Consider the following 56897-nt stretch of genomic DNA (forward strand, 5'->3'; position numbering starts at 1 on the left):
AGCCGGCACTATCCGCGCCCTAGCAAAACACTTAAAGAAAAAGCCGATGCCCGGAAAATAATGCGGGTTCTTTGACATGGATCATTGAACGTTCAAGCTCATTATTTCGGCATGTTGAATCATCTCAATAATGATTAATAATGCGTGAAATCATGTGAATCTTAGCGCTCGGCAAATCGGCCTAAGTGCTTTAAGCTCACCTACCAGTGCAGTTGCCTGGTTATAAAAAATTAGCTGTAGCGAAATACTGCAGACACAAAAACCCGATCGAGGGATACAACGGTGGGCATACGCAGCGTCGTCTTAACACTAGTGCTGCTCGCAACTTCAAGCCTGCATGCATTCGCCGCTGGCGAGGCGCCGGCCGAGAGGGCGCCTGACACCATGCAAGCGCGCGTGCTCGGTTGCGCGGCGTGTCATGGCGCGCAGGGTGAAGGCACAAGCAACGACTATTACCCGCGCCTCTCAGGCAAGCCTGCTGGTTATCTTTACAACCAATTGCTCGCCTTCAGAGACGGTCGTCGGAAGTACCCGCCAATGAATTATTTATTGGCTTATCTCCCTGATCCGTATCTGATGAAAATCGCGGAATACTTTGCCGCCGAGCATCCGCCATTTCCCGCTCCTACGCCTGTGACTGCCGATACCGCAACGCTTGCGCTAGGCAAAACATTGGTCAATAGCGGTGCCGCGTCACGCAAGATCCCCGCATGCGTTGCATGTCACGGTGCGGCGCTGACCGGCATGGAGCCGGCCATTCCGGGCTTGCTCGGCCTGCACTCCGACTACATCAGCGCGCAGTTAGGCGCATGGCGTTACGGTACGCGCACCACGCTCGCGCCCGATTGCATGCATGACGTCGCCACGAAACTGGCCGACCGGGACATCACGGCTATCGCGGCGTATCTGGCTTCGTTGCCTGCACCGGAGAATCCCGCGCCGGTGGCGGCAGGGTCACTCAAGATGCCGCTCGCTTGCGGCACTGTCCCTAAACAATAGGCGAGGAAATAGACGTGCTAAGTTTCCGTGCCCTCATGCTTGTTTGCGCTTGCGTCGTGACGTTGAATGCACGCGCCGCCGATCCCGCAGTGATTGCTCGTGGCGAATATCTCTCTCGCGCCGGCGATTGCATCGCGTGCCATACAGTACCCGCGGGCAAACTATTCGGCGGTGGCCGCGCAATGGAAACGCCGTTCGGCACGCTCTATACGCCGAACATTTCATCGGATAGAGAGACCGGTATTGGCAAGTGGACCTCGGCTGAGTTCTACACCATGATGCATACGGGCAAGGCGCGCGACGGCCAGCTCCTTTATCCGGCCATGCCGTTTGCTTCCTACACCAAGGTCACGCGCGACGACTCCGACGCAATCTACGCGTACCTGTTGTCCACGCCGCCCATTCATCAGCCTAATCGTGCGCATGAATTGCGGTTCCCGTTCAACCAGCGCTCATTGCTGTACGGATGGCGCATGCTGTACATGAAGCCCGGCGAATACCAGCCTGACACCACGCAATCGGTGGAATGGAATCGCGGTGCTTATCTGGTTGAAGGGCTCGGCCATTGCACGATGTGCCATACCGCGATCAATGCGCTGGGCGGCAATTCACCTTCCAAGCGCTTCGAAGGAGGCTTGATCCCGGTGCAGAACTGGTATGCACCTTCGCTGACATCGAATAAGGAAGCGGGGCTGGGCGACTGGAGCATCGAGGACATATCGGACCTGCTCCAGTCGGGCGTGTCGAATCGTGGGGCCGTGTATGGGCCCATGGCCGAGGTCGTGTACGACAGCTTCCAGTATCTGACGGATCAGGACATTCACGCGGTGGCGGTGTATTTGAAGACGTTGCCTGCGCGTGCCGGCGAAAAGCCTGCGCCTGCAACTGCCGCGGTCACCGAACAACAGACCAGCCTTTCGCCGCTGGGGAAAAAGATCTACGACGCGCAATGCGCGCTGTGCCATGCATCGCAAGGGCAGGGCAAGCTGCCGCATTTCCCGCCTTTGGCGAACAACCAGTCGATCCAGATGACGTCGTCGGTGAATCCGATTCGCATGGTGCTGAACGGCGGATATGCGCCGGGCACGAAGAAGAACCCGATGCCCTATGGCATGCCGCCGTTCGCTCAGTCGCTCTCCGATGTCGAGGTCGCAGCAGTGGTCACGTATATCCGCACGGCCTGGGGCAATCACGGCACACCGGTGAGCGTCAAGGAAGTCAACACGTTGCGCTCAGCGCCACTTTATTGAGGACGTCATGACTGATTCCGAGAAAGAAGATGCCGCTGTCGATGAGATCGTGCGAGACGGGCCACACGGCGCGATCGCGCTGGCCGGAGCGGCCACGGCCGTTGTGATCGGCTTGTGGTTTGTGTTTTATTTCTTCGTCTTCTTACCCCGCGGCGTTATCCAATGAGCACTGAACACCCGTCGCATGCGTCCGCTGACATGGCCGCGCGCATCGAGCGCAAGTGGGCGCTGCTCGTAGTCATCATTCTTTGCGTGCTGGTCGCCATGACGATCTTCACCGGCCTGCATTGGGCCATGATGCCGCCATCCCGAGTGGAGACCATACGGCCTGAAACGCTCAACGTAAGCGGTGAATTCATTGAGAGCAACCTGGGCAGCGCGGTTGAAGCGGATGGGTCGGTGACTGTGCGAATTGTCGCGCAGCAGTACTCGTTCACGCCGCAATGTCTGTTGATTCCGGCCGATACGCCCATCACATTTCGCGCGACCAGCGCGGACGTCATACATGGATTCCTGATTACGAACACGAATATCAATTCGATGCTCGAGCCCGGTTATATCTCCACCTTCAAGAGTACCTTCACGCAGCCCGGCGACCATCTGATGCCGTGCCATGAGTTCTGCGGCACGGGACATCAGGGCATGTGGGCTCACGTCAAGGTGATCGATAAAACGGCTTTCCTCAAGATGGCAAACGCTAACGGTTCGCGGAGACTCAGCTGTGTTAAATAGCAAGCGACTCGTTCTCGCGCATTTCTGGCTTGGCTTCATCAGCTTCGGCGGCGCGTTGCTGCTCGGCGCGTGGCAAATGTGGGTGCGCAGCCCGCTGCATCCTTGGCTGAAGAATCCGGAACTCTACTATCGCTCGGTCACGGCGCACGGCTCGGCCATGGCCTACGTGTTTCCCACGCTGATCGCAATGGGCTTCGGTTACGCGGTCACCGAACTGGCGCTGAAGAAACCGCTGGTCGGCGCGCGCTGGGCGTGGGCTGGTTTCATCCTCGTGGCCGTGGGTACGGTCACCGCGATGGTCCCCGTCGCCATGGGGCTTGCCTCCGTTCTCTACACCTTCTACCCGCCGATGATCGGCAATGCGTTCTACTACATCGGCGTTGTGCTGGTGGTGGTCGGCTCGTGGATCTGGGTCGCGCTGATGTCGATCAACCTTGCCGTGTGGAAGCGCGAGCACAAGGGTGTGCCGGTCCCTCTGGCCATGTTCGCCACCTTGGCCGGGGCCTATTTATGGGGCTGGACAGCGGTCGGTGCGGCCATTGAGATCCTGTTCCAGATCCTGCCTGTGGCGCTTGGCTTCAAGACGACGATCGACGCCGGTCTTGCCCGCGTGTTCTTTTCGTGGTCCCTGCACGCGATCGTCTACTTCTGGCTGATGCCTGCCTACATAGCGTATTACACGATCCTGCCGCGCGCGATCGGCGGCCGTCTGTACAGCGATTCGATGGCGCGCGTTTCGTTCATCCTGTTCCTGGTGGTTTCGATGCCGATCGGCATTCACCATCTGTTCGCCGATCCGCAAGTGGGTTCGGGTTTCAAGTTCATGCATTCGGTGTTCACGGCGCTCGTCGCGGTGCCAACCTTGCTGACAGTGTTCACCATTTGCGCATCGGTCGAAATAGCGGCGCGCCTGCGCGGCGGCCGGGGCAGCTTTGGCTGGATCAAGGCGTTGCCCTGGGAAAATCCGATGATGCTTGCGCTCGCATTTTCGTTCGTGATGCTTGGCTTTGGCGGGGCGGGTGGCATCATCAACATGAGCTACCAGCTCGACTCGACCATTCACAATACGCAGTGGATCACCGGTCACTTCCATCTGATCTTTGGAGGGGCAATCGTCATCATGTATTTCGCGATCGCCTATGATCTCTGGCCGCATCTCACCGGCCGCGCGATGACGCAATTGAAGCTGATGCGCCAGCAGTTGTGGCTGTGGTTCATCGGCATGATCGTGCTGACATTCCCGTGGCATTTCGCCGGCATTCTCGGCATGCCGAGGCGCATGGCCTTCTTCGATTACACCGACCCGGAGATCGCGGCACAAGCGTTATCGGTAATCGTCTCGACTATTGGCGGCGTTATCCTGGTTGTCTCGGCGGTCATGTTTTTCATCGTGCTGATTCGCAACCATCGTGGACCGCGAAGTGTGGTTGCAGAGTACACGTTCAGCACGGCGGTGCATGAATCGAAGACCATTCCGGTTGCGTTGAACAGCTTTGGCCTGTGGCTTGCGCTGATGATCGGCCTGACGCTCTTTAACTACGGTTATCCGGTCGCTTCGCTGTTGTTCCGCTCCGATACGTCCGTCCCCGCGATCATGATTGGAGGGCCGCAGCGATGAGCGAAGAACGCCTGTTCTCGTTACGTAACCGGTGGTTCACGGTTACCGTTGGCGGCATGCTTGGGTTGGTGGTGTTTTCGGCTGCGGTGGGTTTCATATGGCTGCCTTCGGCGCAAAGTGATCAACCCTTCCAGGGCGTCTGGAATGCGATCTGCAGCGCAGCGGGCGTGCCGCAACAATGGTTGCGCGGTTCGTCGGCCACGCCCGTGCCGCTGGTGCAAACCAGCACGGTCGTCATGACGCCGCAACTGCTGGCGGCGTCCAGCAGCACGTCGATTGGCCGCGGCGCGACCTTGTCCATGCGTTGCACCATGTGTCACGGTGTGCGAGGCATGAGCGACGCCAACTCGCCGAATCTCGCGGGACAGTATTCTTCTGTGATCTACAAGCAGTTGCTCGACTTTCAGTCTGGCGCGCGCCGTAATGCGGTGATGTCGCCCATGGTCTCGAACCTGAGCGACCAGGACATGCGCGATCTCTCCGCCTATTACGCGTATTTGCCCAGACCGGTGGCGCTGCGCTCCGATGCCGCGCCGGCGGTCTCCGTGCCGGACATCGTGTCAGGCGGAGCGCCGATGCGAAACATTGCTTCTTGTGCGTCGTGTCACGGCGGTATCGATCATAAGGCGGGAAGCCCTTGGCTCGAGGGGATGCCGGCTGCGTACACGCGCGCGCAATTGCAGGCGTTCGCGAACGACACGCGTCATAACGATATCAACCAGCAGATGCGCAATGTTGCGCGAAATATGACGCCTGGGGAAATCGATGCAGCAGCGGCTTACTATGCGGGGGCGCAACCTTAAACCGCCGATGTGGAATGAGTCGATTGGCGTTGGCAACCCCTCTAAAATTTACCTGAAAACTATCTTGACAGTATCTGACATGTCAAATAATATGCGATTCATCAACGGAGCGAGCGATGAATCACTACAGCAAGGAAAATTTTCGTCCCACCCAAAGCATCGGTTTCTTGATCAACAAGGCGCGCAACATCCTGACAGTCGAGATGGATGCGGCGCTGAAGGACCTGGATATTTCCAGTCAGCAGATGGGTATCTTGATGTCGCTCACCCTCGGTCTGGCTGCAACGCCGTTCGAATTGTCGAAGGTGTTGGGGATTGATACCGGTCTGATGACGCGCATGCTCGACAAGCTGGAAGCGAAGGAGTTGCTGCAGCGCTCGCGCAGTCTTGAAGATCGCCGTGTCGTTAATCTGGCGTTGACGAAAAAGGGTGAGGAGGTTACCACCCAGATTCCGGAAGTCGCACCGGATGTGTTGAACGCGCATCTGAAGAAATTCAGCAAGGTCGAGTTTGAAGAGTTGCGCCGCCTGCTTCGTAAATTTCTTGATGAGTAAGTGAGCCGCATTAGCCGGCTGAATAAGTAAGCTGAATAAGTAAGCCGCTTTTTTTTGTCCAATTATCTGACAAGTCAGAAAATGAAAAAACAGTTAAATAGAAAAGCAATCGGTTCGAGAGCGTCGACCGTGGGTGTTTCGGTGATGTTTGCCGCGGTGCTGTCGGCGTGCGCGAACTACGCGGGCATTCATAGCAACCAGCAGATGGCCCAGCCGCAATCGTACGAGACGACACAAAGCATCCCGTCCGAGAGCGGTCATTGGCCGGCAGCGGGTTGGGCCGATCAATTCGGCGATGCGCAGCTGAAAACGCTGATTGCGGAAGCATTGAAGAACAGTCCGTCCCTTGATCAGGCGCGTGCCCGGGTTGCTTCGGCCAATGCTTATAGTGAAACGGCGAAGGCCAACACCATGCCCAACGTCGGTGCGGATTATTCGATGACCCGCCAGCAGTATTCCGGCACCGCGCTCGTGCCACCGCCTTACGCGGGTTCGTGGCAGACCGAAAACAAGCTGCTTGCATCCGCTTCGTACGACCTCGACCTGTGGGGCAAGAATCGTGAAGCGTTGAGGGCGGCGGTGTCGCAAACGCAGGCAAGCGAAGCGGATGCTGAAGTCGTGAAGCTGACGCTGACTACCTCGATTGCCCGCGCTTATAACCAGCTTGCGCGGCTTTGTGACCAGCGCGATATCGCCGCTCGCGAAGTCGCGCAACGCGATCAGATCGAACGTATTGCAGCGGGCCGGATTGCGACCGGGCTGGACACGGAAGTAGAGCGCAAGACGGCGCAAGCAAACGTCGCGACAAGTCATGCGTCCTTGACCGCGCTGGACGGCCAGATTCTCACCACGCGCTATCAGATTGCCGCGTTGCTTGGTGCGGGACCTGATCGTGGCTTGACGATCCAGCGCCCGGCGCTTGGCGTGGGAGAGCAGGTGCTCCTCCCCGACAACCTGCCGGCCGATCTCGTCAGCCGCCGGCCCGACCTGGTCGCGGCGCGCTGGCGTGTGGACGCGCTTACACACGATGTGAAGGAAGCGAAGGCCGAGTTCTATCCTGACATCAACTTAAGCGCATCAATTGGCCTGGACGCATTCGGCTTTGGCCGCTTGCTGACGGCCGCGAGCAGAACGGCAACGGCCGGTCCGGCGATCCACTTGCCGATCTTCGATGCCGGCGCATTGCGCGCTCAACTCAAAGGCCGTTACGCCGATTTCGATTATGCGGTTGCGACCTATAACCAGACACTCGTCACCGCGCTAAGCGATGTCGCGACGCAACTCGCGCAGATCCGGTCGACGGATGCACAACTCGTCGATGCAGAAACGGCGCAAGAAGCCGCGCATCGTGCCGATGAACTCGCGCTCGTCCAGTACAAGGGCGGCCTCACGAATCAACTGACCGTGCTGAATGCCGACATGAACGCCTTGTCCGCAGACCAGGCGGTTGTCGATCTGAAAATGAACCGTCGCGACCAGCAGATCGCACTCGCAGCGGCACTCGGCGGCGGTTATGTCGACGCCGACGCCTCTTCGTCTTCCAACACTGTTGCCGCGCGCTGAGCCGGCATTCCACGGACCCGTAGGAGAATTTGCAATGAGCGACACCATCCAGTCCGACCGCGCTGCGGTGGATTCAAATCAGGCAACCAAGGGTGCCTTACCCCAAGAGGCCGCGCCGCGCACGAAACGCAAGCTGCTGCTTTCCTTGCTCGGCGCAGCAATCGTCATCTCGGCCGCAGCCTACGGCGCGTATTACTACACCGATGCACGCTTCTACCAGTCGACGGACGACGCTTACGTCAGCGGCAATCTCGTGCAACTCACGCCGCAAGTCAGCGGCACGGTTGTCGCGGTGAACGCGGACGATACGCAGATCGTCAAGGCTGGCGACCCGGTCGTGACGCTGGACTCAGCCGATGCAAAAGTTGCGCTCGGGAATGCGGAAGCCACGCTTGGCCAGACCGTGCGAGAAGTGAGCAGCCTCTACGTCAACAACGACTTCTATGCGGCGAGCATCGCTCAACGCGAGTCGGATCTCGCCCGCGCCAACTCGGATCTGCAACGCCGCCAGGCGGTGGAGAACACCGGGGCGGTGTCTGCCGAAGACGTGTCGCATGCCCGCGATGCCGTCAAAAGCGCGCAAGCCTCACTCGACGCCATGCGTCAGCAAGCCGAAGCGAACCACGTGCTCACCGACCGCACGTCGGTCGAACAACACCCGAACGTGCAGGCTGCTGCGAGCAAGCTTCGCGATGCTTACCTGAGCTATGCTCGTAACACCTTGCCCGCGCCGGTGACGGGTTACGTCGCGCGCCGTTCGGTGCAGGTCGGGCAGCGCGTCGCTCCCGGTACACCGCTGATGGCGATCGTGCCGCTCGACGGCGTCTGGGTCGACGCCAACTTTAAAGAAGGGCAACTGCGGCGCATGCGCATTGGTCAGCCGGTCACGTTGACGGCCGATGTATATGGTTCGGACGTCAAGTATCACGGCCGCGTGGTGGGTTTTTCCGCGGGCACGGGCAGCGCGTTTGCCGTGCTGCCTGCACAGAACGCGACAGGCAACTGGATCAAGGTCGTGCAACGCTTGCCGGCACGTATCCAGCTTGACCCGCATGAGCTTCAACAGCACCCGCTGCGCATCGGCTTGTCGATGGACGTGGAAGTCGAAACGCGTGATGAATCCGGTACGCAACTGGCCGCCGCAACCAACACTTCTTATCGGACAGATGTATTCGAGCAATACGGCGCGCAAGCCGATGCGGAGATCGCCAAGGTGATCGCAGACAACATTCCGATAGCCGCTCCCAGGACCATGGCGAAGCGCGATCAAGCCCAGCCGCATCGCGCCGGTTGAGTAACCAAGCGACTAAGCAGCAAGCGCATTCTTTTAATCAAATATCTGACAAGTCAGATTTAGTGTGTGTCATTCGGAGTATTGATGAATACGTCGTCTCAGTCCGGCGCGCTCGCGCCACTCACTGGCGGGAAACTGGCGCTTGCCACGCTTGCCGTTGCACTTGCCACGTTCATGAACGTGCTGGATTCGTCGATTGCGAATGTGGCGATCCCGACCATCTCGGGCAACCTGGGTGTTTCTGTCGATGAAGGAACGTGGGTCATTACCCTGTTCGCCGCGGCCAACGCCATTTCGATTCCGCTCACTGGCTGGCTCACCCAACGGGTCGGGCAAGTGAAGCTATTCGTGTGGGCAATCCTGTTGTTCGTGATTTCCTCATGGCTGTGCGGCCTTGCGCCGACCCTGCCCGTGTTGCTTGGCGCGCGGATCCTGCAAGGCGCGGTCGCCGGTCCGCTGATCCCGCTCTCGCAAGCCATTCTGCTCGGTTCGTATCCGAAGGAAAAGAGCTCGCACGCGCTGGCGTTATGGGCCATGACCGCGACGGTTGGGCCTATCGTCGGACCGGCGCTGGGTGGATGGATCACCGATAGCTACTCGTGGTCCTGGATCTTCTACATCAACATTCCAGTCGGCCTGTTTGCAGCCGGCGTGACATGGGCGATCTACCGGACGCGCGAAACGCCGGTGAAGCGGATCCCTATCGACAAAGTAGGCCTGATCTCGTTGATTGCGTGGGTCGGTTCGTTGCAGATCATGCTCGATAAAGGCAAGGACCTCGACTGGTTCACCTCGCCGGTGATTGTCGCGTTGGGGATCTTTGCGTTGATCAGCTTCGTGTTTTTCATGGTCTGGGAGTTGACGGAAAAAAATCCGATCATCAATCTCCGGCTCTTCAAGGGACGTAATTTCCTGGGCGGAACCATCGCGATCTCAGTCGCGTATGCGCTGTTCTTCTCGAACCTCGTGATCTTGCCGACGTGGATGCAGCAGTACCTGAACTATCGCTCTGTCGATGCAGGTCTGGCTATGGCGCCGCTGGGTATTTTTGCTGTGTTGCTTACGCCGGTGATGGCCAAGATCATGCCGAAGAGCGACGCACGGGTGCTTGCGACGCTCGCTTTTCTCGGTTTTGCCGGCGTGTTTTTCATGCGTTCGTTTTATACGACCGGCGTCGATACCTGGACCCTGGTCGTGCCTACCTTGTTGCAAGGCGTTCCTACCGCGCTGTTTTTCGTACCGCTGACGGCGATCATTTTGTCCGGCTTGCCGGCGGACAAAATACCCGCTGCTGCGGGGTTGTCAAATTTCACGCGGGTCTTTGCGGGTGCCGTTGGAACATCGCTCGTGAGTACCGGCTGGAACGACCGGACAATCCTGCATCATGCTCAACTGGCTGAACAAACGAGTGTCAATAACCCGAACTTCGTCGCGAGTATTAATGCCTTGCAGAACACGCTTGGAGGGAGCGCGGCGCAAGCCATGGCGTTCTTCGAATCGTCGCTCAATGCACAAGCCGCCATGCTTGGACTGAACGATATCTTCTGGTTGTCGGCGGTTATTTTCATCGCGATCATCCCGCTTATCTGGATCACCAAGCCGGGCAAGGACGGCAGCGCAGCGGCGGCGGGAGCAGGGGGACACTAAGTTTTGAACCGGTTAGACCGATGCGCGATAAAGTTAGCAAAAACAACGATAAAATTCATGTGCGCTATCGTTAAACGGGGCGAAATTCGTTAGTTTAGGGCAAATGCTCCAATTGACACGAGCAAAAAACGTAGTCAAAATAACGTTAATAAAACATAGATGCAAGAACCCGCAGGTCGCCTCAGCGGGTTTTTGCTTGCTCGTTCAGGCATTAGCTGAGGATTCGAGTAATGGAGACGTATTACCTCGCCATCGACGTTGGCACTGGCAGCGCCCGCGCCGCCCTGGTCAATTCGCATGGCGTCATCGTGAGCATTGCTGCGCGCGAACACGAGCAGATCGTGCCGCGCTACGGCTGGTCCGAACAGCGCCCCACTGACTGGTGGCAGGGCGTAGCCGGTGCTATCCATGAGGTCCTTGGCAACACGCCGCATGCAGCCGAAAACATTGCGGCTATCTGCGCATGCGGCCAGATGCATGGCACGGTACTCATTGATTCTGACGGCCAGCTCACTCGCGAAACCGCACCGCTCTGGAACGATAAACGCACCCTTGCTCAAGTGGCCGCCTTCCGTGCGTGCCATGACGCTGCATCATATTTGCCAATGACGGCCAACCCGGCGACACCCGCCTGGCCCGGCTTCAAATTGCAATGGCTCAAGCAGAACGAGCCCGATGCATACGAACGTGCAGCAACGGTATTCATGCCGAAGGACTACATCAACTTTCGGCTAACAGGTGAGCGTGCCTGGGACTGGAGCGATGCCTCCACGAGCTTCCTGATGGACCCGGTGACACGCTCCTGGTCCCAGCCCATGCTCGATGCACTCGGACTCGACAGCAGCAAGCTTCCGCGCGTTCGTTCGCCGCAGGAAATACTGGGAACGGTCACCTTGGAAGCGGCTCGCGCAACCGGCCTGCGCCAAGGAACACCCGTGTTGGTTGGCGGTGCGGACTATGCGCTTTCGATGCTCGGATCAGGTGTGTTCGGGCCCGGTCTCGGCTCGGACATAACCGGTACATCGTCGATCATCACGGTGATCGCGGACACCCCCATGCTGCACCCGGAAGTATCGAACATGGTCTCGGCGGAAGGGCTCTGGGGAAGATTCATGCTGCTCGATTCGGGCGGCGATGCAGTGCGTTGGGCGCGTCGTGCATTCCACGAAAACACGCTGAGTTACGAGGCCGTTGCGCAGAAAGCCGCCGATGCCCCCGTCGGTTCCGAGGGCCTGTTCTTCCTGCCTTACCTGACCGGTGAAAGGCTCGGCGACCATTCAAATTCGCGCGCCCAGTTCTTCGGTATCGCGGCCAAGCATGGCACGGCGCATCTCCATCGGGCGGTATTAGAAGGGGTCGCGTTTGGCGTGCGGCGGCACATTGGCGTGATCGAATCAGCGGGCGTGCACATGGAGCGTCTGGTTGCGGCAAGCGGGGGCGCCAAGGCTGCCCTTTGGCTTGAGATCAAGGCAAGCATGTATCGCACGCCCATCCTCGTGCCGGCTCAACTTGAATGCGGTGTGATCGGTTGCGCGATTCTTGCCGCGACCGCGCATGGCCAGTTCGCGCGTCTGGGCGATGCAGTCGCAGCCTTCGTTCAGTTTGAGCGCGAGGTCTTGCCGGACCCGCGCGCCAGTGACATCTACGATCGGATGATGCCGATCTTCGAGCGGCTCTACACGAGCTCGCAACAGTTCTACGACGACCTCGATCGTCTCGCCGAGGCTCATGCATGACGCAAGCAATCAAGGCTGTCCTGTGGGACATGGACGGCACGCTCGCCGACAGTGAAGCGCTGCACCTGAGCACACTCGTCGCCGTGTTGACCCATCATGGAATAGCCGCGGACGATGACCTGCATGCGGCGATATTCGGTAAGACCGGCCGCGAGGTGCACGCGTATTGCTGCGAGCGTTTCGGGATCGATTTCGACTACGGCCAATGGTCGATGACAAGGGCGCGGCACTATCTGTCCGAAGCCCCGAAGATGCAGCCACGACCCGGCGCGCTCAGCGTCTATCACGCGGTGCGTGCAGCGGGAATCCGTCAGGCGATTGTGTCGAATTCATCGCGTATGTTGCTTGAAGCGGGGCTTCGCGCGCTCGACTTGCAGGACCCGCAACTGATCTCCGTCAGCGTCAACGACGTGCGTGCCGGCAAGCCCGACCCCGAGCCGTACCAGCGCGCCGCGTGGCTGCTGGGTGTAACGGCCGGGGAAGTCATCGTGGTGGAAGACAGCCCGACCGGCGCCCGTGCGGGTATCGCGGCTGGCATGCGGGTGCTTGCATGGCCCGAGCATGAAAGCGCTGCCGGTACCTTTCCCGAGGGCTCGCGCATTGTGCGATCCGAATACGAACTCGCCGATGCACTCGGCGTTCAACTCATTCCTTCTTTCTAAACCCGCCATGCTTCGAACCAGCATCTTCCCCTCGCGATACGTCCAGGGCGCAGGCGCGCTTGATACGCTCGACACGGAACTAGCACGCTTAGGCACGCACGCAGCGTGTCTCGTCGATAGCAACGTTGCCACTTTGCTTGAACCTTCGTTGTCGAAGGCTGACCGTGTGAAGCTCGCTGTGCGTAGCGTCGATGCTGCGTGCACCGAACGCTCCGTCGCCGCTGCGGCTGCATGGATTCGCGAGAGCGGGGCGGACATCGTGGTCTCGTTCGGTGGCGGCAAGGTGGTCGATACGGGCCGCGCTGCGGCGGACGACCTGCGCCTGCCGTTCGTATGCGTACCAACCATTGCCGCATCGGATGCGCCGTGTTCAGCGCTTGCCGTGATCTACGACGAGGAGGGCCGGGTGGTGCGCGACCGCTTCGTGCGCCGCAATCCGGATCTCGTGCTGCTCGATACCAGCCTGATCGTGCGCGCGCCCGTGCGCTTTTTTATCGCAGGCATTGGTGACGCGCTAGCGACCTTTTACGAAGCCGATGCGTGCCGCCGTTCCTATGCGAAGAATCTTTGCGGCGGTCGTGGCACGGCGCTCGCGTTCGAGGCGGCAAAGCTCTGCCGCGATACCTTGTTCGCGCATGCCGTACAGGCGGTGGACGATTGCCGCGCGCAAATCGTGACGCCGGACTTCGACGCCACGCTGGAAGCGACGGTGCTGCTGTCGGGCATTGGCTTCGAGTCGGGTGGCGTGGCCGCGGCGCACGCCATTCATCACGGCCTCGCGGACCTGCCTTCATCGCATGGCTTGCTGCATGGCGAGAAAGTCGCGGTCGGCGTGCTGGCGTCGCTGTTTTTATCGGCGGTGCCTGACGACGAACGGGCTCGCGTGTTCCGTTTCTGCCGCGCTGTTGGCCTGCCTACGCGTCTTGCACAGATCAACGTGGACGTGAACGATGAAGCGGCGCTTGAGACCGTGGCCAAGCGTGCATGCCGGGCGGGCGAGATCATCCATAACGAACCGTATCCCGTCGATGCACCCCTGGTTGTTGCCGCGTTGAAGGCGATGGACCGGTACGCGGCCCGATTCGATAACTAAATTCAAAAGCGAGACAACATCATGACAGGCGAACTCAAAGGCGCGGAAACAGCCGCGTTCCGTCCCGGCCTCTTCGATGGCAAGACGGTGCTCGTATCGGGCGCAACCAGTGGTATCGGACTCGCGATCGCGCAAGGCTTTTCAGCGCTGGGGGCAAAGGTGATCGCAACCGGCAGCTCGACTAACAAACTCGAAGGGTTGCGCGCGGACGCCGCGCTCGAAGGCATCCGTTTCGAGCAACTGGATGTCCGCGATAACGACGCCATCAAACGTTTCGTCGCTACGCTGAGCGTGCTCGACGTGTTGGTAAATGCGGCGGGCGTGGCGCGTCCGGTCGATGAGTATCGTGACGATGTCTTTCGCGAAGTGATCGACGTGAACCTCACGGCCGCCATGCGGCTCGCGATGGCCGCTCGTGACAAACTTGAGCATGCGCGTGGATCGATCGTCAACGTGGCGTCGATGCTGAGTTATATCGCCGACGTGGATGTGCCGGCTTATTGTGCGAGCAAGAGCGGCATTCTTGGCTTGACGCGTTCACTGGCTCACGCGTTTGGTCCGGCGGGCGTGCGGGTCAATGCGATTGCGCCGGGCTACCACCGCACCGACATGACGCGTGCGCTGTGGGATGTCCCGGCCAGCGCGGAGAAGATCGCGGCGCGTAGCGCGCTCAAGCGTTGGGGCGAAGTGGACGATCTGGTTGGCGCGACGTTGTTCCTGGCATCGCCGGCATCGGCGTTCATCACGGGCGTGACCTTGCCTGTGGACGGCGGGTACGCAACGGGCGTGTGAGACGAAAAAAACGGCCTTCGCTACCCGGAAAAAACCGGAGAGAAAAGGCCGCGTACTTCAAATAACGCTTAGGGGTACGTCCCAAAGCGTCACACCACAATTTAGAACTTGTGGGTCATGCCAATGATGGCTGCCAACTGGTGGTTGTTAGACGAATACGACGAGCCGCTGAAGTCTGCAACTGCCGTTTTGCCCGTGGAATCGACGCCCGATGCTGTCTCGAAGAATCCAATTGCGTAGAACGAAGTGCGCTTGGACAACGAGTAGATGGTGCCCAGGTTGAACTGGTTGTACTTGGCGCTGCCTGCGCCATCGGCGCCGCTGTTATGCGTGTAGATGTAAGCGCCGGCCAGCGTGAGCGCCGGGGTCAGCGCGTACTTCACGTTCAGTTCGCCCGAATTGAACGTAGCAGTGCCACCGTTGTACTTGGTGCCGTAGCTGCCAATTGCATTGACCTGACCGAGGTTCTGGAACTGCGTGTTCGAGTAGAGCAGGGCGATCGTTGCCGGACCCACCAGGTACGAACCGCCGGCCGTGATGATCTGCTGCGACCCTGCCGACGCGTAGCCGCCGTAAATGCGGCTTGCCATGTTGTTGTTCGCGCCGGTGGCGGAGGACGTCGGCGACGACGAGTTGCCCTGGTTGCCGAACGTCGAGTAGTACGGGTCCTTGGTGAAGTTGTAGCTCGCGCCAAGCTTGAGCGGGCCATTCGCGTACGACACGGCTGCGTCGGTGACTGCGTTGCGCGAGAACTGGCCGGCTTGGCCGCCCAGGCTGTACAGGACGCCGACCGTCAGGCCGCGATAGTTCGGGCTCGTGTACTTGATGGCATTCTGGATGCGGTTCGACGTATCCACGTTATCGACGTCGCCTGCGCGCGTGCCGTAGCCGAGGCCGGATGCAGCCCAGTCAGCGCCCGATGCAAACGTGGCGGTGGCGTCGTTACTTGCCGAGTACTGACGGCCCAGCGTCACCGTACCGTACGTATCGCTCTTCAGGCCGACGAAGGCCTTGCGGCCGAATTCCAGGCCGCCCTGGCTAAGCGCGCCGGTGCCGAGGGTATAACCGTTTTCAATGGTGAAGATCGCCTTGAGGCCGCCGCCCAGGTCTTCAGCGCCCTGCAAACCCCAGCGTGATGAATTAGCGCTCGACAACGCGTAGAGCTTCGCACCCTTGACGTTGTTGTTAAACAGAATGCCGCCGTCGGCGATGCCGTACAGCGTCACACTGCTTTGTGCGTGTGCGGCGCCGGACAATGCTCCGATAGCAAGGATGGCGGCCGTGGTCTTTTGAATTTTCATTTTCTTGTGTTTCAGTTTGTAAAAGAAGAGGTATCGTATTTGATAGGGTCGGAAAGTCCCACCGATGTTTGGTTGTTTCGTTATTCCGTTGCTTTCTAAAGCAATGTGCCAAAAATTCATATGGCCGAAATAATTAGCATTCCAAACCGTCCGGCTTAGGGCCGACCTGATCACAAGCAGGGGGAATCGCCCAATATCCATCGGAATGTAAGGATTTTGAAGGGTACTGAACGTCCGGCTCGACGAACCTTAATCTGGCCCGATTTCAATTTTGTGAAATGATATTTACCATCGTGCCCGCATGGAACATTCGATCCGAATGCGTGTTATTTGCACAACAGCTTATTGAAAGGCTAGTAATTTCGAGGGAATTCAGGCTTGTCTGCCTTAGCAAATCCTTAAACAAATCCTCATGCAGATCCTTAAGCCGGTCCTAAGCAGATCCCTGAGCGGGAGGCGAGCGCCTTATGCAAAGACCGGAGAGGTCTCTGTCATTTGATGCGAGCAACGAGGGCTGCCGCTATCAAATCACGCCGGTCGAGCGCATGTCGGCCAAGCGCTTTTTCATGTCCAGCACGGCGAGCATATGCGCATCGCCTTTGCGCAGCGCGACGCTGGTCGAGAGAATATCGATAATGACAAGTGCGGCAAGCCGCGACGTGGTCGGCGTATAGACGTCGGTATTCTCCAGCGTCTCCGCAATCACCGCGACGTCCGAGAAGCTTGCCAATGGACTATTCGATCCGGTAATCACAATGACGCTTGCGCCGCGTTCCTTCGCGGTCCGCGCGACCTCGATCAGCGAGCGGGTGGCGCCCGTGTTCGAGATGGCCACGACTGCATCGCCGGGCTTGAGCATGGACGCCGCAATGAACTGCTGGTGCGAATCCTGATGCGCGACGCACGGCACGCCGAAGAGCGGAAACTTCTGCTGCGCATCCAGCGCGACAATGCCCGACGCACCAAAGCCGAAGAACTCGATCCGCCGCGCCTTGACCAGCAAATCCACTGCCCGTCCAATAGCCGCGAAATCCAGCTTCTTGCGCGCCCAGTCGAGGCTTGTGATGGTGTAGTCGAAGATCTTGGTGGCGATGGTCTCCGGGTCGTCGCCCTTGGCGAGCACCGAGTGCGTGGCCGGTGCACCGAGGGCCAGGCTCTGCACCATGCGGATCTTGAAGTCCTTGAAGCCGCTGCATCCGAGCGTCGCGCAAAAGCGCAGCACGGTCGGCTCGCTGACCTGTGCGTTGCGGGCAAGCTCGGCCAGGTTGATGTCGGAGATCGAACCCAAATTTGCAAGGATGTACTCGGCCACTTGCCGGCTGCCGCGGCGAAGGCCGGGACGCGCGCGGTCGATCAGTTCGAGGATGTTGTAATCGGGCACTCGATGTTCCTTCGTTCATTGTGCACAGGGCGCCGCAAGCGGCGCCCTGTGCAGGCCTAAGACCAGACTAGCCAGTGTATCGGAGTCATCTATCCGATTCGCCTAACGGCGCCAAAAACGGGCGCCGCGCTGCGACAGGACAGCAGCGACAATAATCACGCCCATCACCACTTGCTGATGGTAACCCGGCACGCTGGCGAGGTTCATGATGTTGCCGATCACACCCAGAATCAGTACGCCCATCAGCGTATTCAAGGCACCGCCTTTACCGCCCGCCAGACTCGCGCCGCCGATCACGACCGCGGCAATCACGGTCAACTCGTCGCCCACGCCGACTGTCGGCGCACCCACTCCGGCGCGCGACGTCGAGATGATACCGGCAAGCGCCGCCAGCAGTCCCGAGCTGACATAGGTGCCGAGCACGTGGCGCGCAACGGGTACGCCCGACAGCCGCACGGCTTCCTCGTTCGATCCAATCGCGCGGACCACGCGGCCTGCACGAAGCCGGTTCAGCGCAATCCCGCCGATCACGAATACGATCAGCATCACGAGTGTCGGGCCCGGTATGCCGAAATACGAATGACGGCCGAAGTCGAGCAACGCCTGACCCGGATCATCGACGAGGATCGGCGAGCCGTTGGAGACGATCATGGCCACACCGCGCGCAACGGTCATCATCGCGAGCGTGACGACAAACGGCGTGAGGCGGAACCATGCGATCAACGCGCCCGATACAAAGCCGCAGAGACCACCGACCAGCAGCGTGACGAGGAGGGCGGCGCTCAAACCGTACTGGGGAATGAGCATGGCCGAGACCACGCTGCCAAGCGCCGCAATGGAGCCGACCGACAAGTCGATGCCGCCGGTCAGCACAACCAGCAGCATGCCGACCGACATGATGCCGACACCCGCGACCTGACGCGAAATGTTGGACAGGTTCGGCACCGAGAAGAAGTCGCTCGACACGAATGATGCGGCGATCACGAGCACGATCAGGATGGCGACCGTGTTGAAGCGGCGCGCGACCGACCACCATTGTCTTGCGTGGCCGGATTGCGCCTGATGCGTTTTCTGACTGACGGCGCTGGGATTCATGATGCGAGTCTCCGGGTCTGGTTTAGTGGGTGAGCGCTGCGGGCGCTTCGTTCGACACACGTCGCAAGGAGAGCGAGAGAATCTGCTCTTCGCTGTAATCGGCGGGCTGGAGTTCGCCGCGAATCTCCCCTTCGCCCATCACGAGAATGCGGTCGCACAGGCCCATCAACTCTTGGTGCTCCGACGAGATCACGAGCACTGCCTTGCCGCGTTCCGCCAACTGGTTGATCAACGTATAGATTTCGACCTTGGCGCCCACGTCGACACCGCGGGTGGGTTCGTCGAGGATGATCAGGTCGCCGTCCGCGTGAAACCATTTGGCGAGCACGACTTTTTGCTGATTGCCGCCGGATAACGTCGAGACATCGGCGTCCATCGAACGGGCCTTGATGCGGAGTTGTTCCATCAACTTTTGAACGAATGCGCGCTCGCGGCCGAAGGCGAGGAAACCGCCGGGGAGGCTGACGGATTTAAGCGAAGCGAGCGTGGCGTTGACGCGGATCGGCATCGATAAAACCGCGCCCTGGCCCTTACGGTCTTCAGGAACGAAGCCGATGCCGGCCTTGACCGCTGCCATGGGCGAGCGCACAGCCAGCAGCTTTTGTTTCAGCTCGATGGTGCCGGAATCCCGGGTGTCCGCGCCGAAGATCAGCCGGGCGACTTCCGTGCGTCCCGAGCCAATCAGTCCACCCAGCCCGACCACTTCGCCGGCGCGCAGCGTGAACGAGACGTTGCGTACGGCGTGGCCGCGTGCCAGGTCCGTTACCTTCAGCACTTCGTCGCCAAGCGTTGCATGACGTTGGGGGAACAGCACGGAGAGCGGTCGGCCGACCATCTTGCGAATGAGTTCATCCATGCTGAGATCAGCAGGCTTGACGGTGTCCACACGCTTACCGTCCTTGAGCACCGTGATGCGGTCCGCGATGGCAAACACCTCTTCCAGCCGGTGCGAGATATACACAATGCCCACGCCGCGCGAGCGCAGGTCGCGCACAATCTCAAGCAGCTTGTTGGCATCCGATGGCGCGAGCGCAGCAGTCGGTTCGTCGAGCACCAGCAGCTTCACTTGCCGGCTAAGCGCCTTGGCAATTTCGATGACCTGGCATTGCGCCGCAGACAGACCGCTGACTAGCGCAGAGGGGTCGATGTCGAAGCCGAGACTCGCGATCAATCCATGCGCATTCTTGCGGAGCGTTCGCCAGTCGATCACGGCGGGCAACGCGCCGAGGAACACGTTTTCTGCCACCGACAAATCCGGCGCTAATGCCGTTTCCTGATGAATCACCGCGATGCCTTCTTCCATGGCCGCATGCGGATTGCGAAGAGATAGTGCGCGTCCTTCGATCTTGATCGTCCCGGCATCGGGTTGATGACCGCCGCCGATAATGCGCATCAGCGTCGACTTGCCCGCGCCGTTCTCACCAACGAGCGCATGGACTTCGCCGCTAAGGACATCGAAGTCGACGCCTTCAATGGCGTGAATGCCGCCGAAGCGTTTGTCGACGCCGGTCAAGGCGATGAATGGAATCATGAAGGTGTCTCCAGGATGCACGCGCACCGGCAAGGCCGGCGCGCGTTGCATGAACCCGTGCGTCTTTAGAAGATCGCTTTCGGGTTGTAGAACTTGTCGACGTTGTCTTTGTCGATCACGGCGGACGGCGTGTACGAAATCTTCGGCACGTTGGTCGCTTCACCCTTCGCGGCCTTCATGCCGATGTCCACCGCCGTGCGCGCAACGAGTGCCGGATCGTTCAGTGCGGTCGCGCCGTACTTGCCCTGCTTGATCAGGTTGAGCGCTTCCTTCTGACCGTCGGCTGCGGCAACCAGCGTGATGCCCTGGCGGTTCGCACTTTCGATTGCGCGCCGTGCGCCGAGGACCATGCTGTCGTTTTCGCCGAGCACCATGTTGATGTCCTTGTTAGCAACCAGCAAATCTTCCATGGCCTTCAACCCGCCTTCATCCGACCAGTTGCCCCAGCCCTGACCGACGATCTGCATGTTGACCTTGCCAGTCTTGGCGAGCTGCGCTTCGATAATCCCTTCCATCACGCCATCGCGCCGTTCCTTGCCGACCGGGTTGCCTTTCTCGCCGGAGATCAGCGCGATCTTCAGCGGCTTGTCACCCATGGTGTCGACAACCCATGAGCCGACCAGCGCACCGTTCTCACGATTCGACGATTGCACGAGCGTCAGGTAGTTAGCCTTGGGGTCGAGCGTACTGTCGATCACCACCACTTTCACGCCGGCGGCAGTGGCTGTGTTCACCGCATTGACAAGACCTTTGGGATCGGCCGGGTCGATGATCAGCACCTTGATGCCACGCGTCAACATGTCTTCCACGTCCGAGATCTGCTTGCCCATCTTGCCCTGGGCGTCGGCGGTAATCACTTCGGCGCCGTTTTCTGCAGCACGTGCCTTGGCTGACTCCATGGCAGCCGAGAAGTAAGGCGCGTTGAGCACCTTCATGGAAATGCCTACTTTCATCTTGTCGGCAGCAAACGCCGGGGCCGTTGCCACTACGCTTGCCACTGCCAGCGCTACACCACACATCACCTGCTTCACGAACCGCGTCATGTCTCCTCCTGTTGTTAGGGTTTGGCGGTTTAAAAAACTCGATTACTCTTGCATCAGTGCGGCAACAACTTTCCGGGATTGAGGATGTTCAGCGGGTCCAGAGCAGCCTTGATCGCACGCATGGCTGCCAGTTCGGCCGGCGTGCGCGACAACGCCAGCACCTTCAGTTTCTTCGTGCCAATGCCGTGTTCCGCCGATACCGATCCCCCCATCGCGCCGGTTACGCCGTACACCACCGCCTGGACTTTAGGCGCTGTGTCGGACGGCCAGTCAGGTTCCTGAACGACGATATGCAGGTTGCCGTCGCCCAGATGTCCATAGATCAGGATGGTCGCGTTGGGCCAATGTTCGCGAAGCTGCTGTTCGCATCGGCGAGCGGCTTCGCCCACGTCGGCAATCGAGAAGCTGACATCGAAGGAAACGCGGCCTGGAATCAGCCGTTGATATTCACCGGGCGCGTCGCGAATCGCCCAGAACGCGGCGGCATCCGACTCCGATGAAGCGAGTGCCGCATCGCTAAGGAGTCCTTCTTCGAGCATGCCCGAGAGAAATTCTTCAAAGGCGTCGGCCTGCCGTTCGGGATCGGCGCCGCTGCTTTCCAGCAGCACGTAGAACGCATGTTTTCCTTCAAGCGGCGCCCGCAATTCAGGTAAGCGCGACAGCACGAAATCGTAATAGCCCGGCCACATGACTTCGAATGCCGACACACCCGCCGGCAGGCTTTCCTGGGCGCGTCGCAACAAGGTAGTCACGGCGTCATAGTTCGGCAGGCCGCACCATGCCGTGGATACCGCGCGGGGTTTCGGCCGCAGACGAAGCACGGCGCGCGTGATGACGGCCAAGGTTCCTTCGCTGCCGATCAGCAGGTTACGCAGGTCGTAGCCCGTATTGTTCTTGATCATCTTGCGCAAGCCGCCAACGATGCTGCCATCCGCCAGCACGGCTTCGATGTCAAGCACCTGGTCGCGCATCATCCCGTACTTGATCACGCGATTGCCCCCGGCGTTGGTCGCGAGATTGCCGCCGATCGTGCAGCTTCCACGCGCACCGAGATCGAGTGGAAACATGAAGCCCGCAGCATCCGCGGCTTCCTGGACGATCTGCAGCGGCGTGCCGGACAGCACCGTCATCGAAGCGCTGACGGAGTCGATATTTTCAATGCCGTTCATCAATTCCAGGCTTAACGCCACCTCGCCGCCAAGGAAAGTCGCCCCTCCCGCGAGACCTGTTAGCCCGCCCTGGGTGACGACCGCTTGCCTGTGCTGATGGCAGATCCGCAGCGCAATAGCGACATGTTCCGTCGAACGCGGCCGGATCAACGCCAGCGGCTCACCGGACGGCATGCGGCTCGAGTCCGAGTTCTTCCGGCCAGCGAACTCGTGCGGCAGGCTGACTACTTCGGCTCCGAGCGCCTCGCGCAGCGCGTTCACAACGGGCTGGGAAGGGCGGCGCTCAGGGGACGATTGTTCGTGCATCGAATCTCTCCGGGCGGGTTGGCTTAAGGCGGCTTCTGGCGATCCGTCTTGCCTTGCTTTCAACTTTGCGTGCATCGTAACGTTAGCAAGAGTAACGTTGTGTCTGCACATCATGAACGATAGTATAGCTATCATTAAGCGGAAAAACAGAGGTTAAGCTTCGGGGAAAACCCCCATGTTTTGATTTTTAGTTGAAGTTATCATTATTAAAACTAACGTTTTGCCTGCGATGACACCCAATCAGGTTCATCAAGGCGAAGCGACTCGCAATTTCAAGGAGATGGACCCGATGCAATGGCCTGAACCGCGTTCCTTCGATGTCGACTTGCAGACCGGCTTGATGACCGGCACCGACTCGCGCTATCAGAAGTTTTTGCGCGACCTGGACGGGCTGTATGCCGATCCCGCTGCGTTCGAGGCGCTCGCAGCCGCTCGCGGCGATGAGGTGGTCTATGAAGTCACCGATTACCGGCCCAACAGCAACCCGGGCGACCTGATCACCGGCGTGACCCGCATGAGCCCTGGCAAGGTCGGTGATGAATTCTTCATGACGCGAGGCCACATTCACGCGGCTATCGACCGGCCCGAGTTGTACTTCGGGCTCAAGGGTTTCGGTGTGATGGTGATGGAGTCGCCGACCGGCGATACGCGTGTGGTCGAGATCAGGGCGAACACGGCGTGTTATGTGCCCCCGCGCTGGATTCACCGGTCAGTGAATCTTGGGCAAGAGGACTTCGTGATGCTGTTCTGTTATCCGGCGGATTCGGGTCAGGACTACGCGATCATCGAGCAGTCGAACGGCATGAAGCTGCGCATAGTCGATGACGGTGCGGGTTCGTGGCGCAGCGTACTCAACCCGCGGTACAAGGCGCGCACGGAGCAGGAAGTCGAAGCACTGCTGGCGCGTGGTGTCCTGGCCAAGGAAGGAATGTCGCGATGACAATCTATCAACCCGCCACGCGGCCCACGTTCTATTTCATCGGCGTGACGACCGCGCAGAGTTCGATCATGCGCGTGTTCCCCGAATGGGCGAAGCATCTCGGTCTGGGCGACGTGGAAATCAAGGGCATCGACTTCCAGCCACATGCATCGCCCGAAGCCTATAGGGAAGCGGTTGAATTCATCAAGCATGATCCGCTGTCGCTCGGCGCATTGGTCACTACACACAAGATCGATTTGTACGCGGCTTGTCAGCCTATTTTCGATGTCATCGATCCAACCGCGCGCATCATGGGCGAAACGAGTTGTCTCTCCAAGCAGGATGGAAAATTCATCTGTCATGCTAAGGATCCGATCACATCGGGTTTCGCGCTCGATGGTTTCCTCCACCAGGATCACTTCGCGACCACCGGCGCGGAAGTTTTTTCGATGGGTGCGGGTGGGTCGACTATCGCACTGACCTGGCATCTGATGCAAAAGGAACGCGGCGCAAACCGTCCTTCGAAGGTCATTGTGTCGAATCGATCGGCTGGCAGGCTGGAGGAAATCGAACGCATCCATCGTGAACTGAAATTCGATGTTCCATGCGAATATGTCGTTGCACCGAAGGCGGAAGATAACGATGCCGTCCTGCAGCATTTGTCGCCGGGCGCGTTGGTGATCAACGCCACAGGGCTGGGCAAGGACGCGCCGGGTTCGCCGTTGAGCAACGCGGCCTTATTCCCGGAGCGCGCAGTTGTGTGGGACCTGAACTATCGTGGCAAGCTGATTTTCCTCGATCAGGCGCGGGCTCAGGCAAGCGCGCGTAAGCTTCAGATTGAGGACGGCTGGACCTACTTCATCTATGGCTGGACCCGCGTGATTGCCGAAGTCTTTCACGTCGACATTCCGGTGCGCGGCCCCGAGTTCGACGAGATCAGCCGGATCGCGGCACAAGCCGGCAAGCCGGCGCCCGCTCAACCCATTTAAGGATCAATGCATGTATCTCGACAAGTTCAAGCTGACCGGCAAGATCGCCGTTGTCACCGGCGCGGCGCGAGGCATCGGCCTTGCCACCGTTGAGGCGCTGGCTGAAGCCGGCGCGCTGGTTGTTCTGACGGACATGAACGCTGACTTGCTTGCTCAGGCCGCCGACACGCTGGCATCGAAGGGCTTTCGCGTGGAAACCGAGCTCTTCGATGTCACCGATCCCGGCGCTGCTCAGCGCGTCAACGACGCCGTCGTCGCGCGCCACGGCCGCGTAGACGTGCTGGTCAACAACGCGGGTATCGCAATCTCGAATCATCCGGCTGAGACCATGACCGACGAGATCTGGAACAAGGTCATCGACGTCAATCTCAATGGCGTGTTCTGGGCTTGCCGCGCATTCGGCAAGGGCATGCTCGAGCGCGGCGCGGGCAGCATTGTGAACGTGGGGTCCATGTCCGGGTTTATTGTCAACCGGCCGCAGGAGCAGGTGAACTACAACGCGTCGAAGGCGGCGGTGCATCACCTGACGAAGTCGCTGGCAGCGGAGTGGGGCGCACGGGGCGTGCGCGTGAATGCCGTTGCGCCAACGTATATCGACACCGAGATGAACACCTATGTCTACCAGGACAAGGAGAAATTGCAGCACTGGGTCGGCGGTACGCCGATGAACCGGATGGGACGCGTTGATGAAGTGGCAGCGGTCATTCTGTTCCTCGCCAGCGACGCGGCGAGTCTGATGACCGGATCTATCGTGCTTGCCGACGGCGGTTATGTCTGCTGGTGATTCTTCTAGGTTGCTAGACCTTCGCGTTGAGACATTCCATACGTCATTGCGTGACTGGCTTCTTGATCCGCGCTCGTCGCCTCGATCAGGTGAAGTGACGTTGCACTGGTTGGGGCAAGCGGGATTCGTGATCGAGTTTAACGGCTTCAGAATGTTGATCGATCCCTACCTGTCGGATTCGCTGGCGGAGAAATATCAGGGCACGAAATTTCCGCATACGAGGATGATGGCTGCGCCCATCCTGCCCGATGACTTGGACCGGCTGGATATCGTGCTGTGCACGCATCGGCACACGGATCACATGGACCCGGGGACGTTGCAGCCGTTAGCGCGAAGATTCCCGCAAGCTCGTTTCGTTGTACCCGCGGCGGTAATCGATGAAGCGGTCAAACGATGCGGAGTGAGTCTCGATCGCCTGATTGCGGTGAATGCGGGCGACCGGACGGAGATTTTGGACGGCTGTTTCGTCTCGCCAATTGCATCTGCGCACGAGACGCTGGACCGGGACGCGGACGGTCACTATCCGTGGCTAGGGTATGTGATCGATGCCGGGGGCGTCCGTTTGTATCATTCGGGCGATTGCATCCCGTATGCGGGTCTTGAGGATGCGGTGGCCGCGCATGCCCCGCATGTTGCGTTGTTGCCGGTCAATGGACGCGATGCGCAGCGCAGCGGCAATGGCGTGCCGGGCAACTTCACGCTTGATGAAGCGGTGGTGTTGGCGCGCAACGGTGGCGCTCAAGCGATGATCGCGCATCACTATGGCTTGTTCGATTTCAACACGATATCGAGCGATGCGATCGATCAGCGTATCGCGCTAGAGAAAGCCGATGGGTTCGAAATGTTTCGCGCGCAAGAGGGGCACAACTGGCGTTTTCGTTAGCGCGTTGGTGTCTGAAAACGCCAGCCTGTGGTCGGATTAGTGTCCCGATACCCTAGATCGAAGACCGGGTCATAGACGGGCTTCTCGCAGGCAACACAGCCGACAGCACGACGGTCAGGACAATATTGACGCCCAGCGCGAGCACGCCGATATAGACCGGATACGTTGCGCCACCCAGATGAACCGCGTAAATGGGCTTGATGCCTTGCATGAACGCGAGCGTGGTCCCCAGCCCAATACCTGCCAGCCAGCCAATAAACAGAGCAGGCAGCTTGAGCCAGCGCGTATAGAGCGAAAACACCACGGCGGGAAACGTCTGCAGTATCCAGACTCCGCCAAGCAGTTGCAGGTCGATTGCAAACTGTGTTGGCAGGAAAATGATGAATACCAACGCGCCCAACTTTACCGCCAGCGATACCACTTTCGCATTCGTCGCTTCCTGCGACGGCGTGATATTCGGCTGGACCAGCGGCTTCCACAAATTGCGCGTGAACAGATTGGCCGAGCCAATCGACATGATGGCGGCAGGCACTAGCGCGCTAATCGCGATTGCGGCGGCTGCAAAGCCGACGAACCACGACGGGAACAATTTGAGGAACAGCGCAGGCACTACGTCAGTTGCCGATGTCACTTTCACGCCCGCTGCAATCGCCATGTAGCCGAGGAGTGCAATCAAGCCCAGGAGCAGCGTGTAAGCGGGCAGGGCGATCGCATTTTGCTTGATCGTCTTCGCGCTTTTCGAACTCAGCACGCCCGTCAGCGTATGCGGGTACATAAAGGCTGCCATCGCCGACCCGAATGCCAGCGATGCATAAGCCGTGAACTGGCTAGCCTTGAGCGTGATGCCCGTCGTGCCGCCTTTGGCTGTGAAGAAGTGATCCGCTGCATCGAACACCGACGCATAGCCGCCGAGCTTGCTCGGAATAAGCCAGATCGCTGCGATCACCACGATATAGATCATGATGTCTTTGACAAAGGCGATCATGGCCGGCGCGCGCAAACCGCTCGCATAGGTGTACACCGCAAGGATGACGAAAGCGACGACCAGGGGCAACTCGCCGGTCACGCCGAGGCTCTTGATCACCACCTGCATGCCGACGAGTTGCAGCGCGATATAAGGCATGGTTGCGATGATCCCCGTCAGGGCGATGGCCGCTGCAAACCAGCGCCCGCCATAGATGCCCTGCACGAAGTCAGCCGCCGTAATGTGATTGCCCTTCTGACAGGCCGACCACAATTTGGGCATCACCGCAAACACAAATGGATAGACGATGATGGTGTAAGGCAGCGCGAAAAAGCCATAAGCGCCGACTGCATAAACCAGCGCGGGCACGGCGATGACTGTGTAAGCGGTATAGAAATCGCCGCCCACCAGGAACCATGAAATGACCGGGCCAAACTGCCGGCCGCCCAGACCCCACTCATGCAATTGGGTGAGGTCGCCAGCTTTCCAGCGCGCCGCGAAAAAGCCAAGCACCGTGACTAGCGCAAAAAATCCAAGGAATACGAGACCGGAGGTCCAGTTGAATGTCGTCGGCATTATCGGACCCACCTGTAAACCACGTATAAAATCAACGACGTCAACGGCACCCACAATAACTGGTACCAATAGAAAAACGGGAAACCCATCAACGAGGGGTGTGCATCGTTATAAAAAGGCAGCCACAATAAGGCCAAGTAGGGGATCAACAACAACAGCGTGCCCGCTGTACGTTTTCCGCCGGGAATGCTTTCTGAGCTCACATCAATCTCCTGGATTCAGTTTCTTTTGGAACTGGAGCCGGAGTATTGGTGGAATTGCTTGAGCCGCCTTCCGTAGTAATACGTAGAGGGCGGCGGCGTGATGGGGCCTTAGCATGCAAGGCTTGCGCAGAGCGTATCGATCGATCGTCAAGCGAGGAATCACCCTACGTATTACTACGCAGACTTAGCGTCGCTTAAGAGCGCCTGGCTGTCACGATGGCACAATCCGAACTACGCGGGCCGTTCGCCCGGCAGTCTAACTTTTACGCGGAACCTTTGGGATGCGACTCTCTTTGCACGGAATGAGGCGTAAGTGGTTGGTGCTCGCTCTTCTGCCGTTCATTGGAGCAATGGCTACGATCGCCATTGCGGTGTCCTTGCAAGCCAGCGCCTTGTCGACTTCCGAGCAGCGCGCCGTTGCGGCAGCTTACCGAAGCAGCAAGGAAGTCGAACTCAAGAATTACGTCGCGCTAGCGAAAAGTGCAGTCGCGCCGCTGTACAACTCAGGCCGCGACGATCCTGAGACGCGCGCCCAGGTGCTAGCGGTATTGTCCAAACTGGAGTTCGGTAACGACGGCTATTTCTTTGTCTATGACCTGCAAGGCAATCTGCTGATGCACCCAAGATTGTCGGGGCTCGTTGGCACCAATCTTTGGTCCATGCACGATCCTAACGGCGCGCTTACTATTCAGTCGCTATTGAAACAGGCGAGGAACGGTGGCGGTTTCGTGGAATATTTGTGGGAGCGTCCATCGACTCATAAGCTCGAATCCAAGCTAGGTTATGTCACGACTTTCGAACGATGGGGTTGGATGGTCGGCACCGGCATCTACCTGGACGACGTCAACATGGCGCTCTTGCAAACCGGGCGGCAGGCATCGTCCAATATTCGCCATACCCTGTTCCTGATCGGGTTAATAGGTGCATTAGGCATGGGGTTCATTGGCGCGTGTGGCATCGCGTTGAACGTGACCGATCACCGTAGCTCGGACGCACAGCTGAAAATCATGGCTCGCCAGGTGGTGGAATCACAGGAAGCGGAAAGAGGGCGTCTCTCACGTGAGCTCCACGATGGCATTAGTCAGATGCTTGTGTCGATCAAGTTGTTGCTGGAATCGGCGCTCGCATTCAAGCCGTCGAACTCGGATCGAAATGATTCGAGCGGACCGCCCATACAAAAAGCGCTGGCCCAAACCAATCGAACCTTAGCCGAAATCAGGCAGATCTCTCACGATCTGCGGCCAGCCATGCTGGACGATCTCGGCTTGGGCGCCGCGCTTCGCCAGCTAGCGCGTGAGTTCAACGAAATGGGCGAGACGCCTCACACTAAAATTGAAGTCGATGCCGCATCAAGCGATGCGCATACGTTGCCCGATGCGGTGAATACCGCGCTGTTTCGCGTGGCGCAGGAAGCGCTTACGAATATCCAGCGTCATGCGCATGCATCCAGCGCGCGCATGACGCTCGCCTGCGCGCCGGGTCGGGTGATTCTGACGATAATCGATGATGGTGTCGGCTTTGGTTACGACGCAGTACAGTCCGATCCCCGCCGAGGAATCGGACTGCGCAATATGCGCGAACGTGTGGAGTCGCTTAACGGCGTATTCGTGATTCAATCGCGGCAGGGAGGAACCGAGTTGAAAGCGGTCATTCCTGTCGACCTTCCCACCATTGCATCGGGCCGCGCCAGGACATGACAGGCACTATCGACATTTTGCTAGTAGACGATCATCAGCTTGTGCGCGACGGCTTGAAGTTGCGTCTGGATGCAATCGACGGCTTTCGGGTGGTGGGCGAGGCGAGCAATATGCCCGAAGCGCTCAGCGTGATAGAGCGCGTTGGACCGCATCTGGTCTTGACCGACCTGAGCATGAAAGGCGGTAGCGGAGTAGCGCTCACGCGCGAAATCCGGGTGCGTCGACCGGAGATGCACGTTCTCGTTTTATCGATGCACAACAATGCAGAATACATGGCCGAGGCACGCGCGGCAGGCGCGAGCGGGTATGTACTGAAGGACGCACCCGCCACGGAAATCATAGCGGCTATTTACACCATTTTGGGCGGTGGCACCTACTTCAACGCTCATCTCAAGCAAACCGCTGACTTGCCGAAAAAAGGTCTCACGCCCGACTCGGTTCGCTACTTGCAAACGAAAAAACTGACACCTCGCGAGCAAGAACTACTGCGGGATATAGCAGACGGCTTGTCAAATAAGCAAATTGCAGTCCTGCACGAACTTTCAATCCGGACGGTGGAGACACACAGAATGTCCATCAAGCGTAAATTGGATATTGAAGGTCAGGCGGAACTCATCAAATTTGCGGTTGAGTTTTTCAACGCTTAGTTGCGCGGTAGTCGCCCAACGCCGGATGCCTGTCCGAATGCTTGGGCTACGAAAAAATCGTACTTAATTACGCCATTGTGATTTCGACAACCGGCAGACGTGCCTAGTACGACGCAAGGCCTTCGCGCAACGCAACCGCAAGCTCTGCCGGCGCCGCTGCAATGCCATTCTTGTTCGAGCCTAGCGGCGCGCCGGCAAGGTCCGTGACCTGACCGCCGGCCTCTTCAACCAGCAGCGCGCCCGCCATCCAGTCGTATAAATCATTGCCAGTTTCCCAATAAGCATCTAACCGTCCGGCAGCCACATAAGCCAACTGCAGCGACGCGGACGCCATCTGCCGCACGACAAACACACGCCTCGACATTGCGCCAAGCAACGCCACCGATCGACGGTGTTCGCTCTCGTCGCCGTATCCAAAAGGAGTCAACGCGGTGGCAACAACCGCTGGGCGCAAATCCGACTTTCCCGATACTCGCAACGGCACACCGTTAAGCGTCGCGCCCCCGGATTCTGTCGCGACGAAAAGTTCACGCAGCGACGGTTCGTAGACAATTGAAAAGACCGTGCGGCCCTCGCTGATCAAAGCCAGTGAACTGGACCATAGCGGCAATCCCTGAACATAATGATACGCACCGTCGATCGGGTCATAGACCCAATACGGACTCGAAGCAGCCGCTTCATCGGGATGGCCCGGTTCTGCCTCCGAACCGGACCATCCAACATCCGGATAATGTTGGCTGAGTGCCGTTTGCATCATCGTTTTAGCCCAAGCGCTTGCTTGAGTAACACGTTGTATGAGCTGACTGACCGTCTCGTCCGGCTTGGGCGGCGCGGCCGATGCAGCTAACTGGTCGGTGATGCCACGGAGCAAGGAGGAACAAATATAAGGATCGCTAATTATCATGAGATGGAGTCGAAGCGCAAAGGAGGCGTTTAAAAGCCGAAAAGTAATCGGACAAAACATTCGCCGAAACGTTTGATAGATAATACGAGTACAAGCTCACATCGGCTACTCGCATTCCGGACATGACGCCACCGCGCTCCGCTACCCGCCTCAACCCCAGAAAACAACCGGCTCAGCCACGTTCGAGCCGGACCGTGGGCGTCATCTCGAAGCAGCGGCTCACATTCTCGAGCAGCAGGGCTTCGAGAGTTACACGACCAATTCAATTGCTGAGCGTGCGGGCGTGAGTATCGGCTCGCTTTACCAGTACTACCCCGGTAAGGACGCGATCACCATTGCGTTGATCGAGCAGCAGTCGGCAGTCTTACTGGACGCCGTGGTGAAGGCGGCGCGCGTGGACGACTGGGCAGCCGCGCTAAGGGCAATGGTGCGCGGGGCGACAGAGCATCAACTCACCCGTCCGAAACTTGCACGGCTGCTCGATTTCGAGGAAGCCCGATTACCGTTTCCGGCGCATGCCGTGCGTGTTGGCAGCACCATTCAGGCAGCAATTGCCGAGGTGCTGAAGAAGCGGCCGGAGTGCTCAACGGAGGACGTTTCCGTCCTGACCTGCGACATCCTGGCGATGACCCGCGGGTTGACCGACTCCGCGGGAGAGCGCGGTGAAACGGACATCGACGAACTGGAACGCCGGGTGATCCGGGCGGTTTTCGGTTATCTGGAACGGCCGTAGGTCAGCGGATCGCTATCCCTCAGTTTATTCATCCGTTTCCCTCTCACGACAGCCGCTTCAACCTCCCGATTCCTCTCAGGACGAACTCCCCCGCACGTCCGCGCCTTTCTGAGCCTCCCTAAACCCTCCCGCACGCGCATCTAATATTATGGAATACCATAATATTGAAACGCTTGATTTGCGACATTCGATGGAATACCGTAATACCAGCCGCAACGTTCAAGCGGTCGACACGAAGCGGGACACGGCCGGCTAAACGCCGGGTTCATCGCGCCCGCAGCAAGACGGACTGTTTTCCTTGGCACATAGGTCGATCATGAAATTTTCGCTGTTTCTCCATATGGAGCGTTACGACGCACACACGTCGCATCGGCAACTCTTCGACGAACTCACCGAGCTGGTCCAGATCGCGGAAAAGGGAGGCTTCGAAACCGCGTGGGTCGGCGAACACCACGCGATGGAATTCACGATCGCGCCGAATCCCTTCATCAACCTTTCGTACCTTGCCGCGCGCACCGAACGCATTCGTCTCGGCACGGGCACGGTGATCGCACCGTTCTGGCATCCGATCCGCTTGGCGGGCGAAGCCGGCATGGTCGATGTCGCGAGCAATGGGCGTCTCGACCTCGGTATTGCTCGCGGTGCGTATTCCTTCGAATACGAACGCTTGCTGCCGGGCCTCGACGCGTTCGGTGCAGGTGCACGGATGCGTGAACTCGTGCCGGCACTGCGCAACCTGTTCAAGGGCGACTACGCGCACAAGGGCGAGTTCTGGTCATGGCCTTCGACCACGCCGGTGCCGCGCCCGATTCAACAACCCAATCCGCCGATGTGGCTCGCCGCGCGCGATCCGAATTCGCATGAGTTCGCGGTAAGGAACGGGTGCCATGTGCAGGTCACGTCGCTGGCTGCCGGTGACACTGAAGTGGTGAACCTGATGGACCGTTTCAACGCGGCTTGCAAGGCGAACCCCGACGTGCCGCGTCCGCAGATCATGCTGCTGATGCACACCTTCGTGGGTGCGGACGCCGCGGAAGTCGACGCCGCCGTGGCGGACCTGAGCCGTTTCTATTGTTATTTCAGCAAGTGGTTCAAGAACGAGCGGCCGGTCGAGCAAGGCTTCATTGAACCGCTGACAGAAGCCGACATTGCGTCGTTCCCGCAGTACACCCCGGAGCAGATTCGCAAGAACCTGGTGGTCGGCCAGCCTGCCGATGTCATCGACCGGTTGAAACAGTATGAAGAACTCGGTTTCGATCAATACAGTTTCTGGCTCGACAGCAACATGAGCTTCGAGCGCAAGCGCCGTTCGCTTGAGCTGTTTATTTCCAACGTGATGCCCGCGTTCGACGCCCGCTAAACCGGAGCAGATGACATGTTGCAGACGTTCCAGCATTACATCGACGGCGAATTCAGCGACGCCTCGCAGACCTTCGACAGTATCAATCCGGCGACGGGCAAAGTTTGGGCGACCATGCCCGCGGCCAGCGCCGCCGATGTCGACCGGGCAGTCAGGGCGGCCGACCGCGCGCTGTTCTCGGCCGAGTGGGCCAACCTGAATGCAAGCCAGCGCGGCAAGCTGCTGTACCGGCTCGCCGATCTGGTTGCAGCCAACGCGCAGGAGCTGGCTGAACTGGAGACGGCCGACACCGGCAAGATCATCCGCGAGACGCGCAGCCAGATTGGTTATGTCGCGGAGTATTACCGCTATTACGCCGGCCTGGCCGACAAGATTCAGGGAGCCTATCTTCCCGTCGACAAACCTGACATGGAAGTGTTTCTTCGACGCGAACCGGTAGGCGTCGTTGCTGGAATCGTGCCGTGGAACTCGCAGCTGTTTTTGTCAGCGGTAAAGATTGGACCCGCGCTTGCCGCCGGTTGCACGATCGTCATCAAGGCATCGGAAGAGGGGCCTGCGCCGTTGCTCGCGTTCGCGCGCCTGATCCACGAAGCTGGCTTTCCGGCAGGCGTGGTGAACATCCTGACGGGTTTCGGAGCCGACTGCGGTCACGCACTCACGACTCATCCGCTCGTCGCAAAAATTGCGTTCACGGGCGGTCCCGAAACGGCGCGGCATATTGTGCGGAATTCGGCTGAGAACTTGGCGGCGACGTCGCTGGAACTAGGCGGCAAATCGCCGGTATTGGTCTTCGACGACGCCGACGTGGACAGCGTCAGCAACGCGATCATCGCGGGGATTTTTGCAGCGACGGGTCAGAGTTGCGTCGCGGGTTCACGGTTGCTCGTGCAGCGTGGCATTCGCGATCGCCTGCTGGCAAAACTGGTCGAGAAGGCCCGGGCTATCAAGATTGGCGATCCGCAGAACGTGGACACGGAAATGGGTCCGCTGGCTACGTCCAGACAACGCGATCACATTGAATCGGTGCTGGCGGCAAGCCTCGCCGCGGGTGCAACGCTGTTGACCGGCGGGCATCGTCCCGAGGGCATGGGTGAAGGGTTTTTCTTCGAGCCAACCATCGTTGAATGCGCTACGTCAGATGTGCCGAGCGTCGCGCAAGAACTGTTCGGTCCTGTGCTCAGCGTGATGAGTTTCGATACCGAAGAGCAAGCACTTACTCTTGCCAACGACACGCGATACGGCCTTGCTTCAGGCGTCTTCACGCGTGACCTGACGCGCGCGCACCGGCTGACGCGCCGGCTTCGCGCCGGCATCGTCTGGGTGAATACGTATCGCGCGGTCTCGCCGATCGTCCCGTTCGGTGGATACCAGTTGAGCGGTCTCGGACGCGAAGGCGGACTCGACGCCGTACTCGACTACACCCGCACCAAATCCGTTTGGATCCGGACCTCGGACGAGCCTATCGCCGATCCCTTCGTCATGCGTTGAAGACAGACAGAGCCGCCATGTACTACGAAATCCGCACTTACAAGATCCGCACCGGCGCAGTCACGGCGTACCTGAAACTGGTCGAGGAAGAGGGCATCGCGTTGCAAAAGCATCATCTGGGAGAACTCGTGGGCTACTTCTTCTCCGAGATCGGGCCGCTCAACCAGATCGTTCACATGTGGGCCTATACCAGTCTTGATGACCGCGAAGCGCGTCGTCAGCGGCTGGCGCAAGACCCCGCTTGGCAGGCCTTTGCGCCGAAGATCCAGGCGCTGCTGGAAACGATGGAAAGCAAGATCATGAAGGCCGCTGTTTTTTCGCCGCTCAAGTAAAACCAACTCAAGTCCTCTCGAAGCCAGCCGTTTCCTTTCAAGGAGCAGTCGTCATGCAGCAACCGTTAAATTTGCACGCCCTGGTGCGGGCATTGATTGTTTCCGCTGTTGTTTCGGTTACCGCGCCCGTGTTCGCGGCCGCCGCGCCGATCGTGTTCGCCAGTTGGGGCGGCACGACGCAATCGGCTCAACAGAAAGACTGGGCGACGCCCTTTACCCAGGCATCGGGAATCCAGGTGCTGATGGACGGGCCGACCGACTACGGCAAGCTCAAGGCCATGGTCGACAGCGGCAATGTGCAGTGGGACGTGGTCGATGTTGAAGGTGACTTTGCGTATGCCGCACTGCGTGACGGGCTGGTCGAGCCGATTGATTATTCGGTGGTGAACAAGAGCCAGCTCGACCCGCGTTTCATGTCGCCGGGTGCGGTCGGGAGCTTCTATTATTCATTCGTGCTTGGGTACAACAAGGCTTCGTTCAAGAACGGCGGTCCTGCTAACTATGCCGATCTTTTCGACACCAAACGTTTCCCCGGCAAACGTACGTTCTACAAATGGTCCGCACCGGGCGTGCTGGAAGTCGCGTTGCTTGCCGATGGCGTCGCGCCCGACAAGCTGTATCCACTCGACCTCGACCGTGCGTTCAAGAAGCTCGACAGCATCAAGAGCGAGATCGTCTGGTGGAGCGGCGGCGCGCAGTCGCAGCAGTTGATGGCATCGGGCGAGGCGCCGCTCGGCGTGTTCTGGAACGGCCGCTTGCATGCATTGCAGCAAACCGGTGTGGATGTCGGTGTGTCGTGGAACCAGAACCTGACCGCCGCCGACATGCTCGTGGTGCCGAAGGGCGCGAAGCACAAGGACGAAGCGATGAAGTTCCTCGCTGCTGCAACCGGTGCGCAGGCTCAGGCGAACTTCGCGGCTGAAACCGGCTACGCGCCGATCAACCTGAAGTCGGCTGCGCTGCTGCCCGCCGATGTCGCGAAGACGCAGCCCGACCAGTACAAGGCGACGCAGATCAACCTCGACATGAAGTACTGGGCCGATCATCGCGACGAAATTGCCAAGCGCTGGTATGCGTGGCAATCGAAGTAATGCTGAAATAAAGTCGAAGCTAAGCAATGGCTGCCGATCATCTTGAAGGAGTTGTCATGTCGAACGCAGTAAGCACGGTTGCGGAGCCTTCGGTGTCCATGCCGAAGCTGAGCGCCGGTTTCAGGAGGGCGCGGCTGGTGCTGCCGGCCCTGCTGTTGCTGATCGTGTTCTTCCTGTTGCCAGTCCTTTCGCTGCTGCTGAGAAGCGTACTGGACCCGTCGCCTGGCCTGCAGAACTATGCGCAGTTGTTCGGCTCGACCACTTACCTGCGGGTGTTCGGCAACACGTTTTTTGTTGCGTCGGTGGTGACGGCGGTGACGCTCGTGATCGGCTTTCCGACCGCATGGCTGCTCGCCATCGCACCGCGCTGGGTCAGCAAGCTGGTGTTCGCGATCCTGCTGCTCTCGATGTGGACCAACCTGCTCGCACGCACCTTCGCCTGGATGGTCCTATTGCAGCAGACGGGTCCGATCAACCGCTTGCTGATGTGGCTCGGTGTAATTCATGAGCCGCTGACGCTGGTCAACAACCTGACCGGCGTCACGATCGGCATGACCTACATCATGTTGCCGTTCCTCGTGATGCCGCTGCACGCGACCTTGCGCGCCATCGATCCCACCACGCTGCGTGCGGCTGCTATCTGCGGCGCGAGCCGTTGGCAGGCGTTCTGGCGTGTGCTGGTGCCCCTCGCCATGCCGGGTATTGCCAGTGGCGCACTGATGGTGTTCGTGATGGCGCTCGGGTACTTCGTGACGCCTGCGCTGCTTGGCGGTCCGGAGTACATGATGCTCGCCGAACTGATCGCGCAACTCGTGCAGCAATTGCTGAACTGGGGACTCGCGGGCGCCGCCGCCTTTGTGTTGCTGCTCGTGACGCTATCGCTCTATGCAGTGCAACTGCGCTTTTCCGGCCGCGCGCCGGGTGCTTCCGGAGTTCACTGACATGCTGCTCGATTTCGATCGTCTCGGACCGTTGCGCTGGGCACTCTTGGGTGTTGGCGCGGCCGTGTCGCTGTTCCTGCTGCTGCCGGTGCTGTTCATTGTCGCGTTGTCGTTCGGCGATTCGCAGTGGCTGATGTTTCCACCGCCCGGCTGGACGTGGCGCTGGTACGGCATGCTGTTTTCTGATCCGGGCTGGTTCGACTCGCTGATCACCAGCGTCGAACTGGGCGTGGTCGTGATGGTGTTGTCGGTCGTGCTGGGCCTCTTTGCTTCGCTCGCATTGACGCGCGGTAGCTTCCGCGGCCGTGCGCTGCTAAAGGCGTTTTTCCTCACGCCGATGGTATTGCCCGTAGTCGTGCTGGCCGTTGCCTTGTACGCATTTTTCCTGCGCATCGGGCTGACAGGAACGCTCGTCGGATTCGTGATCGGTCACCTGATCATTGCGTTGCCATTTTCGATCATCGCCATCAGCAATTCGCTGGAGAGTTTCGATACCGCGCTCGAAGACGCCGCGCTGATCTGCGGCGCGAGTCCGTTCGAAGTGAAGTGGCGCGTCACGCTGCCCGCCATTCGTCTCGGCCTGTTCGCCGCCGCGATCTTCTCGTTCCTCGCGTCCTGGGATGAAGTCGTGGTGTCGATCTTCATGGCAAGTCCGACGTTGCAAACGCTGCCCGTGCGCATCTGGAGCACATTACGGCAGGACCTCACGCCCGTGATTGCCGCGGCGTCGTCGCTGCTGGTCGGCCTGACTGTCATCCTGATGTTGCTGGGGCTTGTCCTTAAGAGAGGTAAATCGTGAGCGCACCGTTTTTGCAGATCCAACGGCTTCGTAAAACCTACGACCAGGTCGTCGCTATCGACCATGTTTCGCTCGATATCAAGAAGGGCGAGTTCATGACCTTCCTCGGGCCGTCGGGCTCGGGCAAGAGCACGACGTTGTATATCGTCGCGGGCTTTCAGTCGCCCACGGAAGGACGCGTGCTGCTCGACGGCAAGTCGCTGCTGTCGGTGGCGCCGAACAAGCGCAACATCGGCATGGTGTTTCAGCGCTACACGCTGTTCCCGCATCTCACGGTCGGGGAAAATGTCGCGTTTCCGTTGCGCGTGCGGCGTCTGCCCGACGCCCAGGTGAAGTCGAAGGTCGAGCAGATGCTCAAGCTCGTGCACCTCGGCGATTGCCGCGACCGCATGCCGGACCAGCTGTCGGGCGGGATGCAGCAGCGCGTGGCAATTGCCCGTGCGCTCGCCTACGATCCACCGGTGCTGCTGATGGACGAACCGCTTTCTGCGCTGGACAAGAAGCTGCGCGAGGAACTGCAGACTGAACTCCGGCGCATCCACCAGCAGACCGGCGTGACGATCCTGTATGTGACCCACGATCAGGAAGAGGCGCTGCGCCTGTCCGACCGGATCGCGGTGTTCAACAAAGGGCGCATCGAGCAGGTAGGCAGCGGCGAGGAGCTTTATGCGAAACCGGCGTCGCGCTTTGTCGCGAGTTTTATCGGCAACTCCAATTTCCTGCCGGTTACGCTGGCCGGCAGCAATGGCTCGTCGCGGGCGGTGTTTCCGAACGGCAAGCCGGTATCGGTTGGCGGATTCGATCACGCCTTGAATGACGGCGATAACGGCTCGCTGATGCTTCGTCCCGAGCAGATCCGCATTCGCGCGCAACCGTCGGACGCTTCTGGCACTTCGGATGGTGGTTTGCAGGTGGTCGTTCGCGATGTCACTTATCTTGGCGACACCATGCACTACGCGGTCGCCACGCCTTGGGAACAGGAGATCGCGGTGCGGACATCCATCAGTTCGCGCGAGCCGAGCTTGGCGGTTGGTGCGCGTGCTTGGCTCGAATGGGAGAACGAGAGCGCCCGGGTGTTCGCAGCCTGACGAACGGGCGCCGGATAGCGCCCGCCAACAGGGAATGCAATACGGGTGTGCAATACTATGGGATTCCAAAAACCAGGGATTCCGGATAACAGACCGGAGACAAGGAAACCATGATCGATCAAATGCGTGTCGACCGAAGTGCGCCGACGTTGCGCGAGCTGACGCTGGAGAAATTGCGCGATGCAATTTCGCAGGGCTTCTATCATCCCGGCGACCGCCTGATCGAGCGCACACTGTGCGATCAACTGGGCGTCAGCCGGACCGTGGTGCGCGAAGTGCTGCGCCACCTCGAGACCGAGGGCCTGGTCGAGACCGTCGCGCATTCCGGGCCGATTGTCGCGCGGCTCGATCCCGAGCAGGTTCAGGAGATCTACGAAATCCGCGCGTTACTCGAGTCCGAGGCGGCGCGCGCGTGTGCGGAACATGCAACCCCGGCGCTCGTGAAGCAGCTACGCGAAATCCGCAAGGAGATCGAGGACGCTTTCGACCAGTCGGATTTCAAGCGCGTGCTGACCTACACCGAACGCTTCTACGAAACCATGTTCACCGGCGGACACAAGCTGATGATGCATCAGGTGGTCAAGTCGCTGAACGCGCGGATCAACCAGTTGCGAGCGGTGACTATTGCGTCACCGGGACGAGGCGCGGACTCCAATCGCGAGATGAACAAGTTGCTGTCCGCTATCGCCAAGAAAGACGGCGATGCCGCCGCGGCGGCATCGCTTGAACACGTGCGTCGAACAGCCGGCATTGTGATGGCCACGCTTGCCGAGAGGGCCGCCGAAGCCAGCGTGTAATGGCTGCGCGGCATCGGCTCCCAGGCTACGAAAGCCGTCGACATCGACGGCTTTTTTTTCGCCTGAAGGTCTTTCATCGTGCTCTCGTAAACCCCTCAATCGTCGAAAATTCTTGCATCCAGTATTATGGGATACCATAATATTTAAACGACGCCACTGCATGAAACCACGGCGTTTTTGCCTACGGAGAAAACCCCCATGAAACTCGAGATTCGCAAGCTGGTTACCTATGTGGAAGACACCTTCATCGAAGGTGGAAAAGCGGCTCAGCGGCCGTTGAAGCTGTTCGCAGCGGCAGCCGTGCTGCGCAATCCGTGGGCGGGACGTGGTTTCGTCGATGACTTGCGTCCGGAGATTCACGGACTTGCGCCGCAACTGGGCGAGATCCTGACTGGCGAGATCCTGCGGATTGCCGGATCGGGCGAGGCAGTGGAAGGGTATGGGAAAGCGGCGATTGTCGGGACGTCAGGCGAAGTCGAGCATGCGTCGGCACTGATTCACACGCTGCGATTTGGCAACAAGTTCCGCGAAGCGGTGGGTGCGAAGAGCTATTTGAGTTTCACGAATTTGCGTGGTGGTCCTAACTGTCCGGTCACTATTCCGCTCATGCACAAGGGCGATGAAGGCATGCGCTCGCATTACCTCACCATCCAGTTCTCGATCATCGATGCCCCCGGCCCCGATGAACTCGTGATCGCGCTGGGTGCATCGATTGGCGGGCGGCCGCATCATCGGATTGGCGACCGCTATCAGGATCTGAAGGAGCTTGGGTCCAATGAAGCATGACACAGTAACTAGCCATGCGTCGATGAACGGCGTGTTCGACGGCACGGCATATAGCGTGGCGGGCGAGGGCCCGGCGCTTGTCCTGATCCACGGCGTGGGGATGAATCGCAGCGTGTGGGCGCCTCAGGTGGAGGCGCTGCAGTTGTGTTTTCGGGTCGTGACGTATGACATGCTGGGCCATGGCGCGAGCCGCTTGCCGGCAGCGTCACCCGCGCTCGATGAATACGCTGGACAGCTCGCTGCACTGCTGGACCATTTGCAGATTGATGCGGCGCATGTTGTCGGTCATTCGATGGGTTCGTTGATCGCACTCGAGTTTGCGCTGCAATACCCGCAGCGGGTGGCGAGCGTGGCTGCGTTGAACGCAGTGTACGACCGCACGCCGACGCAGCGGGCCGCCGTGATGCAGCGTGCCGCTTCGCTGGGCGGTGGCGGCCTTGAGCAACCCAGCATTGACGCCACGGTTGCGCGCTGGTTCGACGATCCAGTGCCGGGTCATCTCGCGCAGGTGGCGGAGCTTGTGAGGTCGTTGCTTGCGGCAGTGAACCCGGAGGGTTATGCACGGACCTACCGCTTGTTTGCGAGTTCCGACCAGGCGCATGTCGGTCGACTACCGCAGCTCACCGTGCCCGCGTTGTTCATGACCGGCGAGTGCGATCCGAATTCGAGTCCGGCCATGTCGCATTCGATGGCGGCTGCTGCGCCGCGCGGACGTGCCGAAATCATTGCGAATGAACGGCACATGATGAACGTCACCGCGCCGGCGATCGTGAACCAGCGGTTAGTGCAGTTTATTCGTGAAGCGAGTGGCGCTTGAGCGAGTCTATGGGTCACTCCGGATCCACGTTTCAGCCGCTAATTTAATGAGCAAAAGCATGAACGAGCCTTCCTTCGATACCGCCGATTTTCGCCGTGCATTGGGCGCATTCGTGACGGGTGTGACTGTGGTGACGACCATTCAACCCGATGGTTCGCCGCGTGGTTTTACCGCGAATTCGTTTACGTCCGTGTCGCTTGATCCGGCGTTGATCCTGGTTTGTATCGCGAAGACGGCCTCCAGTCATCCGGTGTTTTCGGAGACGCAGCGTTTTGCCGTCAGCGTACTGGCTGAAGATCAGCGGCCTGTATCGGGCGTGTTTGCTTCGAAGAGCGTGGACAAGTTTGCGCAAGTCGCATGGCATGCGCGCCGCACCGGCAGCCCGGTCATGGATGGCGCGGCGGCGAGTTTCGACTGCGAGACACATCAGGTGGTGGATGCAGGGGACCACATCATCCTGATTGGGCGCGTGGTGGATTTCACGCACACGAGCGCGACACCGCTAGGGTATTGCCGGGGTGCTTATGTGGATTTCAGCTTGTCGCAGGAGGCGTTGGCCGCGACCGGTCAGCGGGCTCAGGTTGGGGCGATCCTTGAGCACCCCGCGGGTCTTGTGTTGATCGAGACGGCGTCCGGGGCGTTGCAATTACCCATTGGAACGCGCCTGGAACCGCTTTCCGATGCGGCTAGTTTGCGCGGCGTGCTGGCCGGGTATCGGTTGAATGCGAATCTGGATTTTCTGTTCGCGGTGTTTGAGGAGAAGGGCGTTACCCATATCTATTATCGGGGGCGCATTGTCGATGATGCACCTGCCGGCACGAATGTTCGCTATGTGCCGCTCGGCGCGATTCCTTGGGACAAGATCCGTGACCCCGCGGTCGGGTCCATGCTGCGACGTTATGTGAAGGAGAGAACGGAAGATGCGTTCGGTATTTATGTAGGCGATGTGGAGAAGGGGATGGTGCAAGCGTTGGGGTGATTTGATCAGTACACGTCGCGCTCCGTTGGATACCGATAACGCCGTCGGCGCGCAGGGAGTCACTGACACGACTCATACCCGTGCATCGGCTGCGCGGGCGGCCGTAGTGCACCTCGCCGGATTGCCAGCGCGCACCGAACCGATCGCAATGATGATGCTCGATACGTTCGGCGTAAAAAGCGAACCACGGGCAAACAAAAGGCGAACACTCAGACGGAACTGGCGTTTCCCAAAATGAGCAGGCGGACGCCGATGCACCGCTACGAAACCTTCGGATAGCTTCAGATAATGCTGCTCACGTGTCGCGCACGTCCACCCGCCCGATGCCGAAAGGCATGCGGGGCGCTGCTATTTGCATCAGTGGTTCACCGGGCTCTGGCGAGCTGCTTTAAACCCGGTAAAACTCGATATCCTGCCCGGCATGCTGAGCGCGTTTCAACCACTCTGGCATGTCACCCGTCCCGTCCCACGTGTCGCCGTTTGCGCTTCTGAATACCGGCGTAGTGCCGTTGGCGCTCTCCGGTAAAGAAGGCATTGACGGCAGTGCGCGCTTGGATGCCGCGCTCGAACCGTTGGTCATTGGAGGAGGGGTGACGGAAACCGGCACGTCGGCCAATGCTTCGGCCAGCGCTGTTTCGGAAATGCCAAACTCAGCCATTCGGCTGCGCAAATAGGCAATGATGCTGTCTCGCTTTCTTTCGTCCACGGCTGTCCTGATTCAGCTTTTACTTTCTTGAAGGCGAGCCATCTGCCCGCGCGGACCGGGGCGACTCGAGGAATGTGTGGGTTGACTAAAATCGTGGCGCGCCGAGTGACGCGCGTCAATTAGTGTAATACCGCAAATTGCCGCTTTAACCCGCAGCGCCCGATAATCGGGTTTCTGCGAGCGAGCGGCTCGACAAACTGGTTACTGTGTTTGAGATCGGTGCGAGATGCGTAAGCCGCCGGATCAGCGGCTGTAGCTCACGACCAGATCGGTGCACGGCTGGCGGCTGCGCATGTTGCAAAAACACCATGCATTCAGCCGCTAATTTCAACAATTCGTCCAGACAACCGCGGGCGCCACGAAGAAATGATAGCGCCGAATGCCGCTATTGTATGCCTAAATCATTTTAGCGATTATGTTGCTCGCCCGGTAATTCCGCACCGTGCGCACGAATTGCCGCAATGAGTTCGGCCGGCGTGATTTCGTAGCGCACCTCACGATGGATGCCGGCCTTCCTTTCGTCAATCTCGATCAGCAGGACGGCCTTGCCGTCGGGTGCAGGTTCGAGGCGCAATGTCCGCACTTCCTGACCGGTGGCTTCATCGCGCTCCGTCAGCAAGGTCATGGATCCTGTGGCGGGACTTCTGGTCATTCCTTTTCTCCCTTGCGATTATCCAACATCTTATCTGTTGAGACCCTTCGAACGGCTTACCCGCCACTGCCGTTCACAGGAAGGCACTAAAAGGGGGCGCAGGACGGCGGATCTCAAAGCCGCCGACCTCATTATTGCTTGTCAAAACGATACCCGTCCAGCGTCCGAATGCGTGTTCGCCGCGCCGCTTAACAGTTGACATCGGTTGGAAATCCGTCCGACATCCGCTCGATCGCCACCTGATGGCCGCTCAATACCCGGACGGTGATGAAGCCGGCGCTACGCCGCCACCGCCGCGCGGGCTTGCGCCGTGATTTCGAACGAGCGCAGGCGGGCCGCGTGGTCGTAAATTTGCGCGGTCACCATCAACTCGTCCGGCTGGGTTTGTTCGATCAGCGAGGCAAGTCCGGCCTCCACCTGACGCTGATCGCCAATTACCGAGCAAGCGAGCGAATGCTCCACGCCGGCGCGTTCGGACTCGTTCCATGGAATCTGCTTGACGGGCGGCGGCAACTGGCCCGGCGTGCCGCGTCGCAGGTTGATAAATTGCTGTTGCAACGATGTGAAGAGAAACTCCGCTTCTGCCGTCGTGTCGGCGGCAAAAACATTCACACCGACCATCGCGTAAGGGCGATCGAGTTGCTTCGATGGGCGGAATTGCGTCCGGTAAACCTGCAGCGCGGTCAGCAGGTAGTCGGGCGCGAAATGCGAAGCGAACGCGAACGGCAGGCCGAGCGCGGCGGCGAGCTGGGCGCTGAACGTGGATGAGCCGAGCAGCCAGATCGGCACGTTCAGCCCGGCGCCCGGCACGGCGCGCACGCGCTGGCCTTCCACCGGATCGGCGAAATAGCGCTGCAATTCCACGACGTCATCGGGGAAATTGTCCGCGCTGCCCTGGAGATCGCGGCGCAATGCGCGGGCGGTCGTCTGGTCGGTGCCGGGCGCGCGGCCGAGGCCCAGATCGATACGCCCGGGAAACAGCGATTCCAGCGTGCCGAACTGCTCGGCGATCACAAGCGGCGCGTGATTCGGCAGCATGACGCCGCCTGAGCCGACGCGGATCGTGCTCGTTCCCGCGGCGACGTGCCCGATCACCACGGACGTCGCGGCGCTGGCAATCCCGGTCATGTTGTGATGCTCGGCCAGCCAGAATCGCAGGTAACCGAGTTTTTCGGCATGCTGGGCCAGTTCGCGCGAGTGGCGGAAGGCGTCGGCGGCGGTCGATCCGGCGGGAATGGGGGATAAATCGAGGACTGAAAACGGGATCATTGCGGCTTCCATGACTTCGTGTACGGGCGGCGCGCGGGCACCGGCGATCCGGTTCCGTCAAGCGCCAATCCCGGATGAAAATCCAGGACACACCTTACACACGGTTAAGAACCGATTGTGCCGAAAGTCAGGAAAGTCTGCCGTGACCGCGCTCAAGCCGTCAGGCGAGGCGGGGATAACCGCGTTTGACGGCGTCCATTTCGATTTCAAGAATGCTCGCGTAATCGTCGAGCGGACGCCTCGCAAAACCGTTGAGTTTGAGCCGTTTTGCCAGAGGACGATCGTGCGCGATGGCATCGGAGAGTGCGCACAACAGCGCGTCGATTCCTTCCGGCGGCACCCGTTTCGATGCAATCAGCGGCAAGCCCGGCGCACTTCCTGTGGTACCGATCTCGACCAAACCACGGGCAAGATCCGGAAGGTGATCGAGTACGAACGCAAAGCTCACGCAGTCGATGGCGGCTACATCGGCCCGGTCGTCCTGCAAGGCTTGCAGCGACGCCAGATGTCCACCCGTTTCGATCACAGATGCGAAGAACGGTTGCCCGTCGGCAAGCGGCGCGACCGCGCTGCGCAGCAAGTTCATGCCACTGTTCGAATCGGGGGTGTTGTACGCCACGCGCAAACCGCGGCATTGCGCGAGCGACGTGACCTTGGCCGCAGTCCGGGCGACGAGGACGCTGTGATAGTCGCCGCCCTCGCAGCCATCGACGGTGAAGACGGGTGTGGCGACTAGCTGCACGCGTCCGGCAAGCACCCGCACCAGCGGATAGCCGCACGTCTGCGACAGCAGCAGGTCGTCACGCCGCCAGAATTCCTGCAGGGACGCCTCGGGCTCGACTACGGCGAGTGAGTCTCCGCGGGCGTCGAGCCATGACTGCAACCGCCGGTGAACATGGTCGAGCAGAACGCGCCAGTCGGCGGCGATTGCCGGCGTGACGTTGTACATCGGTAATGCGGCCACCCAGTTCATGCAGATTCTTTCCCATTGCGCCGGTCAATACCAATCCTGATTCCGATCCCAACCGCCGCCGGAAAGTTACGTCAGACAGGCTGCGCGTCGGCACCAAGCGTTGCTGGACCGGCAGACCCTGCCTGAGCCTGTGCGATCTGACCGGCAGCCCGTGCATGAAGCGGATGCAACGCAGGCGCAACCGGTTGAACGACGTGCCGCACTAGCCATTCCTGATAACCGCGCACGATAAAACCGCCATTACGCGCCAGATACACGTCGCGATGCTCATGATAAACGCTTGCCACCGCAAACCACGGCACGCTCGGCAGGTCGTGATGTACGGCGTGAAAATTATTGTTGAGGAACAAAAGACGCCAGGCCCACGATGCTTCGTTGATGACCGTGCGTTCCGCGATTTGATCGGCAGCGCGATGTTCCTGGAACGAACGAACCGCACTCAATGCGAGCGCCGGATAGCCCACGCCGAATATGAAAAACGCGGGACTGATGCCGCAGCGGCGGTCGAGCCATGTCGCGAGCAGGCTGAGCAGGACAAGATGCAGAGCCCACGCGCCTGCGATACGGCCATTGCCCCGTGCAATCTCCATGACCGCCGACAACATCGTTTTCACGATGGAAAACCAGGGGCCGAGCACAATGCGCCCAAAGAACGTGTTGCGGATCACCAGCAGCAATCTCACGGCCGCGCCGGCGCCGCGCCAGCGTTCGGCGGAGACGAAATAACTTTCCGGGTCGAGATCGGGATCGGTGAGATGAACGTCGTTATGGTGGCGCAGATGTGACTCGCAATACACCGCGTAAGGGAACCAGACCGCGAGCGGGGCGACGCCGAGCAGTGCGTTGAATAAGGGGAAGCGTGTCGGATGGCCGTGCAGGAGTTCATGCTGCAATGACAGATACAGGCACGACAGCACGGCGAGAATGCTTACCGCCAGCGGTAAGCCGATCGACCGTGCGTTAAGCGCCGTTGCGAACCAGCCGCCATACACGGCGACGATCAGAAGCCAGGTGGGCCATTCGCTGCGCCAGCGCCACGACGCGCGTAATTGCTGTATGTGATGGCGTTGAGCATCGTCGATATAAAGGCTCATGGCAATTCAGTGACGGAACGAGCCACGATCTTATCGACGCTTCGCCGCCTGCCAAACCAAGCATTCCCGCTAAGCTTGTTCCAGTGTGAAGAATCGAGGCGTGAGCGGTTGCGCACGATGAGAGTCAGCGAGCTGCGCTATCTCTGCGCGGCTACGAAGCGCTGGAACGCTCGGCGTCGCGTGTGGAGGCCCGGGAACGCCTGAGGTGTAAGAAGAATTCGAAAGCTTCGCGTAGGGATTTTTATGGCGAGCTCAGGGGGAGGATAGGGCGAAGGATGGCGTTCCTCGCGATTGCGGTTAACGGCCGCAGCGCGGCAAACGCTCGATCGATAGACACGCCTCGAACACGACATCTGGCGGCCCGAAGGCGGCCGTCGATTACGCGCTCGACGCGCGATGGCGAAAGCGCCGTAGTTACGCCGCTTTCGCCCAAAGCCTGTTGGTTGTTCTTTTGCGCCCTGAACTGGGATCGCCCTGTGGTTGGGAGAGGGACACCAGCACTTTGCGCAATGCATCGACTCGACGCCTTTGCGCCGGCACCAGAACGTAGCCCGTGCAGACAGCGGTCAAACGTTCCTGCCAATACTCCACGTTGAGCGTGCCGGCCGGTTTCTGACTCATCGCCCGCATCTGGCCTATGGCCCGTTCAATGTGCTGCAGTTCCGCGTCGGCCTGTGTCGATGTTCGTGGGCCTTCTGACGTCGGCGATCTTTTGGCTTTCATCCTGCGCCCTTATTCTTGCCGGCCAGCTTTCGAACGCGTTGTCGATTCTATCGATGACTAGCGTGTTCAATGCTGCGTCCAGCTATACCCCTTCGCCTGCGCGTTTATGATCGCGTTGGGCGGCCCCCGGCTTGATTCGACCGTTGATGCATAGTCGCAAGGGCGGGATGAGCGCACCGTCTGAAATCGCACATTGAAAGGGCCGAGCACGCGATTAATCGTGCGATGCAAACGTTTTCCGTGTGCTGGGACACGAAGAGAGGCGCCGAACGACGCTAATACCCGGCGGAACAATGCTTGAGACTGGCCGTGGGATATCGCGCAGGCAAGAGCGCGATCAAGAGATCGTTTGAAGTGGTTTTGAAGCGGATTCAACAGCGCAGAAGCGCTAACCGCCTAGCTCAAGAGTCATCAAGTGATGCGCGCGCAAACGCGTCACTCATCTTCTGGAGTCCGAGGTTTGCCGCTGCGTTTTATCTGTTCGTCCATGGCCAGGTCGAGCTTGCTGACACGTCGCGGTTTCTCTGGCTTGAGGCCGTTCACAAAGGTCACGAAATCATCCATGGTCTGCGGTGCGGAAAGTTTTTGCTCACCGCTTGCCGCCCTGTCGACGAGATAGAACAGGCCGCCGTTCAGGCTAACGGCCGCATAGTGCGGGTTGCCGGAGCGTGTCTTGAGACGCTCCACGGCGTTGATGGCTTTAGTCGAGCGCACGATCAGCCCGGTAAAAATGCAAGGTCGAAGCTGTCATGAAACCGACGGCATGAAGCGCCTCGCGAATCGGCTTCAAGGTCAGAGTCACGGGCAAAGCCAACGTCAAGGAGCGCATTTCTTGCTCGCACCTTCGAGCCACAAGTTCGACACATGCCGCTCGCCCGGATAAAACCGGTACGACGTTTCGCCGTTATCGAAGCGAACCTTGATCACGTTCAAATCACCGAATTCGAGCATCGTGCCTTGGGGAATGGGTGTTTGCTTGTACGTGGCGTTGTGTTTCTTCGCTTCATCCGTCAGGCACTGGACAATGCTCGCCACCGACGCGTTAGGCGCCGTTTCGACTTCCGGCTGACCGGTATCGGCGTTGTGGTACTGAGTGACACAGGCTTGCAACAAGAACAGCGGAAGCGCGAGAGCGCAGGCAATCTTTTTCATGGTGTCCTTTCAAGGTTTGCAACCGCCTTTTCGACGAAGTGTTCGACTACAGCAATCTGACATTACAGCACAGCGGCCTTACGTTTTCCGTCCGCGCAAGCCTGACCAGCGAGGAGGGAACCCCACCGCCGCTGGCCAGTGTTCAACGGCGCTCAGGCATCCGGCGGCACGCCGAGAAGCTGCATGGTGCCGCCGACCACGCCTGAAAACACCGGCCCGGCCACGGTCCCGCCGTAGTAGGAGCCGGCCGACGGTTCATCGATCATCACGGCGACAATGATTTGCGGATCACTCATCGGCGCCATGCCGACAAACGAGGCACGATACTTGTTCGCCGCATACGTGCGCCCGATCTGTTTGCGCGCCGTGCCGGTTTTTCCACCCACGCGATACCCATCCACCGCTGCCGCACGTCCCGTGCCACGGGGTCCCATCGCGAGTTCCAGCATGTCGCGCACAGCCGCTGCAGTCGCGGGTTTCGTGACTTGCACGGGTTCCCGCGTCGCCTGGCCGCGAATCAGGGTGGACTGCCGGAATTCGCCAGTGCCCGCGTAAGCCGTATAAACCTGCGCAATCTGCAACAGCGACAACGACAGGCCATACCCATAGGCCATGGTCGCCTGCTCGATCGGACGCCAGCGTTCGTATGCTCGCAGGCGTCCGGTGGCGGCGCCCGGAAAAGTCAGGTCGGGCGCCTGGCCAATGCCGTATTCGCGATACTTGTCCCATACCGTATGCGGGCGCAGCTTGAGCGAGAGTTTCGTCAACGCGATATTGCTCGACATCTGCACGGCTTCGGAGACCGTGATGACGCCGTGGTTCGACGTATCGTGGATCACGTTCGGCCCGAGCTTGAACGTCCCCGGCGATGTATCGATACGCGTGTCCGGCCGCACGTACCCAAGGTCGATAGCCAGCGCCGCCACCAGCGGCTTGATCGTCGAGCCTGGCTCGAAGGTGTCGGTCAGCGCGCGGTTACGCAACTGCTCGCCGGTCAGGCGTGTACGGTCGTTGGGGTCGAAGGTTGGATAGTTCGCGAGCGCGAGGATCTCGCCGTTCTTCGCGTCCAGCACGACCACGCTGCCCGCGCGCGCGCGATGCTTCGTGATGGCGGCGGCCAGTTGCGTGTGCGCGAGCTGCTGGATACGGCGGTCGATGGTCAGATGAATGGTCTCGCCATTCTCCGGCAACGCCACTTCGCCGATCTCCGACACCACGCGCCCCAGCCGGTCGCGGATCACTTCGCGCTGACCATGCTCGCCGGTCAGCCGGTCGTTCGCCGCGAGTTCGATGCCTTCCTGGCCCTTGTCTTCGTTATCGGTGAAGCCGACTATGTGAGCCGCCGATTCCCCTTCAGGATAGAAGCGTTTTGTGTCGGCGACGAGGGTTATGCCTGCCAGCCCTGTGTCTGCGATACGCGTGGCCGTGTCGGCGTCTACCTGCCGCTTTAGCAGCACGAATGAGCGCGCTCCGTCGAGGCGACGCGCCAGTTCCTTCTCGGGCATATCGATCAGGCGAGCGATTCTCGGCAAGGTCTCGCGATCAAAGCGCGATGGCGTGGCCCAGATCGCATAGGTCGCGAGACTCACGGCCAGCATCGCTCCGTTGCGGTCGACAATGCGCCCGCGTGTCGCGCTGAGTTCCAGCGTCCGTTGATAGCGCTTTTGCCCCTCGCCGATATAAAAGTCCTGGTTCACGACCTGCACCCACAACGCACGCGCCGTGAGCGAAGCAAACGCGCCGAACATCAGCATCACGACCAGCGTGGACCGCCACTTCGGCAGCCGGCTTTCGAGCACTGCGTTTTTCACAGGTGTCCGATAAGATTCATGGGCTCGCTTGGCGGTTTTACGCATCGTGACGATCAGGACGCAATGGACGCAATGGACGCGATGGACGCAGACAACCGGACGATGCGCTCGAGCACGGCATCGAGTCCGCCTACAGCAGCTTCACGGCGAGCGTCGGAATTGCTGGCAGTCAACGCGAGCCCGAACGTGTCCTGCAGCGCGCCGCGCAGTTCTTCAGCGCTTGTTAGCTCGCGTTTGGATTCGGCCTCGCCACGCTGGGTCAGGGTCGTGTCGAACAAGGTCTGCCGCTGTCCGGGCATAACCCGTGCGACGATCAGGTGGTCAACGAAGATCGACTCGGGATACGTCGACACATAGTGGTTCGCCATGGCGTAGTCGGCGGGAAATTGCGGTTCGAGGTCGAAACGGTAGATGGGCCTCCAGGTATCGCCCAGCTTCACTTGCAGCAGGAAATCGCCGCGCTCGATCAGGTCAAGACGAAACGGCTCGTGCGGCGTCGCCTGTTCGCGGCCCGCGTCGAACAGCAGCGGGGCGCTGAGCGTCATACTGCCGAAGCCGACGTCCGCAAGCCAGGTGTTGTCGGGCGTTTCGACCAGCAGCATCATGTGGGTGCGCGGCGTCATGGCAGCCGGGTCATTCCACAGCACGCGCGCGGCGAGCCCCGTGGTCTCGAAGCCGAGCGTGTCGAGTACGGCGCGAAACAGCAGGTTGTGTTCATAGCAATACCCGCCGCGCCGTGCGCTCACGAGCTTCTCGAACACGGATGCGAGATCGAGGCGCGGCGTGCGCCCAAGCAGCGCGTCCAGGTTTTCGAACGGGATGACTTGCGGATGCAGTCTATGCAGCGCGTGCAGCGTCTCTGAGGTAGCCTGCTGAGACCCGCTATAGCCGATGCGGTCGAAATAGGCGCCGAGTTGCGCCGGGGAGAGTGTCTGATTCAAGTGGAACTCCTGCACGGATAATGGAAACGAGGCCGGGCGAGCCGCCGCGAGGTGCCGACATTCTACGGCACAGCTCGCGCGCCGATTACATATTGCATACGCCACGCATCAGTCGAAAACGCAGAAGCGGACCGTTTGGGCAGGATTTTGAACTGTGACGTGCCCAACATGGTCTTTAATAAGCAGTGCGCTCAACTCTTCTTTTAAAGAACCCTATGTCGACCCCACTCGCTACAGCAACTTCCTCCCCGCCGCCTCCCGGCAAGCATCCCGCCCCGCCGTGCACGCTTGTCATCTTCGGCGCAGCCGGAGACCTGACCAAACGGCTGCTGATGCCGGCGCTGTACAACCTGTCGTCCGATGGTCTGCTTGACGACAAGATGAAGATCATTGGCGTGAACCACGGCGAGCTCGAGACGAGCGCCTGGCGCGACCAGTTGACCGAGTCGCTGAAAAGTTTCGCCGCGGATAAAGCGGGCGCCTTCCATACCTCCAAACTCGACGAAAAGGCCTGGAACTGGGTTGCCGATCGCCTTCAATACGTGGCTGGCGAGTTTGAGACCGACGACGTATTTAACAAGCTGAAGCAGACGCTGGGTGACAGTGGAAATGTCATTTTTTATCTCGCTGTCAGTTCGCGCTTCTTCAAGCCGATCGTCGAGCGGCTCGGCAAGGTGGGATTGCTCAAGGAAAGCGACCAGGGCTTCCGTCGCGTGGTGATCGAAAAGCCCTTTGGGCACGATTACGCATCGGCGAAGGATCTGAATGAGAGCATTCTCAAGTTCGCCGGCGAGAACCAGATTTATCGGATCGACCATTTTCTCGGCAAGGACACGGTGCAGAGCATCCTCGCGGTGCGTTTCGCGAACGCGTTGTTCGAGCCCATTTTCCGGCGCGAATATATTGATCACGTGCAGATCACGGCGGCGGAAACCATTGGCGTGGAAGCGCGTGGCGGGTTCTACGAGCAGACGGGCGCCTTCCGCGACATGGTGCCGAATCACTTGTTCCAGTTGCTCGGCATGGTCGCCATGGAACCGCCGAATTCATTCGATGCAGAAGCCGTGCGCGACAAGAAAGCCGAAATTTTCGACGCCATCCAGCCGCTGAAACCCAATGACGTGGTGCTCGGACAGTACGAGAAATCCGGGACCATGGCGGGGTATCGGGAAGAAGCGGATGTCGCGCCGGATAGCCAGACCGAGACGTATGCGGCGGCGCGGGTGTTCGTCGAGAACTGGCGCTGGGCCGGCGTGCCGTTTTATCTGCGCACGGGAAAAAGGATGACGGCGCGGCGTACGGAGATATCGATACAACTGAAAGCGGTGCCGTTCCTGCTGTTCCGCGACACGCCGGTGGACACGCTCGTTCCGAACGTGCTGACCTTGCGCATTGACCCGGAACACGGCACGACCTTCGATTTCAACGTGAAGGTGCCCGGTCCGGTGATGCAGGTCGGGGCAGTGAAGTCATCGTTCAAATACGGCGATTTCTTTGATGAGAAACCAAACGTCGGTTATGAAACGCTGCTGTACGACTGTATGCTCGGCGACGAGACGCTGTTCCAGCGCGCCGATAGCATCGAAACAAGCTGGGCAGCTGTTGACGGCGTGTTGCATCCTGAAGGCGGGCCATTGCCCGTACATGGCTACGCTGCAGGTAGCGCGGGACCTAAGGAAGCCGACGATCTGTTGAAGGCCGACGGCCGCGCCTGGCGCCCGCTGGTTGACGAACACACGCAAAAAGCCGATCACGACGACAAGAACTAAGGAGAACGGTATGGGGACAGCAGCACGCAAGGCAGCAGTGAAGAAGACCGCAGCAGTCAAGACCGCAGCAGTCAAGACAAGCAAACGTTCGAGCGCGAAAGAGCGGATTCTCGCCATCGATGTGGGCGGGACGGGCCTCAAGGCCGCGATCATCGATGCCCACGGGAAGATGGAAACCGAGCGGGTCAAGGTGGCCACGCCGCATCCGTGTCCGCCGGATGTGATGGTGCAGAAGCTGGTGGAACTGGTCGGGCCGTTGTTGACGCCGCTGCCGGCCACGCAGATCTCGATTGGTTTTCCGGGCGTTGTGCGGGACAACCACGTGCTGACCGCGCCGAACCTTGGCAACGAATTCTGGCGCAACGTGCCGCTCGCGGCGATGCTGGCCGAGCATCTTGGGCACTTGCCGGTGCGCATCATCAACGACGCCGAAATGCAGGGGCTTGCCGCCATCGAAGGGAAAGGAATCGAGTTCGTACTGACGCTCGGCACGGGCGCGGGCACGGCGCTTTTCCGCGATGGCGAACTCATGCCGCATCTCGAGCTGGCGCATCATCCGGTCAGCAAAAACAAGACATACGATGAATATCTCGGCAATGCGGCGCGCGACAAGGCGGGCAACAAGCGCTGGAATCGCCGGGTGGAGAAGATCATCGGCATTCTGAGTTCGCTGGTGAATTACGACCGTCTGTGGATTGGCGGCGGCAACGCAGCCAATCTCAATTTCACCTTGCCGGATAACGTGAAAGTGGTCTCGAACGAGGCGGGTATTGAAGGCGGCGCGCGGCTCTGGCACCCGCGTTCCGTGCGCGAGACGCGGCAATTGCCGGCTGGAGCGTTTGAATGACATCCATTGGCGCTACCGGTTTGAAGCTGGGTCCCGGTCATCGCGACCCGGAGCAGGCGCTGGCGGCGCTGGCGAAGGTCGAACTCGTGATTTCCGATTGTGACGGCACCTTACTCTACACGGACAAATCGCTGGGTGAGCCCGCGAAGGAAGCCGTGCGCAATCTCACCGCGGCGGGTGTCCGTTTCACGGTGGCGAGCAGCCGGCCGGGCAAGGGCATGCATTCGATCGTGGAAACGCTTGGGATCCAGTCGCCGTTTGCCGCTTTCAACGGCGGCAAACTCGTCGATCCCGTCGGGTGGAAGACCCTGAACGCCCATTATTTGCGGCGCGACGCCGCGCAAACGGCCCTGGAAAGCCTGGAGCGCGACGGGGTGAATGCGTGGGTGTTCATCGACGACCAGTGGTACATCACGAATCCCGGCGGCGAATACGTGCCGCTGGAGCGCCGGACGGTGGGGTACGACGCGGTGGTGGTCAAGCGTTTCGAGGACATCGACCTGAACTCGATCGAAAAAATCGTGGCGTCGACGAAAGACGCGGCGCTGCTCCAGCGTAAAGAGGCCGAGTTTCAGGACACGCTCAAAGGCCGCGCCATGGCGATGCGCTCGCAGACTTATTACCTCGACATCACGCATCCGCTCGCGAATAAAGGCGAGGGCGTGCGCGAATTGGCGCGTTTGGCGGGCGTTGCGCTGGAAAACGTGGCGGTGCTGGGAGACATGGGCAACGACGTCGCCATGTTCGACGTGGCGGGCGTTTCCATTGTGATGGGTCAGGCGTCAGCAGACGTTCAATCGCACGCGACGTTTGTGTCGGCCACGAACGATGACGACGGTTTTGCCGCAGGCCTCAACGGATTGCTGGCGGCCCGGAAGGGGAAGTGACGTGGGGTTGCAAGACGCACGCGAGTTGAATGCGCGTAAGAGAGCGACATCGGCGCCATGCGATGCTGACTGGCAGCATCAAGCGGTGGCGCCGACGAAGCGTTGCTCTCGACTCCGGTGAACAGTACTGTGCGGAACTCGCTTTAACAGCGCGTCACGACAGCGTTCTGCTTAGCGGCGACGCATTTGCGGACGTTGACCGCCGCCCGTTGCGCGTTCGTCCTTGTGCCGGAAGTTGATCCGGCCTTTCGTCAGGTCATACACCGACAATTCCAGCGTCACACGGTCGCCCGCGAGAATCCGGATGTGGTTCTTGCGCATGCGGCCCGATGCATACGCGCCCACGACCACGCCGTTGTCCAGCGTCACGCGGTAGCGGCTGTCGGGAAGCACTTCGTCAACAATGCCGTCCAGCTCGAGTAACTCTTCTTTCGCCATATAAAGCTCCTTAAATCATGTATTCGATGCGATTGTATGCGAGACCGGCCCGACCCCGCGATGCCTTTTAACGCCTGACAGTCGCGTCTAGTTACAGATCCGCAACAGTCTGGCCGTCGATCTGGCCGTCGATCAGCTTTTCCGCATGCAACAAGCACGCCCGGCGCGCCTGGCCGCCGTTTTCAAACGATCCGGTCTGTTCAATGCGAAACACGCGGCTTTCGCCCGTTGCTTCCTCGCCTGCCGGCGGCGCGCGGCGGATGCGCACCGACGCTTCGTAACCGGTATCCGCTGCACGGACCGCCGCACCGCCGTCGCGGGCGCCACGGGGGTAAATCAGCGGATGAATTTCATAACCTTTGTACGTCTTAAGCGGCTTGACCAGTTCTTTCATGTTTCCTGAGTTCCTGTATTGCGCTCGCCTGGGGCATCGAAATAACGCGGCCGATGCCTTGAAAACCGCTCCGGCGACCGTTCAGCGCACTGGGGCACATGCGGTCGACAGCCGTTAACAAGCAAAAAGCGAGCAAAAACGAGCAAAAAATGACGCGCGGCGCACACTTGGCGCAGCCGCTCGCTGGGCTGTAGGTGTCGAAGAACGTCGCGGTAACACGTGTGTTGCGGATGTCGCGCTGCCCATGCCGCCGCGCACGTATTACCCATGCAACCATGCGCGGTATAACGCGTGGAAACAAGCAACCGTCGACGTTGCTGCTGTTTAAACTTTGAAGACGAATGCAGGGCCGCGACTGCTTGCGGAGCCCACACTGCCGGGGCGATGACATTCAGCCAAGGTGTTGCGCTGAAATGTTGGGTGGATCGCTGTTGCCGTGGCAAACACGCTGCGCCAGAGGCGCACTATGTAATATTAGACAGCAAATCAGAAAAAAGTTCCGCTGTCGCCGGAGGCCCCGCCTCTCGATGCTGCAATGCTGACATGTCGGCCGATGAAAGCTGCTGTTTCTGCATAATTACGTGATTACGCGCAGTTTCCGTCGAGTCGTCTTATGCCACCCAACCGCCTTCCAGCGGCATCGAAGCATCCATTATAACCATCATAGCCATCCTGCCTTGCGGAAGCGCCAGTAAAGACCAATGTCCACCACAAGCATCACGCAGATGACCGCCGGATAACCATAGGCCCAGTCGAGTTCCGGGATGCGACGGAAGTTCATGCCGTAGATCCCGGCGATCATGGTGGGCACGGCGAACAGCGCCGCAAACGAGCCCAGCCGCTTGGTCACTTCGCTTTCCGCCAGCGAAATCAGGCCCAAATTGACCTGGATCGC

At 59.7% G+C, this 56897-nt stretch carries 57 protein-coding genes (1 of these 57 only partly in view); 35 read left to right on the forward strand and 22 right to left on the reverse strand.

The genetic code is table 11. The annotated features are described in order from the left end of the window. The first annotated feature begins 315 nt into the window (after window positions 1-315). The 14 genes from GSQ93_RS00255 to GSQ93_RS00320 all read left to right on the forward strand — a co-directional run bounded on the left by GSQ93_RS00255 (window position 316) and on the right by GSQ93_RS00320 (window position 14743). Window positions 316-999 (forward strand): c-type cytochrome, encoded by a 684-nt coding sequence (locus GSQ93_RS00255; RefSeq protein ID WP_216857559.1) that lies wholly within the window; start codon window positions 316-318, stop codon window positions 997-999. Window positions 1000-1034: 35 nt separating this feature from the next. Then, the gene (locus GSQ93_RS00260; RefSeq protein ID WP_158933811.1) at window positions 1035-2249 is read left to right on the forward strand and encodes a cytochrome c; all 1215 of its coding nucleotides are present in this window, start codon (window positions 1035-1037) and stop codon (window positions 2247-2249) included. Window positions 2250-2256: 7 nt separating this feature from the next. Then, complete coding sequence (locus tag GSQ93_RS00265; RefSeq protein ID WP_158933694.1) at window positions 2257-2415, forward strand: hypothetical protein; 159 nt, start codon at window positions 2257-2259, stop codon at window positions 2413-2415. Continuing rightward, complete coding sequence (locus GSQ93_RS00270; RefSeq protein WP_158933695.1) at window positions 2412-2981, forward strand: cytochrome C oxidase subunit II; 570 nt, start codon at window positions 2412-2414, stop codon at window positions 2979-2981. The genes GSQ93_RS00265 and GSQ93_RS00270 overlap by 4 nt, the downstream gene beginning before the upstream one ends. Further along, window positions 2971-4599 carry a b(o/a)3-type cytochrome-c oxidase subunit 1 gene (locus GSQ93_RS00275; RefSeq protein WP_158933696.1) on the forward strand — a complete coding sequence of 543 codons (1629 nt, stop codon included), beginning with the start codon at window positions 2971-2973 and terminating at the stop codon, window positions 4597-4599. Before GSQ93_RS00270 ends, GSQ93_RS00275 begins: the two co-directional genes overlap by 11 nt. Beyond that, window positions 4596-5402, forward strand: coding sequence for a cytochrome c (locus GSQ93_RS00280; RefSeq protein ID WP_158933697.1), 807 nt, complete (start codon window positions 4596-4598; stop codon window positions 5400-5402). The genes GSQ93_RS00275 and GSQ93_RS00280 overlap by 4 nt, the downstream gene beginning before the upstream one ends. 116 nt (window positions 5403-5518) lie before the next feature. After that, window positions 5519-5956 carry a MarR family winged helix-turn-helix transcriptional regulator gene (locus GSQ93_RS00285; protein WP_158933698.1) on the forward strand — a complete coding sequence of 146 codons (438 nt, stop codon included), beginning with the start codon at window positions 5519-5521 and terminating at the stop codon, window positions 5954-5956. Window positions 5957-6037: 81 nt separating this feature from the next. Further along, on the forward strand, window positions 6038-7519 hold the full coding sequence (locus GSQ93_RS00290) for an efflux transporter outer membrane subunit (protein ID WP_158933699.1): 1482 nt from the start codon (window positions 6038-6040) through the stop codon (window positions 7517-7519). Window positions 7520-7553: 34 nt separating this feature from the next. Beyond that, window positions 7554-8813, forward strand: a complete 1260-nt coding sequence (locus tag GSQ93_RS00295) for an HlyD family efflux transporter periplasmic adaptor subunit (RefSeq protein WP_158933700.1) — start codon at window positions 7554-7556, stop codon at window positions 8811-8813. 84 nt (window positions 8814-8897) lie between these two features. Further along, entirely contained in the window at window positions 8898-10460 is a 1563-nt protein-coding gene (locus tag GSQ93_RS00300) for a DHA2 family efflux MFS transporter permease subunit (RefSeq protein WP_158933701.1), read from the forward strand. A gap of 230 nt (window positions 10461-10690) precedes the next feature. Beyond that, window positions 10691-12196 (forward strand): FGGY-family carbohydrate kinase, encoded by a 1506-nt coding sequence (locus tag GSQ93_RS00305; RefSeq protein ID WP_158933702.1) that lies wholly within the window; start codon window positions 10691-10693, stop codon window positions 12194-12196. Next, window positions 12193-12858 (forward strand): HAD family phosphatase, encoded by a 666-nt coding sequence (locus tag GSQ93_RS00310; RefSeq protein WP_158933703.1) that lies wholly within the window; start codon window positions 12193-12195, stop codon window positions 12856-12858. The genes GSQ93_RS00305 and GSQ93_RS00310 overlap by 4 nt, the downstream gene beginning before the upstream one ends. A gap of 7 nt (window positions 12859-12865) precedes the next feature. After that, the gene (locus GSQ93_RS00315) at window positions 12866-13951 is read left to right on the forward strand and encodes a glycerol dehydrogenase (protein ID WP_216857557.1); all 1086 of its coding nucleotides are present in this window, start codon (window positions 12866-12868) and stop codon (window positions 13949-13951) included. A 21-nt stretch (window positions 13952-13972) separates the two neighbouring features. Continuing rightward, window positions 13973-14743 carry an SDR family NAD(P)-dependent oxidoreductase gene (locus GSQ93_RS00320; RefSeq protein WP_158933705.1) on the forward strand — a complete coding sequence of 257 codons (771 nt, stop codon included), beginning with the start codon at window positions 13973-13975 and terminating at the stop codon, window positions 14741-14743. A 101-nt stretch (window positions 14744-14844) separates the two neighbouring features. Here GSQ93_RS00320 and GSQ93_RS00325 read toward each other — a convergent pair whose 3' ends face one another. The 6 genes from GSQ93_RS00325 to GSQ93_RS00350 form a co-directional block, all read right to left on the reverse strand. Further along, window positions 14845-16044 carry a porin gene (locus GSQ93_RS00325; RefSeq protein ID WP_367889720.1) on the reverse strand — a complete coding sequence of 400 codons (1200 nt, stop codon included), beginning with the start codon at window positions 16042-16044 and terminating at the stop codon, window positions 14845-14847. A 523-nt stretch (window positions 16045-16567) separates the two neighbouring features. Then, a complete protein-coding gene (locus GSQ93_RS00330; protein WP_158933706.1) occupies window positions 16568-17425 on the reverse strand; it encodes an SIS domain-containing protein in 858 nt (285 codons plus the stop codon). 102 nt (window positions 17426-17527) lie between these two features. Continuing rightward, entirely contained in the window at window positions 17528-18520 is a 993-nt protein-coding gene (locus tag GSQ93_RS00335) for an ABC transporter permease (protein WP_158933707.1), read from the reverse strand. A 22-nt stretch (window positions 18521-18542) separates the two neighbouring features. Further along, a complete protein-coding gene (locus GSQ93_RS00340) occupies window positions 18543-20051 on the reverse strand; it encodes a sugar ABC transporter ATP-binding protein (protein WP_158933708.1) in 1509 nt (502 codons plus the stop codon). Between the two features lie 65 nt (window positions 20052-20116). Continuing rightward, window positions 20117-21094 (reverse strand): substrate-binding domain-containing protein, encoded by a 978-nt coding sequence (locus GSQ93_RS00345; RefSeq protein WP_158933709.1) that lies wholly within the window; start codon window positions 21092-21094, stop codon window positions 20117-20119. Window positions 21095-21147: 53 nt separating this feature from the next. Then, the gene (locus GSQ93_RS00350; RefSeq protein WP_158933710.1) at window positions 21148-22569 is read right to left on the reverse strand and encodes an FAD-binding oxidoreductase; all 1422 of its coding nucleotides are present in this window, start codon (window positions 22567-22569) and stop codon (window positions 21148-21150) included. 289 nt (window positions 22570-22858) lie between these two features. Between GSQ93_RS00350 and GSQ93_RS00355 the strand changes: the two genes are divergently transcribed. Genes GSQ93_RS00355 through GSQ93_RS00370 form a run of 4 tightly spaced genes read left to right on the forward strand, consistent with a single transcriptional unit; the run spans window position 22859 to window position 26144 of the window. Continuing rightward, on the forward strand, window positions 22859-23509 hold the full coding sequence (locus GSQ93_RS00355) for a glucose-6-phosphate isomerase (protein WP_158933711.1): 651 nt from the start codon (window positions 22859-22861) through the stop codon (window positions 23507-23509). After that, window positions 23506-24477, forward strand: a complete 972-nt coding sequence (locus GSQ93_RS00360) for a shikimate dehydrogenase (protein ID WP_158933712.1) — start codon at window positions 23506-23508, stop codon at window positions 24475-24477. Before GSQ93_RS00355 ends, GSQ93_RS00360 begins: the two co-directional genes overlap by 4 nt. Window positions 24478-24487: 10 nt before the next feature. Next, window positions 24488-25261 (forward strand): SDR family NAD(P)-dependent oxidoreductase, encoded by a 774-nt coding sequence (locus GSQ93_RS00365; protein WP_158933713.1) that lies wholly within the window; start codon window positions 24488-24490, stop codon window positions 25259-25261. After that, window positions 25248-26144 (forward strand): MBL fold metallo-hydrolase, encoded by an 897-nt coding sequence (locus GSQ93_RS00370; RefSeq protein WP_301952038.1) that lies wholly within the window; start codon window positions 25248-25250, stop codon window positions 26142-26144. The genes GSQ93_RS00365 and GSQ93_RS00370 overlap by 14 nt, the downstream gene beginning before the upstream one ends. A gap of 52 nt (window positions 26145-26196) precedes the next feature. Here GSQ93_RS00370 and mctP read toward each other — a convergent pair whose 3' ends face one another. Both mctP and GSQ93_RS00380 read right to left on the reverse strand, forming a co-directional pair. Then, window positions 26197-27684 carry a monocarboxylate uptake permease MctP gene (gene mctP / locus GSQ93_RS00375; protein ID WP_158933715.1) on the reverse strand — a complete coding sequence of 496 codons (1488 nt, stop codon included), beginning with the start codon at window positions 27682-27684 and terminating at the stop codon, window positions 26197-26199. Continuing rightward, window positions 27684-27872, reverse strand: a complete 189-nt coding sequence (locus tag GSQ93_RS00380; RefSeq protein ID WP_158933814.1) for a DUF3311 domain-containing protein — start codon at window positions 27870-27872, stop codon at window positions 27684-27686. The genes mctP and GSQ93_RS00380 overlap by 1 nt, the downstream gene beginning before the upstream one ends. A gap of 365 nt (window positions 27873-28237) precedes the next feature. Between GSQ93_RS00380 and GSQ93_RS00385 the strand changes: the two genes are divergently transcribed. Together GSQ93_RS00385 and GSQ93_RS00390 are read left to right on the forward strand one after the other, a co-directional pair. Continuing rightward, the gene (locus GSQ93_RS00385; RefSeq protein WP_254073690.1) at window positions 28238-29584 is read left to right on the forward strand and encodes a cache domain-containing protein; all 1347 of its coding nucleotides are present in this window, start codon (window positions 28238-28240) and stop codon (window positions 29582-29584) included. After that, a complete protein-coding gene (locus tag GSQ93_RS00390; protein ID WP_158933716.1) occupies window positions 29581-30231 on the forward strand; it encodes a response regulator transcription factor in 651 nt (216 codons plus the stop codon). Before GSQ93_RS00385 ends, GSQ93_RS00390 begins: the two co-directional genes overlap by 4 nt. Before the next feature lie 103 nt (window positions 30232-30334). On the opposite strand, the gene GSQ93_RS00395 is transcribed toward GSQ93_RS00390, so the two are convergent. Next, on the reverse strand, window positions 30335-31195 hold the full coding sequence (locus tag GSQ93_RS00395) for an inositol monophosphatase (RefSeq protein ID WP_367889721.1): 861 nt from the start codon (window positions 31193-31195) through the stop codon (window positions 30335-30337). Window positions 31196-31418: 223 nt separating this feature from the next. Here GSQ93_RS00395 and GSQ93_RS00400 point away from each other — a divergent pair, with 223 nt between their 5' ends. The 12 genes from GSQ93_RS00400 (at window position 31419) to GSQ93_RS00455 (ending at window position 42346) form a co-directional block, all read left to right on the forward strand. Beyond that, the gene (locus GSQ93_RS00400; protein ID WP_367889722.1) at window positions 31419-31868 is read left to right on the forward strand and encodes a TetR/AcrR family transcriptional regulator; all 450 of its coding nucleotides are present in this window, start codon (window positions 31419-31421) and stop codon (window positions 31866-31868) included. 316 nt (window positions 31869-32184) lie between these two features. Continuing rightward, window positions 32185-33228 carry an LLM class flavin-dependent oxidoreductase gene (locus tag GSQ93_RS00405; RefSeq protein ID WP_158933718.1) on the forward strand — a complete coding sequence of 348 codons (1044 nt, stop codon included), beginning with the start codon at window positions 32185-32187 and terminating at the stop codon, window positions 33226-33228. Window positions 33229-33243: 15 nt separating this feature from the next. Beyond that, complete coding sequence (locus tag GSQ93_RS00410) at window positions 33244-34716, forward strand: aldehyde dehydrogenase (protein WP_158933719.1); 1473 nt, start codon at window positions 33244-33246, stop codon at window positions 34714-34716. A gap of 17 nt (window positions 34717-34733) precedes the next feature. Continuing rightward, the gene (locus GSQ93_RS00415; RefSeq protein WP_158933720.1) at window positions 34734-35048 is read left to right on the forward strand and encodes an NIPSNAP family protein; all 315 of its coding nucleotides are present in this window, start codon (window positions 34734-34736) and stop codon (window positions 35046-35048) included. A gap of 53 nt (window positions 35049-35101) precedes the next feature. Beyond that, window positions 35102-36139 (forward strand): ABC transporter substrate-binding protein, encoded by a 1038-nt coding sequence (locus tag GSQ93_RS00420; RefSeq protein WP_158933721.1) that lies wholly within the window; start codon window positions 35102-35104, stop codon window positions 36137-36139. Between the two features lie 56 nt (window positions 36140-36195). Then, window positions 36196-37080, forward strand: a complete 885-nt coding sequence (locus GSQ93_RS00425; protein WP_158933722.1) for an ABC transporter permease — start codon at window positions 36196-36198, stop codon at window positions 37078-37080. A 1-nt stretch (window position 37081) separates the two neighbouring features. Further along, the gene (locus GSQ93_RS00430; RefSeq protein WP_158933723.1) at window positions 37082-37879 is read left to right on the forward strand and encodes an ABC transporter permease; all 798 of its coding nucleotides are present in this window, start codon (window positions 37082-37084) and stop codon (window positions 37877-37879) included. Continuing rightward, entirely contained in the window at window positions 37876-38967 is a 1092-nt protein-coding gene (locus tag GSQ93_RS00435) for an ABC transporter ATP-binding protein (RefSeq protein ID WP_158933724.1), read from the forward strand. The genes GSQ93_RS00430 and GSQ93_RS00435 overlap by 4 nt, the downstream gene beginning before the upstream one ends. Before the next feature lie 113 nt (window positions 38968-39080). Further along, window positions 39081-39764, forward strand: a complete 684-nt coding sequence (locus GSQ93_RS00440) for a GntR family transcriptional regulator (RefSeq protein WP_174254561.1) — start codon at window positions 39081-39083, stop codon at window positions 39762-39764. A gap of 198 nt (window positions 39765-39962) precedes the next feature. Continuing rightward, on the forward strand, window positions 39963-40550 hold the full coding sequence (locus tag GSQ93_RS00445) for an amino acid synthesis family protein (RefSeq protein ID WP_158933726.1): 588 nt from the start codon (window positions 39963-39965) through the stop codon (window positions 40548-40550). Between the two features lie 22 nt (window positions 40551-40572). Beyond that, complete coding sequence (locus GSQ93_RS00450; RefSeq protein WP_367889723.1) at window positions 40573-41367, forward strand: alpha/beta fold hydrolase; 795 nt, start codon at window positions 40573-40575, stop codon at window positions 41365-41367. Window positions 41368-41413: 46 nt separating this feature from the next. Next, window positions 41414-42346, forward strand: a complete 933-nt coding sequence (locus GSQ93_RS00455) for a flavin reductase (protein WP_158933728.1) — start codon at window positions 41414-41416, stop codon at window positions 42344-42346. Between the two features lie 388 nt (window positions 42347-42734). Here GSQ93_RS00455 and GSQ93_RS00460 read toward each other — a convergent pair whose 3' ends face one another. From GSQ93_RS00460 to GSQ93_RS00505, 10 genes are all read right to left on the reverse strand, one after another. Then, window positions 42735-43052 carry an H-NS family nucleoid-associated regulatory protein gene (locus GSQ93_RS00460; protein WP_158933729.1) on the reverse strand — a complete coding sequence of 106 codons (318 nt, stop codon included), beginning with the start codon at window positions 43050-43052 and terminating at the stop codon, window positions 42735-42737. 406 nt (window positions 43053-43458) lie between these two features. Continuing rightward, a complete protein-coding gene (locus GSQ93_RS00465; protein ID WP_062088545.1) occupies window positions 43459-43704 on the reverse strand; it encodes a hypothetical protein in 246 nt (81 codons plus the stop codon). A gap of 279 nt (window positions 43705-43983) precedes the next feature. Further along, on the reverse strand, window positions 43984-44973 hold the full coding sequence (locus GSQ93_RS00470; protein WP_158933730.1) for an LLM class flavin-dependent oxidoreductase: 990 nt from the start codon (window positions 44971-44973) through the stop codon (window positions 43984-43986). Window positions 44974-45133: 160 nt separating this feature from the next. Next, window positions 45134-45946, reverse strand: a complete 813-nt coding sequence (locus tag GSQ93_RS00475) for a phosphate/phosphite/phosphonate ABC transporter substrate-binding protein (protein ID WP_158933731.1) — start codon at window positions 45944-45946, stop codon at window positions 45134-45136. 71 nt (window positions 45947-46017) lie between these two features. Further along, window positions 46018-47040: a fatty acid desaturase gene (locus GSQ93_RS00480; protein ID WP_158933732.1), complete on the reverse strand. Its 1023-nt coding sequence runs from the start codon at window positions 47038-47040 to the stop codon at window positions 46018-46020. A 414-nt stretch (window positions 47041-47454) separates the two neighbouring features. Further along, window positions 47455-47661 carry a hypothetical protein gene (locus tag GSQ93_RS00485; RefSeq protein ID WP_254073691.1) on the reverse strand — a complete coding sequence of 69 codons (207 nt, stop codon included), beginning with the start codon at window positions 47659-47661 and terminating at the stop codon, window positions 47455-47457. A gap of 537 nt (window positions 47662-48198) precedes the next feature. Next, on the reverse strand, window positions 48199-48477 hold the full coding sequence (locus tag GSQ93_RS00490; protein ID WP_158933734.1) for a hypothetical protein: 279 nt from the start codon (window positions 48475-48477) through the stop codon (window positions 48199-48201). 102 nt (window positions 48478-48579) lie between these two features. Next, the gene (locus GSQ93_RS00495) at window positions 48580-48915 is read right to left on the reverse strand and encodes a hypothetical protein (protein ID WP_158933735.1); all 336 of its coding nucleotides are present in this window, start codon (window positions 48913-48915) and stop codon (window positions 48580-48582) included. Window positions 48916-49067: 152 nt separating this feature from the next. Beyond that, the gene (locus GSQ93_RS00500) at window positions 49068-50771 is read right to left on the reverse strand and encodes a penicillin-binding protein 2 (RefSeq protein WP_158933736.1); all 1704 of its coding nucleotides are present in this window, start codon (window positions 50769-50771) and stop codon (window positions 49068-49070) included. Between the two features lie 8 nt (window positions 50772-50779). After that, window positions 50780-51667 (reverse strand): arylamine N-acetyltransferase, encoded by an 888-nt coding sequence (locus tag GSQ93_RS00505; protein WP_158933737.1) that lies wholly within the window; start codon window positions 51665-51667, stop codon window positions 50780-50782. 215 nt (window positions 51668-51882) lie between these two features. Between GSQ93_RS00505 and zwf the strand changes: the two genes are divergently transcribed. The 3 genes from zwf to GSQ93_RS00520 are packed head-to-tail and all read left to right on the forward strand — an operon-like array spanning window position 51883 to window position 55170. After that, window positions 51883-53436, forward strand: coding sequence for a glucose-6-phosphate dehydrogenase (gene zwf, locus GSQ93_RS00510; RefSeq protein WP_158933738.1), 1554 nt, complete (start codon window positions 51883-51885; stop codon window positions 53434-53436). Window positions 53437-53446: 10 nt separating this feature from the next. After that, a complete protein-coding gene (locus tag GSQ93_RS00515) occupies window positions 53447-54283 on the forward strand; it encodes an ROK family protein (protein WP_158933739.1) in 837 nt (278 codons plus the stop codon). Beyond that, the gene (locus GSQ93_RS00520; RefSeq protein ID WP_158933740.1) at window positions 54280-55170 is read left to right on the forward strand and encodes an HAD family hydrolase; all 891 of its coding nucleotides are present in this window, start codon (window positions 54280-54282) and stop codon (window positions 55168-55170) included. Before GSQ93_RS00515 ends, GSQ93_RS00520 begins: the two co-directional genes overlap by 4 nt. A gap of 171 nt (window positions 55171-55341) precedes the next feature. On the opposite strand, the gene infA is transcribed toward GSQ93_RS00520, so the two are convergent. From infA to corA, 3 genes are all read right to left on the reverse strand, one after another. Beyond that, a complete protein-coding gene (infA, locus tag GSQ93_RS00525; protein ID WP_031361766.1) occupies window positions 55342-55608 on the reverse strand; it encodes a translation initiation factor IF-1 in 267 nt (88 codons plus the stop codon). A gap of 91 nt (window positions 55609-55699) precedes the next feature. Then, a complete protein-coding gene (locus GSQ93_RS00530) occupies window positions 55700-55993 on the reverse strand; it encodes a hypothetical protein (protein ID WP_174254562.1) in 294 nt (97 codons plus the stop codon). A 670-nt stretch (window positions 55994-56663) separates the two neighbouring features. Next, window positions 56664-56897, reverse strand: partial view of a magnesium/cobalt transporter CorA gene (gene corA, locus GSQ93_RS00535; protein ID WP_158933741.1) — the 3' portion only. 744 nt of this gene lie beyond the right edge of the window; the window shows 234 of its 978 coding nt (coding positions 745-978); its start codon lies beyond the right edge, outside the window; its stop codon occupies window positions 56664-56666.

Origin of the sequence: Burkholderia sp. S171, assembly GCF_009766085.1 — a bacterium.
Taxonomy (GTDB): domain Bacteria; phylum Pseudomonadota; class Gammaproteobacteria; order Burkholderiales; family Burkholderiaceae; genus Caballeronia.

Bases quoted from the DNA above. Each gene is read 5' to 3' on its own strand.
- GSQ93_RS00260 (WP_158933811.1), top strand. From the start codon at position 1,035: ATGCTTGTTTGCGCTTGCGTCGTGACGTTGAATGCACGCGCCGCCGAT.
- GSQ93_RS00265 (WP_158933694.1), top strand. From the start codon at position 2,257: ATGACTGATTCCGAGAAAGAAGATGCCGCTGTCGATGAGATCGTGCGA.
- GSQ93_RS00270 (WP_158933695.1), top strand. From the start codon at position 2,412: ATGAGCACTGAACACCCGTCGCATGCGTCCGCTGACATGGCCGCGCGC.
- GSQ93_RS00280 (WP_158933697.1), top strand. From the start codon at position 4,596: ATGAGCGAAGAACGCCTGTTCTCGTTACGTAACCGGTGGTTCACGGTT.
- GSQ93_RS00285 (WP_158933698.1), top strand. From the start codon at position 5,519: ATGAATCACTACAGCAAGGAAAATTTTCGTCCCACCCAAAGCATCGGT.
- GSQ93_RS00290 (WP_158933699.1), top strand. From the start codon at position 6,038: ATGAAAAAACAGTTAAATAGAAAAGCAATCGGTTCGAGAGCGTCGACC.
- GSQ93_RS00295 (WP_158933700.1), top strand. From the start codon at position 7,554: ATGAGCGACACCATCCAGTCCGACCGCGCTGCGGTGGATTCAAATCAG.
- GSQ93_RS00300 (WP_158933701.1), top strand. From the start codon at position 8,898: ATGAATACGTCGTCTCAGTCCGGCGCGCTCGCGCCACTCACTGGCGGG.
- GSQ93_RS00305 (WP_158933702.1), top strand. From the start codon at position 10,691: ATGGAGACGTATTACCTCGCCATCGACGTTGGCACTGGCAGCGCCCGC.
- GSQ93_RS00310 (WP_158933703.1), top strand. From the start codon at position 12,193: ATGACGCAAGCAATCAAGGCTGTCCTGTGGGACATGGACGGCACGCTC.
- GSQ93_RS00315 (WP_216857557.1), top strand. From the start codon at position 12,866: ATGCTTCGAACCAGCATCTTCCCCTCGCGATACGTCCAGGGCGCAGGC.
- GSQ93_RS00320 (WP_158933705.1), top strand. From the start codon at position 13,973: ATGACAGGCGAACTCAAAGGCGCGGAAACAGCCGCGTTCCGTCCCGGC.
- GSQ93_RS00325 (WP_367889720.1), bottom strand. From the start codon at position 16,044: ATGAAAATTCAAAAGACCACGGCCGCCATCCTTGCTATCGGAGCATTG.
- GSQ93_RS00335 (WP_158933707.1), bottom strand. From the start codon at position 18,520: ATGAATCCCAGCGCCGTCAGTCAGAAAACGCATCAGGCGCAATCCGGC.
- GSQ93_RS00340 (WP_158933708.1), bottom strand. From the start codon at position 20,051: ATGATTCCATTCATCGCCTTGACCGGCGTCGACAAACGCTTCGGCGGC.
- GSQ93_RS00345 (WP_158933709.1), bottom strand. From the start codon at position 21,094: ATGACGCGGTTCGTGAAGCAGGTGATGTGTGGTGTAGCGCTGGCAGTG.
- GSQ93_RS00350 (WP_158933710.1), bottom strand. From the start codon at position 22,569: ATGCACGAACAATCGTCCCCTGAGCGCCGCCCTTCCCAGCCCGTTGTG.
- GSQ93_RS00355 (WP_158933711.1), top strand. From the start codon at position 22,859: ATGCAATGGCCTGAACCGCGTTCCTTCGATGTCGACTTGCAGACCGGC.
- GSQ93_RS00360 (WP_158933712.1), top strand. From the start codon at position 23,506: ATGACAATCTATCAACCCGCCACGCGGCCCACGTTCTATTTCATCGGC.
- GSQ93_RS00365 (WP_158933713.1), top strand. From the start codon at position 24,488: ATGTATCTCGACAAGTTCAAGCTGACCGGCAAGATCGCCGTTGTCACC.
- GSQ93_RS00370 (WP_301952038.1), top strand. From the start codon at position 25,248: ATGTCTGCTGGTGATTCTTCTAGGTTGCTAGACCTTCGCGTTGAGACA.
- mctP (WP_158933715.1), bottom strand. From the start codon at position 27,684: ATGCCGACGACATTCAACTGGACCTCCGGTCTCGTATTCCTTGGATTT.
- GSQ93_RS00385 (WP_254073690.1), top strand. From the start codon at position 28,238: ATGGCTACGATCGCCATTGCGGTGTCCTTGCAAGCCAGCGCCTTGTCG.
- GSQ93_RS00390 (WP_158933716.1), top strand. From the start codon at position 29,581: ATGACAGGCACTATCGACATTTTGCTAGTAGACGATCATCAGCTTGTG.
- GSQ93_RS00395 (WP_367889721.1), bottom strand. From the start codon at position 31,195: ATGTTTTGTCCGATTACTTTTCGGCTTTTAAACGCCTCCTTTGCGCTT.
- GSQ93_RS00405 (WP_158933718.1), top strand. From the start codon at position 32,185: ATGAAATTTTCGCTGTTTCTCCATATGGAGCGTTACGACGCACACACG.
- GSQ93_RS00410 (WP_158933719.1), top strand. From the start codon at position 33,244: ATGTTGCAGACGTTCCAGCATTACATCGACGGCGAATTCAGCGACGCC.
- GSQ93_RS00415 (WP_158933720.1), top strand. From the start codon at position 34,734: ATGTACTACGAAATCCGCACTTACAAGATCCGCACCGGCGCAGTCACG.
- GSQ93_RS00420 (WP_158933721.1), top strand. From the start codon at position 35,102: ATGCAGCAACCGTTAAATTTGCACGCCCTGGTGCGGGCATTGATTGTT.
- GSQ93_RS00425 (WP_158933722.1), top strand. From the start codon at position 36,196: ATGTCGAACGCAGTAAGCACGGTTGCGGAGCCTTCGGTGTCCATGCCG.
- GSQ93_RS00430 (WP_158933723.1), top strand. From the start codon at position 37,082: ATGCTGCTCGATTTCGATCGTCTCGGACCGTTGCGCTGGGCACTCTTG.
- GSQ93_RS00445 (WP_158933726.1), top strand. From the start codon at position 39,963: ATGAAACTCGAGATTCGCAAGCTGGTTACCTATGTGGAAGACACCTTC.
- GSQ93_RS00450 (WP_367889723.1), top strand. From the start codon at position 40,573: ATGAACGGCGTGTTCGACGGCACGGCATATAGCGTGGCGGGCGAGGGC.
- GSQ93_RS00455 (WP_158933728.1), top strand. From the start codon at position 41,414: ATGAGCAAAAGCATGAACGAGCCTTCCTTCGATACCGCCGATTTTCGC.
- GSQ93_RS00465 (WP_062088545.1), bottom strand. From the start codon at position 43,704: ATGACCAGAAGTCCCGCCACAGGATCCATGACCTTGCTGACGGAGCGC.
- GSQ93_RS00470 (WP_158933730.1), bottom strand. From the start codon at position 44,973: ATGATCCCGTTTTCAGTCCTCGATTTATCCCCCATTCCCGCCGGATCG.
- GSQ93_RS00475 (WP_158933731.1), bottom strand. From the start codon at position 45,946: ATGAACTGGGTGGCCGCATTACCGATGTACAACGTCACGCCGGCAATC.
- GSQ93_RS00480 (WP_158933732.1), bottom strand. From the start codon at position 47,040: ATGAGCCTTTATATCGACGATGCTCAACGCCATCACATACAGCAATTA.
- GSQ93_RS00485 (WP_254073691.1), bottom strand. From the start codon at position 47,661: ATGAGTCAGAAACCGGCCGGCACGCTCAACGTGGAGTATTGGCAGGAA.
- GSQ93_RS00495 (WP_158933735.1), bottom strand. From the start codon at position 48,915: ATGAAAAAGATTGCCTGCGCTCTCGCGCTTCCGCTGTTCTTGTTGCAA.
- GSQ93_RS00500 (WP_158933736.1), bottom strand. From the start codon at position 50,771: ATGCGTAAAACCGCCAAGCGAGCCCATGAATCTTATCGGACACCTGTG.
- zwf (WP_158933738.1), top strand. From the start codon at position 51,883: ATGTCGACCCCACTCGCTACAGCAACTTCCTCCCCGCCGCCTCCCGGC.
- GSQ93_RS00515 (WP_158933739.1), top strand. From the start codon at position 53,447: ATGGGGACAGCAGCACGCAAGGCAGCAGTGAAGAAGACCGCAGCAGTC.
- GSQ93_RS00520 (WP_158933740.1), top strand. From the start codon at position 54,280: ATGACATCCATTGGCGCTACCGGTTTGAAGCTGGGTCCCGGTCATCGC.
- infA (WP_031361766.1), bottom strand. From the start codon at position 55,608: ATGGCGAAAGAAGAGTTACTCGAGCTGGACGGCATTGTTGACGAAGTG.